General features: G+C 56.2%; 50 protein-coding genes and 1 pseudogene (2 of these 51 running past the window's edge). 8 read left to right on the top strand and 43 right to left on the bottom strand.

Annotated features, from left to right (window positions below):
• From EAV92_RS07290 to EAV92_RS07255, 8 genes are all read right to left on the bottom strand, one after another.
• Positions 1-1754 carry the 5' portion of a xanthine dehydrogenase family protein molybdopterin-binding subunit gene (locus EAV92_RS07290; protein WP_123043618.1) on the bottom strand. 580 nt of this gene lie to the left of the window's left edge, so 1754 of the gene's 2334 nt are visible here — the first part of the coding sequence; its start codon is at positions 1752-1754; the stop codon falls past the left edge of the window.
• Positions 1755-1792: 38 nt separating this feature from the next.
• The gene (locus EAV92_RS07285) at positions 1793-2287 is read right to left on the bottom strand and encodes an FUSC family protein (RefSeq protein WP_123040454.1); all 495 of its coding nucleotides are present in this window, start codon (positions 2285-2287) and stop codon (positions 1793-1795) included.
• An 85-nt stretch (positions 2288-2372) separates the two neighbouring features.
• Positions 2373-2489, bottom strand: coding sequence for a sporulation protein YjcZ (locus EAV92_RS07280; protein WP_123040453.1), 117 nt, complete (start codon positions 2487-2489; stop codon positions 2373-2375).
• A 175-nt stretch (positions 2490-2664) separates the two neighbouring features.
• Positions 2665-4275 (bottom strand): thiamine pyrophosphate-binding protein, encoded by a 1611-nt coding sequence (locus tag EAV92_RS07275; protein WP_241158467.1) that lies wholly within the window; start codon positions 4273-4275, stop codon positions 2665-2667.
• 118 nt (positions 4276-4393) lie between these two features.
• Positions 4394-5809, bottom strand: coding sequence for a PQQ-dependent sugar dehydrogenase (locus tag EAV92_RS07270; RefSeq protein ID WP_123040451.1), 1416 nt, complete (start codon positions 5807-5809; stop codon positions 4394-4396).
• 91 nt (positions 5810-5900) lie between these two features.
• Positions 5901-6431 carry a GNAT family N-acetyltransferase gene (locus EAV92_RS07265; RefSeq protein ID WP_123043617.1) on the bottom strand — a complete coding sequence of 177 codons (531 nt, stop codon included), beginning with the start codon at positions 6429-6431 and terminating at the stop codon, positions 5901-5903.
• 21 nt (positions 6432-6452) lie between these two features.
• The gene (locus tag EAV92_RS07260) at positions 6453-6986 is read right to left on the bottom strand and encodes a DUF1572 family protein (protein ID WP_123040450.1); all 534 of its coding nucleotides are present in this window, start codon (positions 6984-6986) and stop codon (positions 6453-6455) included.
• On the bottom strand, positions 6983-7891 hold the full coding sequence (locus tag EAV92_RS07255; protein ID WP_123040449.1) for a PhzF family phenazine biosynthesis protein: 909 nt from the start codon (positions 7889-7891) through the stop codon (positions 6983-6985). The genes EAV92_RS07260 and EAV92_RS07255 overlap by 4 nt, the downstream gene beginning before the upstream one ends.
• A gap of 111 nt (positions 7892-8002) precedes the next feature.
• Between EAV92_RS07255 and EAV92_RS07250 the strand changes: the two genes are divergently transcribed.
• Positions 8003-8872 carry a LysR family transcriptional regulator gene (locus tag EAV92_RS07250; RefSeq protein WP_123040448.1) on the top strand — a complete coding sequence of 290 codons (870 nt, stop codon included), beginning with the start codon at positions 8003-8005 and terminating at the stop codon, positions 8870-8872.
• A gap of 57 nt (positions 8873-8929) precedes the next feature.
• Here EAV92_RS07250 and katG read toward each other — a convergent pair whose 3' ends face one another.
• The 9 genes and pseudogenes from katG to EAV92_RS07215 form a co-directional block, all read right to left on the bottom strand.
• Entirely contained in the window at positions 8930-11116 is a 2187-nt protein-coding gene (katG, locus tag EAV92_RS07245) for a catalase/peroxidase HPI (RefSeq protein WP_123040447.1), read from the bottom strand.
• A gap of 185 nt (positions 11117-11301) precedes the next feature.
• Complete coding sequence (locus EAV92_RS07240) at positions 11302-13572, bottom strand: ATP-binding cassette domain-containing protein (protein WP_123040446.1); 2271 nt, start codon at positions 13570-13572, stop codon at positions 11302-11304.
• Complete coding sequence (locus EAV92_RS07235; RefSeq protein ID WP_123040445.1) at positions 13572-13970, bottom strand: SRPBCC family protein; 399 nt, start codon at positions 13968-13970, stop codon at positions 13572-13574. The genes EAV92_RS07240 and EAV92_RS07235 overlap by 1 nt, the downstream gene beginning before the upstream one ends.
• The gene (locus EAV92_RS07230) at positions 13967-14296 is read right to left on the bottom strand and encodes an ArsR/SmtB family transcription factor (RefSeq protein ID WP_123040444.1); all 330 of its coding nucleotides are present in this window, start codon (positions 14294-14296) and stop codon (positions 13967-13969) included. The genes EAV92_RS07235 and EAV92_RS07230 overlap by 4 nt, the downstream gene beginning before the upstream one ends.
• 140 nt (positions 14297-14436) lie before the next feature.
• Positions 14437-14577: a hypothetical protein gene (locus tag EAV92_RS24425; RefSeq protein WP_164472657.1), complete on the bottom strand. Its 141-nt coding sequence runs from the start codon at positions 14575-14577 to the stop codon at positions 14437-14439.
• 76 nt (positions 14578-14653) lie between these two features.
• Positions 14654-15295: a VanW family protein gene (locus EAV92_RS24825; RefSeq protein WP_241158540.1), complete on the bottom strand. Its 642-nt coding sequence runs from the start codon at positions 15293-15295 to the stop codon at positions 14654-14656.
• A 237-nt stretch (positions 15296-15532) separates the two neighbouring features.
• A pseudogene (pdaA, locus tag EAV92_RS24820) lies at positions 15533-16267 on the bottom strand (delta-lactam-biosynthetic de-N-acetylase); the annotation flags it as partial.
• A gap of 87 nt (positions 16268-16354) precedes the next feature.
• On the bottom strand, positions 16355-16558 hold the full coding sequence (locus EAV92_RS07220; protein WP_123040442.1) for a helix-turn-helix domain-containing protein: 204 nt from the start codon (positions 16556-16558) through the stop codon (positions 16355-16357).
• Between the two features lie 10 nt (positions 16559-16568).
• Positions 16569-17045, bottom strand: coding sequence for a DUF2975 domain-containing protein (locus tag EAV92_RS07215; protein ID WP_123040441.1), 477 nt, complete (start codon positions 17043-17045; stop codon positions 16569-16571).
• A 163-nt stretch (positions 17046-17208) separates the two neighbouring features.
• On the opposite strand from EAV92_RS07215, the gene EAV92_RS07210 reads away from it, so the two are divergent.
• The 4 genes from EAV92_RS07210 to EAV92_RS07195 are packed head-to-tail and all read left to right on the top strand — an operon-like array spanning position 17209 to position 20631.
• Positions 17209-17730 (top strand): sigma-70 family RNA polymerase sigma factor, encoded by a 522-nt coding sequence (locus tag EAV92_RS07210; RefSeq protein ID WP_123040440.1) that lies wholly within the window; start codon positions 17209-17211, stop codon positions 17728-17730.
• The gene (locus EAV92_RS07205; RefSeq protein ID WP_123040439.1) at positions 17727-18827 is read left to right on the top strand and encodes a hypothetical protein; all 1101 of its coding nucleotides are present in this window, start codon (positions 17727-17729) and stop codon (positions 18825-18827) included. Before EAV92_RS07210 ends, EAV92_RS07205 begins: the two co-directional genes overlap by 4 nt.
• Positions 18824-19777, top strand: coding sequence for an ABC transporter ATP-binding protein (locus EAV92_RS07200; RefSeq protein WP_123040438.1), 954 nt, complete (start codon positions 18824-18826; stop codon positions 19775-19777). Before EAV92_RS07205 ends, EAV92_RS07200 begins: the two co-directional genes overlap by 4 nt.
• The gene (locus EAV92_RS07195; RefSeq protein ID WP_123040437.1) at positions 19774-20631 is read left to right on the top strand and encodes an ABC transporter permease; all 858 of its coding nucleotides are present in this window, start codon (positions 19774-19776) and stop codon (positions 20629-20631) included. Before EAV92_RS07200 ends, EAV92_RS07195 begins: the two co-directional genes overlap by 4 nt.
• Before the next feature lie 112 nt (positions 20632-20743).
• Here the strand turns inward: EAV92_RS07195 and gdhA are convergent, their stop codons facing one another.
• The 5 genes from gdhA to EAV92_RS07170 all read right to left on the bottom strand — a co-directional run bounded on the left by gdhA (position 20744) and on the right by EAV92_RS07170 (position 28553).
• The gene (gene gdhA / locus EAV92_RS07190) at positions 20744-22111 is read right to left on the bottom strand and encodes an NADP-specific glutamate dehydrogenase (RefSeq protein ID WP_241158466.1); all 1368 of its coding nucleotides are present in this window, start codon (positions 22109-22111) and stop codon (positions 20744-20746) included.
• Positions 22112-22288: 177 nt separating this feature from the next.
• Positions 22289-23266, bottom strand: a complete 978-nt coding sequence (locus tag EAV92_RS07185; protein WP_123040435.1) for a diaminopimelate dehydrogenase — start codon at positions 23264-23266, stop codon at positions 22289-22291.
• A 275-nt stretch (positions 23267-23541) separates the two neighbouring features.
• Positions 23542-24732, bottom strand: coding sequence for a hypothetical protein (locus EAV92_RS07180; protein WP_123040434.1), 1191 nt, complete (start codon positions 24730-24732; stop codon positions 23542-23544).
• A 24-nt stretch (positions 24733-24756) separates the two neighbouring features.
• Positions 24757-27465, bottom strand: coding sequence for an Ig-like domain-containing protein (locus EAV92_RS07175; RefSeq protein ID WP_123040433.1), 2709 nt, complete (start codon positions 27463-27465; stop codon positions 24757-24759).
• A gap of 200 nt (positions 27466-27665) precedes the next feature.
• Positions 27666-28553: a LysR family transcriptional regulator gene (locus EAV92_RS07170; protein ID WP_123040432.1), complete on the bottom strand. Its 888-nt coding sequence runs from the start codon at positions 28551-28553 to the stop codon at positions 27666-27668.
• Between the two features lie 118 nt (positions 28554-28671).
• Here EAV92_RS07170 and EAV92_RS07165 point away from each other — a divergent pair, with 118 nt between their 5' ends.
• On the top strand, positions 28672-30063 hold the full coding sequence (locus tag EAV92_RS07165) for an MFS transporter (RefSeq protein WP_123040431.1): 1392 nt from the start codon (positions 28672-28674) through the stop codon (positions 30061-30063).
• 33 nt (positions 30064-30096) lie between these two features.
• Here the strand turns inward: EAV92_RS07165 and EAV92_RS07160 are convergent, their stop codons facing one another.
• The 3 genes from EAV92_RS07160 to EAV92_RS07150 all read right to left on the bottom strand — a co-directional run bounded on the left by EAV92_RS07160 (position 30097) and on the right by EAV92_RS07150 (position 32477).
• Positions 30097-31062, bottom strand: coding sequence for an NAD(P)-dependent alcohol dehydrogenase (locus EAV92_RS07160; protein WP_123040430.1), 966 nt, complete (start codon positions 31060-31062; stop codon positions 30097-30099).
• The gene (locus EAV92_RS07155; RefSeq protein WP_123040429.1) at positions 31059-31709 is read right to left on the bottom strand and encodes a DUF2306 domain-containing protein; all 651 of its coding nucleotides are present in this window, start codon (positions 31707-31709) and stop codon (positions 31059-31061) included. The genes EAV92_RS07160 and EAV92_RS07155 overlap by 4 nt, the downstream gene beginning before the upstream one ends.
• Before the next feature lie 144 nt (positions 31710-31853).
• A complete protein-coding gene (locus EAV92_RS07150) occupies positions 31854-32477 on the bottom strand; it encodes a hypothetical protein (protein WP_123040428.1) in 624 nt (207 codons plus the stop codon).
• Between the two features lie 172 nt (positions 32478-32649).
• On the opposite strand from EAV92_RS07150, the gene EAV92_RS07145 reads away from it, so the two are divergent.
• Entirely contained in the window at positions 32650-32985 is a 336-nt protein-coding gene (locus tag EAV92_RS07145) for a YmaF family protein (protein WP_123040427.1), read from the top strand.
• A 53-nt stretch (positions 32986-33038) separates the two neighbouring features.
• Here the strand turns inward: EAV92_RS07145 and EAV92_RS07140 are convergent, their stop codons facing one another.
• The 4 genes from EAV92_RS07140 to EAV92_RS07125 form a co-directional block, all read right to left on the bottom strand.
• Positions 33039-34460 carry an aldehyde dehydrogenase family protein gene (locus EAV92_RS07140; RefSeq protein WP_123040426.1) on the bottom strand — a complete coding sequence of 474 codons (1422 nt, stop codon included), beginning with the start codon at positions 34458-34460 and terminating at the stop codon, positions 33039-33041.
• A gap of 16 nt (positions 34461-34476) precedes the next feature.
• Positions 34477-35844, bottom strand: coding sequence for a 4-aminobutyrate--2-oxoglutarate transaminase (gene gabT / locus EAV92_RS07135; RefSeq protein WP_123040425.1), 1368 nt, complete (start codon positions 35842-35844; stop codon positions 34477-34479).
• A 129-nt stretch (positions 35845-35973) separates the two neighbouring features.
• Positions 35974-38319 (bottom strand): molybdopterin oxidoreductase family protein, encoded by a 2346-nt coding sequence (locus tag EAV92_RS07130; protein WP_123040424.1) that lies wholly within the window; start codon positions 38317-38319, stop codon positions 35974-35976.
• A gap of 12 nt (positions 38320-38331) precedes the next feature.
• A complete protein-coding gene (locus EAV92_RS07125) occupies positions 38332-38778 on the bottom strand; it encodes a hypothetical protein (RefSeq protein ID WP_123040423.1) in 447 nt (148 codons plus the stop codon).
• Positions 38779-38897: 119 nt separating this feature from the next.
• Between EAV92_RS07125 and EAV92_RS07120 the strand changes: the two genes are divergently transcribed.
• Positions 38898-39335 (top strand): hypothetical protein, encoded by a 438-nt coding sequence (locus tag EAV92_RS07120; RefSeq protein WP_123040422.1) that lies wholly within the window; start codon positions 38898-38900, stop codon positions 39333-39335.
• Between the two features lie 42 nt (positions 39336-39377).
• On the opposite strand, the gene EAV92_RS07115 is transcribed toward EAV92_RS07120, so the two are convergent.
• From EAV92_RS07115 to EAV92_RS07050, 14 genes are all read right to left on the bottom strand, one after another.
• The gene (locus EAV92_RS07115) at positions 39378-40286 is read right to left on the bottom strand and encodes a fumarylacetoacetate hydrolase family protein (protein ID WP_123040421.1); all 909 of its coding nucleotides are present in this window, start codon (positions 40284-40286) and stop codon (positions 39378-39380) included.
• Between the two features lie 6 nt (positions 40287-40292).
• Complete coding sequence (locus EAV92_RS07110; RefSeq protein ID WP_123040420.1) at positions 40293-41306, bottom strand: DUF4432 family protein; 1014 nt, start codon at positions 41304-41306, stop codon at positions 40293-40295.
• 17 nt (positions 41307-41323) lie between these two features.
• Positions 41324-41653, bottom strand: a complete 330-nt coding sequence (locus tag EAV92_RS07105; protein WP_123040419.1) for a cupin domain-containing protein — start codon at positions 41651-41653, stop codon at positions 41324-41326.
• On the bottom strand, positions 41650-42690 hold the full coding sequence (locus EAV92_RS07100) for a zinc-dependent alcohol dehydrogenase (RefSeq protein ID WP_123040418.1): 1041 nt from the start codon (positions 42688-42690) through the stop codon (positions 41650-41652). Before EAV92_RS07100 ends, EAV92_RS07105 begins: the two co-directional genes overlap by 4 nt.
• A 15-nt stretch (positions 42691-42705) precedes the next feature.
• A complete protein-coding gene (locus EAV92_RS07095; RefSeq protein WP_123040417.1) occupies positions 42706-43494 on the bottom strand; it encodes an SDR family NAD(P)-dependent oxidoreductase in 789 nt (262 codons plus the stop codon).
• 34 nt (positions 43495-43528) lie between these two features.
• Positions 43529-44647, bottom strand: coding sequence for a mandelate racemase/muconate lactonizing enzyme family protein (locus EAV92_RS07090; RefSeq protein WP_123040416.1), 1119 nt, complete (start codon positions 44645-44647; stop codon positions 43529-43531).
• 47 nt (positions 44648-44694) lie between these two features.
• Entirely contained in the window at positions 44695-46662 is a 1968-nt protein-coding gene (locus EAV92_RS07085; protein ID WP_123040415.1) for an alpha-galactosidase, read from the bottom strand.
• Positions 46663-46715: 53 nt separating this feature from the next.
• A complete protein-coding gene (locus EAV92_RS07080) occupies positions 46716-47606 on the bottom strand; it encodes a carbohydrate ABC transporter permease (protein WP_123040414.1) in 891 nt (296 codons plus the stop codon).
• Between the two features lie 13 nt (positions 47607-47619).
• Positions 47620-48507, bottom strand: coding sequence for an ABC transporter permease (locus tag EAV92_RS07075; protein ID WP_123040413.1), 888 nt, complete (start codon positions 48505-48507; stop codon positions 47620-47622).
• A gap of 109 nt (positions 48508-48616) precedes the next feature.
• Positions 48617-50344, bottom strand: coding sequence for a type 2 periplasmic-binding domain-containing protein (locus EAV92_RS07070; protein ID WP_123040412.1), 1728 nt, complete (start codon positions 50342-50344; stop codon positions 48617-48619).
• 176 nt (positions 50345-50520) lie between these two features.
• The gene (locus EAV92_RS07065; RefSeq protein WP_123040411.1) at positions 50521-51927 is read right to left on the bottom strand and encodes a response regulator transcription factor; all 1407 of its coding nucleotides are present in this window, start codon (positions 51925-51927) and stop codon (positions 50521-50523) included.
• 1 nt (position 51928) lies between these two features.
• The gene (locus EAV92_RS07060) at positions 51929-53866 is read right to left on the bottom strand and encodes a glucosidase family protein (protein ID WP_123040410.1); all 1938 of its coding nucleotides are present in this window, start codon (positions 53864-53866) and stop codon (positions 51929-51931) included.
• A complete protein-coding gene (locus EAV92_RS07055) occupies positions 53838-55610 on the bottom strand; it encodes a sensor histidine kinase (protein ID WP_123040409.1) in 1773 nt (590 codons plus the stop codon). Before EAV92_RS07055 ends, EAV92_RS07060 begins: the two co-directional genes overlap by 29 nt.
• A 139-nt stretch (positions 55611-55749) precedes the next feature.
• On the bottom strand, positions 55750-57671 hold the 3' portion of the coding sequence (locus tag EAV92_RS07050; RefSeq protein ID WP_123040408.1) for a glycoside hydrolase family 2 TIM barrel-domain containing protein. 1108 nt of this gene lie beyond the right edge of the window; only the last 1922 of its 3030 coding nucleotides appear in the window; the start codon falls outside the window, past its right edge; it ends in the stop codon at positions 55750-55752.

The following is a 57671-nucleotide window of genomic DNA, read 5'->3' as shown; positions in this document are numbered from 1 at the left end:
TAACAGATGTCCTTTACGTCGATGTTCACGTGAGGGTCGGCCCGTACATAGACTTTTTCATTTTCCAGCACCAGGTCCTCGGGATCCGCGCGAAGCACGCAAGCCGCGATGTCGAGCAGCTGCCGGATCGCATCGTCGGCTGCCTTTAAGACGGCGCGGCCGGCCAAAAAGGTTCCCCTGCTGGCAACCGTTTTCCAATGCTCCGGCGTGATCCGCGTGTCCACCTTGAGTTTGACGTGAATTCGGTCCACGCTCATTCTCATTCTTTCCGCCGCAATCTGTGCCAGCACGGTCTTGGTGCCGGTACCGATCTCTACGACTCCCGTTTCCAAGTTAAGGCTTCCATCGGGATTGAAGAGGATTATCGCTCCGGAGGTGGCATCCGTGTCCATCGATGAATTTTTCCAGAAGCAACTGATACCTTTGGCTTGAATACGGTTTCGGTCCACTTGCCGAACCTGCCAATCGTCCCATTCCGCCAAGGTTTTCAATCGGGCTAAACAAGTCTTGAGATCTCCCAAATTACTCGGAGTCAAGAGATCTTGGGTAGGCGCGAAATTTCCGGGAACCGCGGCGTTGCGCATTCGCAATTCCCATGGATCTATTCGGAGCTTTTCGGCTAATTTGTCAACGGTTCTCTCCATGGCAAATGTAAGCTCAGCATGTCCGTAACCTCTGAAAGCCGCGGCAAAAGTGTGATTGGTGTACAAAGTCAGGCATTCGCATTCCAGATGCTCGATCGCGTACGGTCCCGAACAATCGGCAACCGCCGCTCTCGCCACGTCACTGGATTTGTCGTCGTAGGCGCCGCCGTCAAACCAGTATCGGATGTGCGCGGCTTTCATCATCCCGTTGGAGGTGCTTCCAAGCCGAATAGTCGCATGGAGCCCGATACGGCCGGGGGCTGCCACCATGTCCTCTTCACGGGTCAGCACGATTTTTACTTTGCGGCCTCCTACTGCTTTCGAAGCCAGATAGGCGATCGGTTCCAAAAAAATCGCCGTTTTGCCGCCATACGCGCCGCCAACCAAGGGGGTATGTACGACGATCCACCCGGAATCGATCCCGAAATATTTCGCCATATATTTCTTTACGGTAAAAGGAACTTGAGAGGACGTTTCGATGAGGATATGGCCGTCCGGCCGTATTTCCGCGCTGGCACAGCGGGTTTCCATCGCGACATGGTCGGAAGGCGTAAAGAATACCGTATTCTCCACGACGATTTCACTCTTCTTCAAACCGTCGTCGGCATTCCCTTTGCGCAGCCGAATGACGCTCGCGATATTGGTGCCGGGAACCGGTTCGACGCCTTCAAGGCTTTCATACTCTCCCAATCTTTCATGCAGAATCGGGGCATCTTTCTTTAAGGCGTCCACGGGCGAGTTGATGACCGGCAAAGGTTCATACTCCACGCGCAGCAAATCCGCCGCCCTTCTCGCCGCGACTTCGGTATCCGCTACGGCAACGGCCACGACTTCGCCGTAGTACCGAACTTTATCTCTTGCGATAATCGGCCTGTCCCGAATCTCTTCCCCGATCAAGACGTCACTGGCTTTCCCGGTCAGAATCGCCCTCACTCCGGGTATCTGCTCCGCTAGAGACGTGTCTATTCTCAGAATGCGGGCATGCGCATAGGGACTGATCGCGAGACTGGCATGCAGGATGCGTGCATCCACTTCATCGGCTGTGTACATGGCGGCACCGGTGACTTTATCGAACGACTCCTTCTTGGGTACGCTTCGCCCAATCGCCATCATCGTTCACACCCCATTTTGTGCATCAATCTCTTATCTTATTGGCGATGATGGGGGGATATGATTCGGTCTACCAGCAATTGAAGGATCAACGCCACGGCTACTCCGATGAAGGTGTCGCGGATACGGTCTAATGCGTAAGCTTCGGATTTCTGTTGCAGACTCAGCACTAACGCCACGCTAAGCGCCGTTTCCCGAACTAAGACCTCCTTGCGTCCGAAAATAAACGAAAAAAACCCGGCGACGATGAGCATGGAACCGATCGACCAGCCATTCACGGGGATATAACGTGCGGCCCAGAACGTCACGACGACACCCAGCAGGGTTCCAAGCAGACGATAATACGAAAAACGGACGGATTTCCCAAAGGCCGACTTCGTGCACAAGATGACGGAGACGGGCGCGAGAAACGGGTGTTCCGAGCCTGCAAGCTTGGCGAGCTCCCAAGCCAATGCGGAACCGACTCCCATCGTGAAGTTCAGAATGCTGATTTTCATCCATGGAGGACGAGACTTCAATGCCGCAGCTTTCAAGATGGCTCCTCCTCATATGTATGAAAAAGAAGCGGCGACCCCGTAAGTCGCAGCTTCTTTTTCGCTATGCGGTTCAAGTGTCAACTTAGATGAAGAAGCCTGCAGAGAGGATAATCACCAGCAGGATGAACAGAACCAGCACGAATGCTGCTGCGCGGCCGAAACCTGCGCAGGAAAACCCGCCGCCTACACCGACGCTCATGAACTTCACCACCTTGAGCAAATCGTGATATTGATTATTACATCCCTAACATATGACAATGACGTCTCCAAGGACAGGACGTTTACCCATAAATGAATATTTGGTTTGATGCTGAGGCGGAAAAAGCGGCGGGTGTGCGGATGGTGTTGGTGTGGTCATCTTGATTTTCTCCCTGCTATGTCGTCGGATAGTCCGGATAAACCGCTAAAGACGTAGGAACGTCAATCAAAGTGGGGTGGGTACTCACCTTGGACGCATGCAGCAGATTTTCCAACTCAGCCGCGGATTGGATGCGATACCCCTTCCAACCGCATGCATCGGCGAGCTTTACATAGTCGGGGTTAGCGACTTCCGTACCTTCGCGAATGAGCCCCTTCTTCGCCATCTTGTTTCGCTCCATTTGCAAGGTGCCGTTGTTGCAAACGATCATGGTGATGGGCAGCTCGTACCTGGCGGCGGTCAGCAAATCGGCTAACACCATGCCCAGTCCTCCGTCCCCGGTTAAACAAACGACTTGCCGCTGCGGATCAACCAACTTCGCCGCCATGGCTGCAGGCAAACCGAATCCCATCGTCCTCCACCGTTCCGAGAACAGAGTCCGCTGATGTTGGGCTCGGAAGTTGCGCATGAACCATAAGGTTGAATCGCCCTCATCCAAAGCAATGATCGCGTCCGGAGACACGTGCTTCTCGATCATTCTGACGATGTTGGAAGGATGAAGCGGAACCTCCGTGTCCCTCCCTTCCGTTTCGTTCTGATTCGCCCAAATCTGTTTGCACCGCTGAATTTGATCCCGCCATTCCGCATCGCCAGGATGTGACTTTAACGCTTCGGCGAGCTGGGAAACGACCGCGGCGACGTCGCCGACCATGCCGGTTTCTGCCGGCGGCCCTATACGCAGCTCCGTCTCATGGCCGGCAATCCGAATGACGCGCGCATTCGTCGGAGTTTGACCTTCCGGCCACCATGTGGTGCCGATGGCAAGTACGACATCCGCTTCTTTGAACCGGCCGGTGACATAGGGATTCCCGCCTTCCCCAAGTCCGCCCAGAGCCAAGGGGAAATCGTCGGGTATGACTCCGGTCGCGGCGTAGGCGCTTACGACACCGCTTCCCCATGCCATCGCTAATTGTTTAATTTCTTCGGATGCCGGCTTCGCCTTCTGGCCCGCCAAAATCATCGGACGTTTCGCTGAACGCATCGTCTGCAGCGTTTGCGAGAGCATGGCCGGATCCGGTTGTCCCATTGAGACTTGGATCGGGGCACAGGGTTTACTTAGGGTCTGCAACGTGAAAAGATCCGCCGGTATGGACAGGTGCGATACGGTACCTGCTGTAAGCGAGGTGGTAATGGCCGCCGATAAGGCCGGTATGACCGCATCGGGATGTACGGCAAGCTGCGAGAATCCCGTCAGAGCCTGTGCGAGCTCCTGCTGGTTGATCAACTGCTTGTAATCCGTGCCGATCTTTCTTACCGGGGCTTGTCCGGTAATGGCGAGAACCGGATAACCGTCCATATAGGCGTCGCCCAATCCGTTCAGCAGATTGGTCAGTCCGGGTCCCATTTGCGCCGCGCATACGGCCAGTTTCCCCGTGCATTTGGCATCTGCCGAAGCCATGAACGCGGCAACCGACTCGTGTTTCACCGAAATCCATCGGATCGAGCTTTGCTTGGCGATCGCGTCCAGCAATCCGAAAATGGCATCGCCCACGACTCCATAGATTCGCTCGACACCCGAAAAACGAAGCTGCTCGAGAATGGCTTCGGAAACGGTCATCGTCGTCATCCTGCCGCTCCTTCCCATCCTTTTTCGTGTAGGTTGGCATTTTCGCGATCGTACTATTCCCTGCATATGGAAAACCATGCTCAGGCATACTGGAACCGCAGACTGTTGGCGCTATGAATTACGGTATAATTTCAAAAACCGTACCTTGGTTCGGATCGGCCACTTTCATGGAGCCATAAGCTCCTAAGAACAACCGGGTTTGGTCCCGATTCGTGCCCAGACTGACGAAATACGCGGATTGGGCTCCGAAATCATAGTCGGGTTCAATCACATGGAAGTCATTCGGTTGGCCATCCGTTCTGACTCTGGTGTAAGCTAATACCCCTCTCACGGGAGGCCGTGCTTCTTCTTTCCGGGCAATATCCGTAAATACGACGCTTCCCGTTAATCCGGGGATTCCATGGCCCATATAGGCTTGAACCCCTGTAAGCGCCGTTCCTGCAAATTTGTCGGGTCTTTGATCTTGGTGGTAATAACAAGTTAAAGGCTGCAGACGGATCGCCGATGTCCTGACGCTTTCATTGTAGTAGGCAACGGATTTCTCATCCAAAGCAGGATTTGTCGCGCAGTCTCGGATCGTCGAAGTAGGAAAATGGCCTTCCCATCCTCTCCAGCCGAAGTTGATCCTTCCATTTTGATCCGATGTTTCGTTAGCCATGTAAGCTTGAACGAGCTGCCGTACCGGAACCGGTCTATAATATACGAATGAAAATATCGACTCTACCAAGTCCTGCCCGACATTCCCCGCATACTTGATATACTGATTGGAAACCCGTTGATAGGAAATTCCCGGTATGTTGCGAACTCCTTTGGCCACTACCGTCAGCGAATCCTGAATCGGTGCGGGGAGTTCATGGAAACGGGTGACCGCAGGCAGATTTTGGATAGTTGGGATTCTCGTTACATCGATATCCATGATCTTGCCGGCGATTTCCATATCGTCCTGGCTCAAATTAAAGGGATCATAGCCCGAACCGCCGTCACCGGTCGTTAAAATGAGATTTCCCGTTTCCGGTGAAAAGTTTAGGCTATTCACCCCATTATGATTTAAAAAGGGTCTTCTTATGTTCAGTAATGTACGTCGTTGCTGCGGTTGGCCGTTTGACTGCACGATCCATTCCTCAACCGTGTCGATATGATCATATTGCGATTCCCGGTTCGTCCACTTGAGGTTTAAGGTGCTCGGGTCGCAAGCGTCCGGCTTAAAACGTGACGTCAGCGCACCCGGGCCTTGCGTTCCCGCCTGCGAATAATGCAGATAAAACAAACCGTTACGATGGAATCCCGGATGAAACGCCAATCCGAGCAAACCCCGCTCATCATATCCCCCACTGGCCGCACCCAGTTTGATGACCTGTGAGCGAATATCTAAAAATGTCCTTACCACTCCATTTCTTATGTAAAAAATCTCTCCTACCTGGGTTGTGATAAATAAGCTTTCCATGGAGTCTCCCGGCAGGATCGTCGTTTTCATGACCGTGGGCAAGTTGATCTTGCTGACGATGGGTCGTAATCGAACTTTAACCACCGCGATATTCCCCTCCCATTTATCGTTTTCTTATTACGAATATATGCGAATAAGCCTGCCGGTAGAAAACCGGCAGGCTTTGAATTACGTCCTTACGCTACTTCATCCGTTCAAACCATTCTTGTTCCAACAGCCCCATTTCCCACACATTCCAGTAACGGCCGTCCATTTTTCGTTTATCCCGAATAAGCCCTTCTTTGACGAACCCTGCCTTCTCGTAACAAGCAATCGCGGACTGATTGAAATCGATCACGCCCAGACTCACTTTGTGCAATTTCAATTGATCGAAAGCGATGGTTAATACCTGTTGGATCATCCTTTGCCCGATGCCTTGTCCCCTCAAGCTTTTTTTCCCAACCAAAACCTTGCCTATCCTGGCGGATTGATTGAGCCGATCCAACTGTAAATGAATATGCCCGATGACCTCATCGCTTTCTTCAAGGACCACCCGATAGATGAAAGCTTGAGCCTCGTCGGTATTTGCGTCTGAGAGATAATGATCCAATTGCCGCTCATCTAATGGATAACGGAAGGTTTGACCTCCCCATTGAAACATGAATGTCGGTGAATCTATCCATGCCATCAGCTGCGCAAAGTCGGATCGCTCGAAAGGTTCAAGTCTGATCATGAGCATCCATGCCTTCCCGATTCAATGATATTGACCCGTGAGATGCTCGGTCGTTTCCGTTAATGATTTGGCAAGCACGACGATCTGCCCCGCATGGTACCCGTAGTGCGCGCAAACCTGAACCAGAAGCCGGCCGACCGCTCTTGTATCACAGGGTTCCTCGACAAGGGAGTCCAATCGGTGCATGCGCATCCAGTCCTCCCGATCATAGCGGATCGTGACGACCCGCGAGAGATCTTCCTCAGACAAGGCCGATAAGGCCAGCTCTGACTCGGACCGTGTTTTGCGCAGAAGGACGATCAGCTCTTCCTTGGAAATTCTCCCATCCGTCGTGAATTCGCGGGAACGTTCCCGGGAGAACGGTTTGTTTCCGATCGCGCACGAGATATTTTGATATTCGTTACCCGCCAGATGCAGACAGAGATTGCCGATGCTGTTCATGGAAGCTTTCAACCGCGTCCAAATACCATCATCGTTAAGCAGATCGAGGCTTCGTTCGATTCGGGCAAGCTGCTTGTTCATGTCCTCCAGTACGTCCCGTACCAGATCGATCATGACAGCCCCTCCATTCGGAGCGTGCCTTCAATCGTCACGTGCGCGTATCCCCCGACTTGGATCACGACATCCCCATCCGACGATTGTGCGGTTACATAGAGCATGCCGGGACGTCCGAGAGCATCGCCTTGGCCGATCTTGAGGCGTGTCGTTTCAGGACCGATGATCTTTTCCAAAGCTAGATAGCCGGCCAAAGCGCCGTTCGCCGCCCCCGTCACGGGGTCTTCCGGAATGCCGATCGACGGTGCAAAATCCCGGGTGTACAGGTCAAACCCCGGCTTGGCGTCGAACGTAAACAGATGGGTATTGCTGATGGAAAATTTTCGATTATACAAAGCCATTGCATCCATATTCGGCTTGGAGGCATCGACCGCTTGGTGGGTTTTAACGGGAACGATCAGCGTCCAGTTTCCCGTAAAGGCAAGTTTGATCGGATATCGATCATCCAATTGATCCGCATCCAGACCGATCAAGTCGGCCAATTCCGACGGATCGACGAATGGAGCCTCTTTCACCTGCGGGGAAATCTGCGTCATCGTCACCTTGCCGGCGTTGCTTTCGCTCAATTCCCAATGTACGGGGATCAGGCCAACGTTCGTCTCTAAGGTGACGTGATCCGCTCTGTTTGCCCACCCGTACTCATGGGCAAGCAGCCAGACGGAACCGACCGTCGCATGCCCGCAGAAAGGGATTTCTTCCTGCGGCGTGAAGTAACGAATCCGAAAATCGGCCTTCGGATCCGTTGGCGGCATGAGAAAGGCCGTCTCCGGCAAGCGAAGCTGGTTGGCAATCTTTTGCATCTGCGTTACAGTTAAAGAGCCTGCGTCGGGAACGACGCCTGCGGGGTTTCCTTCGAACGGTTTTTGCGTAAAAGCATCCACGTGATACACGCTTATCGGTTTCATCTTAACGGCTCACTCCCTTTTCACTTCATGATAGTGAAGTTCCGAGCCGACGTAAAATGAAAATTAGCCATGTGATACATGAAGAAATATTCATGGGAGTGACGGACGACAATGACGCTGTTTCAATTGGAAGTATTTCTTGCGGTCGTGCAGACGGGCAGTTTCACCAAGGCGGGAGAGCTTTTGCACGCCAGCCAGTCGGGCGTCAGCCACAGCATGGGAGATTTGGAAAAAGAACTCGGCATGGTTCTTTTTACGCGCAATCGCAATGGCGTCAAGCTGACCGTTGCGGGGGAACGAATTTTAGCGCATGTTCGCGAGATCGTTCACCATTCGGAACAGATCTATCAGGCGGCCGCAGCGTCCAAAGGCGTGAGGGGCGGGACCGTGCGGATCGGCTCGTTTCCCAGCTTTTCGGCCCATGTCATTCCGGGGATTTTTCAAGCGTTTCGCAGCCATTATCCGGGTGTGGAGCTGCTTCTCTTTGAAGGAAATTACGCGGAGGTCGAAGGATGGATCGGGGAAGGCGTCGTAGACGTCGGGTTTCTGGCCGATCCCGGAGACAGTGCCGGATTGGACGTCGTGCCATTGCATAAAGATCCTTACGTTGCCGTCCTCCCCGCTCAACATCCTTTGAGGGATTTTGATACGCTCTCTATCGAGCAGCTTGCCGATGAACCGTTTCTTTCGCTGAAGTCCGGATGCGAACGCCTCGTGATGAGCGCGTTTCAAGAGAAAGGCCTTCACCTCAATAAACAGCTCGAGGCCGCGGAGAATGCCACCATTCTTTCCATGGTCGAAGCAGGCATCGGAGTGTCCATCATCCCTTCCATGATCCTGCCTGACGCACCGGTCCATATCGTGGTGAAACCATTGAATCCTCCTATTTTTCGTCATATCGTTTTGGGCGTTCTCTCACGGCATCCGATCTCCCCGGTCGTCGCCGCTTTTATCCAAGAAGCGCAAAAGCGGTTGAAGTAAATAAATAAACGGCAGGGAACCCTCCCTGCCGTTCTTTGTTTTATCCAATCTATGCGATTACGCTTTTGCTTTAAGATCAAAGCGGTCTGCATTCATGACCTTGACCCAAGCCGCGATAAAGTCGCGCACGAACTTCTCTTGGTTGTCGTCTTGCGCGTAAACTTCGGCAATCGCGCGCAGGACGGAGTTCGAGCCGAATACGAGATCCGCGACGGTCGCCGTTCGCACGACCTCCCCCGTCTTGCGGTCGCGTCCTTCATAGACGACGGCGTCCACCGGCTTCCACTGGACTCCCATGTCCAGCAAGTTCACGAAGAAATCGTTGGTGAGGGTGCCGACGCGGTCGGTGAAAACGCCATGCTTGGTGCCGCCGAAGTTCGTACCCAGAACGCGCAGTCCGCCGATCAGGACGGTCATTTCCGGCGCGGTCAGGTTAAGCAGCTGCGCCTTGTCGACCAGAAGCTCTGCCGCGCTTACGCTGTACTGCTTCTTCTGATAGTTGCGGAAACCATCCGCGACCGGCTCGAGCACCGCGAAGCTTTCTGCATCGGTTTGCTCTTGCGTGGCATCGCCGCGGCCGGGTGCAAAAGGAACCTTGATGTCGAAGCCGGCATCCCGTGCGGCTTTTTCCACCGCCGCGCTGCCGCCGAGTACGATCAAATCGGCCAGGCTGATCTTATGGTCCAGGTCGTCCTGAATGGCTTCCAGGATTCTCAGCACTTTGTTCAGCTGAGCAGGCTGGTTCACTTCCCAATCCTTCTGCGGAGCCAGCCGGATGCGGGCACCGTTGGCGCCGCCGCGCTTATCCGAGCCGCGGAAGGTACTGGCCGAAGCCCAAGCCGTCGTGACCAGCTCGCTGACCGTCAATCCGGAGTCCAAGATCAGGGTTTTGATATTTTCGATTTCCGCATCCGTGAAATCGCCGTTGCCGGCCGGGATAGGATCTTGCCAGATCAGCAATTCTCGCGGAACTTCCGGGCCCAGATATCTGGCGCGGGGACCCATGTCCCGGTGCGTCAATTTGAACCAGGCTCGAGCGAAGGCATCGGCGAACTCTTCCGGATTCGCATGGAAACGGCGGGAAATCTTCTCGTATTCCGGGTCTACGCGCAAGGCCATATCCGCGGTGGTCATTATCGTTTTCACCCGGATGGACGAATCTTCCGCGTCCGGTGCAAGATGCTCGTCAGCAGGATTTATGGGAGCCCATTGATGTGCGCCTGCCGGGCTTTTCGTCAGTTCCCATTCATATCCGAATAACGCGTCGAAAAATCCGTTATCCCACTGCGTCGGATTCGCGGTCCAAGCCCCTTCAATGCCGCTGGTAATGGTGTCGCGGCCTTTGCCGGAACCGTGCGTGCTTAACCAGCCCAAGCCTTGCGCTTCGATGGATGCGCCTTCCGGCTCAGCGCCGACGTGGACAGGATCTCCTGCACCGTGTGCTTTGCCGAACGTATGGCCGCCGGCCACGAGCGCGACGGTTTCTTCATCGTTCATGCCCATCCGTTTAAAAGTCTCGCGGATGTCGCGGGCGCTTGCCAGCGGATCCGGCTTGCCGTTCGGGCCTTCCGGGTTGACGTAAATCAGGCCCATTTGAACGGCTGCAAGCGGATTATCCAGATCGCGTTCGCCCGTGTAACGCTTATCCCCCAGCCACTCCTTCTCAGCACCCCAGTAGATATCTTCTTCCGGATGCCAGACGTCCGCGCGTCCGCCGCCGAATCCGAAGGTTTTACCGCCCATGGACTCGATCGCGACGTTCCCCGTCAAAATCATCAAATCGGCCCAAGAGATCTTGTTGCCGTACTTTTGCTTAATGGGCCACAGCAAACGACGGGCTTTATCCAGGTTGCCGTTGTCCGGCCAGCTGTTCAATGGAGCGAACCGCTGCGTGCCGGAACCGGCGCCGCCGCGGCCGTCGCCCGTACGGTAAGTGCCGGCAGAGTGCCACGCCATCCGAATAAAGAAAGGGCCATAATGACCGTAGTCGGCCGGCCACCAATCTTGACTGTCGGTCATCAGCTCGCGGAGATCCTGCTTCAGAGCCTGATAGTCTAGCTTGCCGAATTCCTCCGCATAATCGAAATCGTCTCCCAGCGGGTTCGATTTCCTATCATGTTGATGAAGGATGTTCAAATTCAGCTGGTTCGGCCACCAGTCTTTATTCGTTGTTCCGCTTGTTGTATGCGTCGTAGCGCTCCCGTGGTGAAACGGGCACTTTCCCGTGTTCGCTGTAGCGTCCAAATATACCCCTCCAAATTAGATTATAATGAGTTCTAGATAATAATAATTCTAATCATAGTTATATAGCGATTTACCGAGGAAATCAATCTAAATCTTAAATATTTGTTCATGACAAAGTCTCATGAATGCTGTCGAACGGATAAAAAAACAAAAAAAGCTTGATTGCTCAAGCTTTTTGCGTAAGTTCAGCCCTGTATATGTTCTCCTAGGTATCTTCCCGTGATCGACTTATCCTCTTGGATGACCTGTGCCGGCGTGCCCTCGAACACCACTTGTCCGCCCCTGCTGCCTCCGTCCGGTCCCATATCGATGATCCAATCCGCTTGTGCGATGACGTCGAGGTTGTGCTCGATCACGATGACGGTATTGCCGGCGTCCACGAGGCGGTTCATGATCTCCATAAGGTGACCGATATCCGACATATGCAGGCCGGTCGTCGGCTCATCCATCACGTAGATGCTGCCCTTCTTATGCAGTTCGCTTGCCAGCTTGATCCGCTGGCATTCCCCTCCAGAGAGCGTGCTGAGCGGCTGGCCGAGTGTAATGTAATTCAGCCCCACATCGCTCATCGCCTGGAGTTTGCGCACGACCTCTTTCAGCTCAAAAAAGGTCAAAGCCTGCTCCACGGTCATTTCCAGCACATCCGCGATGGACTTGTCCTTCAGCTTGTACGCGAGCACCTCTTCCTTGAACCGTCTGCCTCCGCAGACTTCGCAAGGCAGCTTCACTTCGTCAAGATAGGCAAGGTCCGCATAAACGACGCCAAGCCCTTGGCAGTTCTCGCAAGCCCCTTTGGAGTTGAAGCTAAACAAGCCCGGGCTCACCTTGTTCGCGGAAGCAAACGCTTTGCGCACATCATCCATGATGCCCGTGTAGGTCGCGGGATTCGAGCGTGTCGACACGCCGACCGCCGATTGGTCGATGACGATCGCTTCGGGATGCCGGCTTAGAAATACTTCGTTGATCAGGGTACTTTTGCCGGAGCCGGCGACACCGGTAACGACGGTCAGCACCCCGGTCGGGATATTTACGCTTACGTTCCGAAGGTTGTGAAGAGCGGCATCCTTGATGGACAGCTTGCCGGAAGGCTTTCTGTTGTCTCGTTTCAACGGCAGGGGCCGTTTCATATGGGTGCCTGTCAGCGTACCCGACTCCAATAAACCCGGGTAACTGCCTTCATACACGATGGTACCGCCGTGGCTGCCGGCATGGGGTCCGACGTCGACGACATGATCCGCCACCTTGATGACATCGGGATCATGCTCCACGACGATCACGGTATTTCCCTTGTCGCGCAACTTTTGCAACAATCCGTTTAAGCGGTGTACATCCCGGGGATGCAAGCCGACGCTGGGTTCATCGAAAATGTAGGTCACGTCGACTAGACTGCCGCTGAGGTGCTTCACCATTTTGACGCGCTGCGACTCGCCGCCGGACAAGGTATCGGTCTCACGATCCAGCGTTAAATAGTCGAGCCCGATGTCCGCCAGATATTGCAGCCGTTCCGTCAACGACTTGACGACGGGAGCGGCGACGGGATCCTCGATCTCCCGAATGACGCGGACAAGCTGACCTACCTCCATGGAGGACAATTCCGCGATGTTGCGTCCGTTGATCTTACAGCTGAGCGCTGCCTGACTGAGCCTGGAGCCGCGGCAGCTGGAACAGGGGCCCTCGGTTATGAACGGAGTTACCGATCTTTGCGTGCGCTCGGACTTCGTTTTCAAATCCTGCTTGATGTACTTGTTGGTGAATTTCTCGATGACGCCTTCCACGGTGATGTTCATGGCTTTGCCGGCGAAGTTCATCTCTACTTTTCTCGCTTTGGCATACAGAAGTTGATCCAGCTCATCTTCCGAATAATCGCTCAGCTTCTTGTCGGGATCGAAGTTCCCCGACTGCAGGATCATATTCATTTCCCAGCCGCTCACGCCATAGTCCGGAAGCAGGATCGCCCCTTCATTCAACGACTTCGACATGTCCAGCGCCTTGCTCATGTCGACGCCCAGCCGGCGGCCAAGCCCGTTGCACTCGGGGCACATGCCTTGCGGATCGTTAAACGAGAAGATGTTAGCCGGCCCGACATAGGGTTGGCCAACCCGGGAGAAGAGCAGCCGAAGAATGGAATAGATGTCGGTAATCGTGCCCATGGTGGAATGAGAGCCGCCGCCCAGCCGCTTCTGATCCACGATGACGGACATGCTGAGATTTTCGATCGCGTCTGCATCCGGCTGTGGAAAACGAGGCAGAAAGTTGCGGACGAACGTGCTGAAATTTTCATTCAGAAGCCGCTGGGATTCGGATGCGATCGTATCGAAGACGATCGACGATTTGCCGGATCCGGAGACGCCGGTGAAGATCGTGATCTTGCGCTTGGGGATGCGCAAGGAAACGTTTTTCAGATTGTTTTCCCGCGCACCCGTGACGACGATATACTCCTGATTCGATTCGCTCATTACTGCACCAACAATTTTTCAAGCTCGCCGCACCAGTTGGTCCAGCCATACTTGGCTCCGCCCAGTGCTTGAGGATTGGAGATTCCGGATTGTTCCAGATGAAGGTTAACCTTGCCGTCCCCTAAGTCCTCCAGCGTCCAGGTGACCGTATGCGTTTCTCCTCCGCTGGCCCAAGAATAGGACAACCGGTTTGGCGCTTCCACGGTCAGCACTTCGCCTTCCACAATACCGTTCCAATATTCGGTCGGCTGAGTACGGAACTGAAAACGGTGGCCGACGATCGGCTTAAAATCATTTTCCATCGTCCACTTGGCCAGCTTGTTCGAATCGGTTAAAGCCGACCAAAGCTTCTCCATCGTGGTCTTATATTGAAAATCCAAGTTCAATGTCAGACTCATTCTTCTTCCTCCTCCAATAGTCGGTTCAAACGCAGCAAATTCGAGCTCCAGAACTTGCTGTAGAAACCCACCCAATCTTGAATTTCGCGCAGCGGAGCGGCGTTCAGCCGAAAACGCGTTTCTCTGCCGACTTTGCGGTCAAGCACGAGTCCGGCCTCTTTCAAGATGGTCAAATGCTTGGATACCGCCGTGCGGCCCATGGGAAACTGTTCCGTTAACTCATGAAGCGGGATCTCTTCCGCCTCGGACAGCATCCGAATCAGTCGGCGCCTTGTCGGATCTGCGATCGCGTTAAACACGTCCCGCAACGGGTTGTTATCGTTCACAACACCCTCTCCTATGGAATTCCGTTGAATTTCCCGATTGGACACCTTTTAGTGACACTTTGATTATATGCCGCCATTCGGTGTCCTGGCAACACATAAAGAAGACCCGCCGTTTTTTCGGCGGGCCTTTTTTAATGCCATTAAGTATGACGCGGGGAATCGTCGCTTTCGCGGGGATTGTTCTGCGCCGGATGGACTTCGTGGTTGTTGAGCACTTGTTTCGCGTAGTTCCGGTTGGCCTTGTATTTGTTTCCTTCGTTGTTCTTCATCCCTTTGGGCACCTTCAGGACCTCCTTTGCCTGAGAATCGCACGGTATCCTCTATAGGGTTTATCTTTCGGCGACTCCACATGCATGCTTACCTTTGATTCGGATCCGCGACCTCCGGCGGCAGCCCCTTCAACATGCCGGGCACGACTCTCGGGGAATAATGGATGCTTTCCGACGAAAATATAGCCACGTAGACGCGTCCCCCTCCCGCACTTGCTCGAATCAGGACTGGTTGGGCGTACGGATTCCGAAACACGAAGTCCGGTCCTCCCCAGCTCACCGTCGCGTCCCGGCCTGAGGGTACATAAGGAACTCGGCGGCTGTGCGAATACCGCTCCAGAATCGTAAGCCCGGCGCGATCCACGGCGTTGAATAAGGTGGACGACACCTGGCATATGCCGCCTCCGATCCCTTCCGACAGCTCTCCCTGGACGATAATCGGCGCCCTTCTGTAACCCGCCTTTGTCGTCCGCATCCCAACGGTCCGATTGAATGAGAACGACTCCCCGGGAAAAACCACCTTGCTGTCGATCACCCTCGCCGCGAGTGAAATATTATGCGAACGGCCCCTGTTTCCGGCATTGTAGTAAGTCGTATAATAACCGATCTGTTTATCCCGAAGCTGGCTCAGCAATTCACCGTCTACTTTCGCATAGATCGTCTTCAAGGGAACTTCAACGTGGGATAAACCGCTATTCCCGTACAGATAATCGTACAGCCGGTCCGCCATGGCGCGGCGGTCCAGCTGATATCCGTTCCGCTCGGCAACGATTTGCCCATGACTGCCGATCACCGCATTCTGCGGTGCCGTGTACGATTTCCGTTCCAACTCATCAAGAAGCTCGCGCATCTTCTCCAGACGCACGAGCGGAAAGACGGGCCATACATAGGCGTTTCTGTCGACGGTTGCGATCGCGGCACCTTTCAGCGTTACCGTCAAATTCGCAGGAGCCGCAGTCGATTGAACAAGTCGATCCAAGGATTGAAATGCGTAACCCTGCCTGCGTGCCTCGTCAATGATACGACCGAGTGCCGAGGCATTGTCTTTCGAAACGCTGTGCAGCAGAATGACCGCTCCGGGATGAAGCTGGGCGATGACCATGCGATACGCGTAATCGGGTCCTCTCTGCTGATTGACGTCCCAATCCTTGTACGCGATGGACCAAAACACGTTCGTATAACCGAATGTTCGGCTGGTTCGTAACGTTCGTTCGTTGAAAATGCCGCGCGGCGGCCTCAGAAACCGCATTTCCTGCCGGCCGGTCAGCTGGGCGACGCTCTCCCTTACCCGGTCAAGCTCCGTTTTGATGCGTTCGTCCGATACCTGCGTCATATCGGGATGGCTCCAGGAGTGGTTGCCCACGATATGTCCTTCTTGGGCCATACGTTTGACCAAATCCGGGCGGTCCTTCACGTAATGTCCGGTGACGAAGAAAGCCGCAGGCACCTGCTTGGCTTTCAGCACATCCAAGATGGACGGGGTAAAGCCGTTCTCATAACCGTTGTCGAACGTGAGGAACAGTTCTTTCTTGCGGGTATCCCCGGTGAAAATCGCTCCGTTGCGCTGAAGAATCGGTTTGAAGCCTTCTTCGTCGATAGAGGGAAGCGCTCCGTTCCTGCTCTTCTTGAACCCGAAATGATACGAACGATCCTGCGCCTGCGTTTCCGTCTGCTGAACCGTCAACAAGATGACCGAAAGCACAACGAACCAAGCCAAATAACGCAACTATAGTTCCCCCCATTACATTTACCGCCGCCTAAGGCAGTTCAGGGGTTAATATGTCACGAATTAACTTTTGTATTCCAAAATGTCTCCGGGCTGACAGTCCAATGCCTTGCAAATCGCCTCCAAAGTCGATAACCGAATCGCTTTGGCCTTTCCGTTTTTCAAAATGGACAGATTGGCCATCGTGATTCCGACCTTCTCCGACAGCTCCGTTACGCTCATTTTCCTCTTCGCCAACATCACGTCAACATTGATGATGATCGCCATGGGTTTCACCTCAGACCGTTAAATCATTTTCCGACTTGATGTCGATGGCGTTTTTCAGAAGCTTTTGAAGCACGGCTGCGAAGACGGCAATGACCGCGGAAGCGAAAATAACGACCATTCCGATCACGATCATTCCCGGGGCGTCGTCCGTGTCTGCCATGATGTACAGGAATGGCATGACAGCGACGTACAAGAGGCTGATCACGACGGCACAGTACTTGATATATTTTAGTGCGCTGACGGACAAGTCGGAAAAAGCTTCGTTCTTGTCAATATAGGTCAGGAGTTTGAAAGCCTGGTACAACGCAATGAAAAACGGGATCGCAGCAGCATATATGGCGGCGAGAACGGAATACAGCGAATAGGCCGGAAAGCGGTCCGTCGATTCTCTCGCAAACCAAGGAACCCCGAAAATGCACAAAGCAAGAACGGCCAAGCCGATCAGCAAAATCGTTACCTTAAGAAAAAGCGTGGATACTCGATCCATCCTTCGCACCTCATTCCGTAATGGTCCATATTGAACTTATCACACCATTTATCGTAAAACAATAATTTTTAAATGCTTTGCAATGTATTATTATTGTTTTATGTCCGCTTGGATGATGTATTTTTCGAAATCCTTCGTCTTACCTATTGAAGGAGGTACAGAGATGAACCACTCCGCCATCGATCGCTTTCAAGACATCTTCCGGAGGCATTATCCGGAGGTGCTCCGCAAGATTGATCTTCTGGTTCGCGACCGTGCGGCTTCAGAAGACCTTGCGCAGGAAGTGTTTTTGAGATTATACCGCACGCCGCCCGATGACATCGACAAAGTCGGCCCTTGGCTTCAGCGGGTTCTCACGCGTATCGTTTGGGACTACTACCGGAAAAACAAACGATTGGAAGCCTTGGCCGACAAACAGAAAAACCAGCTGATGACGCAAGAACGAGCCTATCCGCCGAATGAAGAGGCGGTCATTCTGAACTGGGAGAAAGAAGCGGTCCGGAAAGCGCTGGATCAATTGTCCGATCGTGACCGACAGGTTCTCCTTCTGCGCGAACAAGGCTACAGCGGGCAGGAAATCGCCGAACTGCTGCACGTCAATCCGAACATCGTCAGCACGATGATTAGCCGAGCCGCGCATCGTTTGAAACAAACCATGACTGCCGAGGGGGCATTCGATTCATGAGCAGAAAATCATTGAACGCTGAGTTTTCCCTTTCCGATGAAGACATAGATCACGCTTGGAAAAGGCTGTACGAGAGAATCCGCGAAGAATTGCCGTCCGCAGGGTGGACATCCTCCCTTCGAAGCGCGGCTTCCTTATCGGGCGACGTAACGACTGCCGCACAGGCGCAGGAGTCGGAGTCTCGGCCGCACTCCCCTCTTCCTGTCCGTAAACGGAAGCTTCATCTGATTCAGATACGCACTCTGTTGCTGAGAAAAGGAATGCCGTTCGCGGCAGCCGCAACCGCGGCCTCCTTCTTGCTGTTCAGTCCATGGGGCCATAACGTCATGGCATCCGTGATGAACACGTTCCGCGTTCAGCAAATGCAAGCCGTCTCGATCAGCAGCGCCGACCTCCAGCATCTCCAGCAAGCGATTCAACAGAGCCTGCCCGGGACAAGGAAACTGGATTTGAAGCAATACGGGGAAATCGAGCAGCAAGGCGGCGGTATGTCCACGGCCGTGAGTGCGAAAGACGTCGCCGCCACCGCCGGTCGTACGCTGAAATCCCTTCCGGGAGCAGACTTGGAGCATATTCAATATGATCCTCAACAGACGCTGATCTTTAAGCTTCATGCGAAGCCGATCAACGCCCTGATCGCCTTCCTTGGCGGCCAAGCTTCGATTCCGCAGGCGGTCGACGGCGAGCCCATCAAGCTCACCATTCCAGGCATTTATACGATGACAGTCCCGTCCGGAGGCACATCGTTGACCCAAATGCCGGCACCGACGCTGGAGGTAGCGTCCGGCATTGACCTCGACGCCATCAGGCAAGCGATTCTCTCCTTGCCGGTGTTGCCCGAAGATCTTCGCGATCAACTGGCTGCGATCGACGATTGGCGCCATACGTTGCCGATCCCGTCAATCTCCGGAACGGACAGTGCACGCGTTCAAACGATTTCCGTCGCCGGAAACAACGCCGCCCTCGCGCAATCGAACGATCGCCGCACCCTCGTGTGGCAGCAAGACGGTTGGTTCTACAAATTGAGCGGCTCTTTGAGCGACTATCCGACGGAACGGGACATCGTTGCCGAGGCGGAAAGGCTGATTCGGTCATGATCCTGCAAACGAATGGACTGACCAAAACCTACAAGAACGGCAAAGGCTGCGAAAATATCACGCTGGAAGTTAAACGAGGTCAGATTTTCGGGCTGCTCGGTCCGAACGGCGCAGGCAAAAGCACGTTCGTCAAAATGGTTACCGGCCTGCTGCGCCCCACATCGGGCAGCGGGCTTCTCTTCGGCATTCCGATCGGACAGGCGGAATCCCGGCGCAAGATCGGTTATTTACCCGAACTGTTCCGCTTCCAAGACTGGCTGACCGCGAAGGAGGTTCTCGCCTATCATGCCGGACTTAGCGGCATGTCCTTGTCGGAGACGAAGTCAGGCCGGATGCGTGACCGCTATCTGGAAGTGCTCGAGTTGGTCGGCTTGACTGGCCGGGGTGACGAGCGCGTGCGCCAATATTCCAAGGGCATGCAGCAACGTCTTGGCATTGCAGCCGCACTTCTGATGGACCCTGAGCTGATCATTTTGGACGAACCTTCCTCCGCCCTCGATCCGATCGGCCGATACGAAGTCCGAAGCTTGCTCGAGAAACTGCGCGAACGGGGTAAAACGGTCTTTTTGAACACGCACCTGCTGGAGGATGTCGAAGCGATATGCGATGAGGTCGCTTTCCTGCATTTGGGTCAACTGCGGGCGGTCGGACCGATTGACCGATTGCTTCAAATCGGCAACGTGTGGGAAATCGAGGTGGGAGGCTGGATGCCCGATCTGCTCGAGTCGATTTCTCCCTTGCTGCCTTCCGACATGAAGATCCGCACGGAAAACAGGCCGGAAGGATTAACGGCGTTAATGATCACGGCTGCAGACCGGGAACAGATCGGCTGGCTGAACCGCATTCTGATGGAAGCCGGAACGACCCTTTATGAAGTGCGACCCGTGCAAGGTAATCTCGAGAAATGGTTTTTGGCGATGACGGAAAGTCGAGGTGAATCCGGTCAATGATGTGGCTCTCCTTCGCGGGAAAAGAAATATTCCGTAAAAAAATCGTGTTGGTTTCTTGCGTTCTAACGTTGCTTTTCGTGCTGCTCTACAGCTTCGGATTGTGGAATATCGCGGAGCATATGGAACCGTCCGGTCAAGGCGCCCTGCAGCGCGCCGGGGATAGCGTCATTCTCCTGTCCTTGGGACTGCTGTTCTCGCAAATGATCATGGCGTTTCTCGTGTTCTTCGCGACCATGGGAGCCGTGACCGGCGAAATTGAAAACGGACTCCTGTTCGCCGTGCTCGCGCGTCCGATTTCCCGCTGGAAAGTGTACCTCGGGAAATACGCCGGCTACGCGGTATGGATGGTGCTGTACAGCGCCGTTCTTTTCTGGTGCATCCTGCTGCCCGCCCACTATATTCTGCATGTTCCTCTGGTGCCCGAAGCCGCGTTCAAGTCGTTTTTGCTGTTCGTCTGGATGCCGCTTCTCCTCCTCCCCGTTTCCCTTCTCGGATCGGTCTATTTGCCGATGCTCGGCAACGGAGTCGCTTGCGCGGTATTGTATGGAGTGAGCTTGTTCAGCGGTTTCGTGGAAAACGTGTCCCACCTCGGCAGCGCGAAGCCGCACCCGGCGATCGATACCGTTGCGTTCCTGACTTCCCTGCTGATGCCGGCAAACGGGATCTTTCACCGTATGACTTATGAGCTGGCCGGAGGCGCCAACCTTCCGATGATCGGCGGAGCCGCGAACGAGCTGGGGCCATTCTCCCCCGTCAACACGCCAAGCGCGGCGTTTGTGGTCTATTCGTTTGCCTACTTGGCGCTGCTTCTTGGGTGGGGCTGCTCCGCATTTACGAAAAAGGATATCGTCTAAGTTTCGGTATTCTCTCACCAGTTAATGGAATCCTCATTAATTAATGCCCTAACATGTCGAAAGCCGGACAGCTCATAAGAAAGCTGCCCGGCTTATTCGTCATGCGCGTTGTTTACACCACGCCTTGAGCGATCATGGCATCCGCCACTCTCTTAAAGCCGGCTGCGTTCGCTCCTAACACCAAGTTCCCTTGATGTCCATACTTGGCTGCCGCGCTGACGCTTTCGGCGAATATGTTTTTCATGATGTTCTGCAATTTGCGGTCTACCTCTTCGAATGTCCAAGACAAGCGCATGCTGTTTTGCGACATTTCGAGCGCGGAAACGGCGACGCCTCCGGCATTGGCCGCTTTGGCAGGCCCGAATAACACTTCATTGGCGAGGAAGACTTCAATCGCGTCCAACGTGGAAGGCATATTCGCCCCTTCCCCTATGGCTTTCACTCCGTTCGAAACCAACCATTCCGCCGCTTCCCGGTCAATCTCGTTTTGAGTCGCGCAGGGCAAGGCGATATCGCATTGGAGCGACCATATCCCTCTGCAACCCTCTACGTATACGGTTCCCGGATGTTCTTGCACATAGTCCTTTATCCGTTTACGCTCTACTTCTTTCAGCCGTTGGACGATCTGGATGTCCAGACCGTTCTGATTATAGATATATCCGTCCGAATCGCTGCATGCGATGACTTTGGCGCCGAGTTCCTTCGCTTTGAACATCGCGTAAATGGATACGTTGCCGGATCCCGAAACGACGACGGTACGATCCTTGAAACTGAGTCCTCTGGATTGCAGCATTTCATTTACGAAATAGACGCATCCGTACCCCGTCGCTTCCGTGCGGGCAAGGCTGCCGCCGTACCTGATTCCTTTCCCCGTTAACACGCCGGCCTCATGTCCGCCGCGTATTCGTTTATATTGTCCGAACATATAGCCGATTTCCCTGCCGCCCACGCCAATATCGCCGGCGGGAACGTCGGTATCCGGTCCGATATATTTGTACAGTTCCGTCATGAAGCTTTGAACGAAGCGCATGATTTCCTGATCGGACTTTCCTTTGGGGTCGAAGTCGGATCCGCCTTTGCCCCCTCCGATCGGCTGTCCGGTCAACGCGTTTTTGAAAATTTGCTCGAACCCGAGAAATTTGATAATGCTGGCATTCACCGAGGGATGAAACCGGATTCCCCCTTTGTAAGGCCCCAATGCGCTATTGTACTGAACGCGGAATCCGCGATTCACCTGAACGTTATGGTTGTCATCCACCCAAGGTACACGGAAAACGATCAGCCGTTCGGGCTCCACGATTCGTTCCAAAATGCGATGTTCTATGTACTGGGGATTGGACTCCAAAACCGGCACCAGCGAATCCAATATTTCTTTCACGGCTTGATGAAACTCAACTTCGCCGGGGTTGCGTGCCATTACCGTCTCATATACGTTTCGAACATACTGAGTCGCTTCTTCCCTGTACGTTTGAATAATCATCGTGAACCACCTTTGCATTTTTTGAATGATTCTTTGCACTTCTTGTTTATTAGTGCTTAGTTTATTACAAATTTTAGCGGGCTGGCAATAAAGTTTTTTCTTCCGTATCGATTCATGAACTTTATCAAAGCAAAAAAACCTTACCTGGAGGTAAGGTTTTTTGCGGATGATCGCTTTTTACAGTAGATGTTTTCTTAGCTCTTCGGAGCTCTTCGGACTCAGATGGCCCAGCGGAATATCAAAGACGGTCTTGGCGCCCGATTGCCCTTCCCGATGCAGACGGTAAGCCGCTCTGGCGTATGCAACCAGGACGCTGGCCGTAAACTCGGGGTTGCTTTCCAATTGCAAGCCGAACTCGATGATCTGCTTCGTTCCATTACCCGTGATGCCGCTTCGGATAACGAATCCTCCGTGCGGCAAGCCGCCATGCTCCTTTTGCAGCTCTTCTTCCGTTACGAACGTCACCTTCGTGTCATAGTCCGCAAAATAATTGGGCATGGACACGATAGCCTTCTCGATGGCCGCCCGGTCTGCTCCTTGCTCAGCTACAACGTAGCAATGACGGAGATGCTTATCCCGGGTTTCCAGTTCGGGAGTTTCCCCGGCCCGAATGCGTTGAACCACTCCTTCCACGGGAATGGTGTATTGAACGCCGGCTTTCACTCCCGGAACCCGGCGAATGGCATCGGAGTGGCCTTGGCTCACGCCTTTGCCCCAGAAGGTATACGCATGTCCCTGCGGCAAAATCGATTCGGCCAGAAGCCGATTCATCGAGAAAAGGCCGGGGTCCCACCCCGTTGAGATTACGCTCACATGATTGGATTTGCGCGCCACGGCGTCTACCGTTTCGTAAAATTCCGGAATTTTAGCATGCGTATCGAAACTGTCCACGGTGTTGAACCATTCGGCCATCCATGGCGTTTGCTCCGGCAAATCCGTCGCCGAGCCCCCGCACATGAGCATGACGTCGATTTTGTCCCGGTAGTCCGGAGCCAAGTCGATATGTACGAACCGGATGCCTTCTTCAGGCTCCATCAGGGCCGGATCCCGTCTCGTAAACACGGCGACCAGCTCTAAATCCTCGTTTTGTTGGATGGCTTTACGAACGCCGCGACCCAAATTTCCATATCCGACGATCCCCACTCGAATACCCATACTCTATCAACCTCCAGATGATAAATAAGCGATAATACTGCCCATTATACCTTACATGGCATGTAAGGGGGAAGGGCTGAACCCTAATTTGGAGGCTTTTGGCTCCCGCTGATTGAATGTGATAAGATACGCTCAAGGTCCCGGCAACGGGCCTATTTCCGTTCAAAGGATCGAAAAAGTGGTTGGCGAATTTGCGGAGGATGTGCTGCTGTCCAGAACAACAAACCCGGCTGATCAACCAGCCGGGTTTGTTTGCCTTTGCGAGAGCGGATGAGTCAGTTGTCGCTTTTCGTCACTTGGAATGCGGCTTCGATCGTCCCCGCTACCTTCGACTTCTCCTCCATCTGTTTCATGATGAGATTGAAGTAGTTTCGAAGTGTCGTAACTTTACCTACATAGGTAAACTGATCATAGTATTGCATATATCCCCTCATGTAGGAAACTAACACCTCGTGAAAGCGGGCTAACCAGTAATCCGTCAATTCTTTGCGTATTCCTGTGAATCCATCGTTCGAATCGGTCGGGATCTTGGGCGAGGTGGCCGGATCCTTGGTGAATCCGTAGAGCCTTGCCCAAATGATCATTTCGAACGTCCATTGGTACTGGTCACGAATGAACGTCGTTTCCGGCAACTCTTCGATCGCGAAGAAGGAAGTCAGATCTTTCAGCTCTTTGACGGTCATAGTCGGCTGGGAACGGATCAACGAAACGATTTTCGCCTGCTGCAGTTTCAACGCGAAGCGGTGGGAGCTGACGTATGATTGGGCGGCCTTCAGCATCGAAACGCCCGGCGTATCGGTCATCTCCAACTTCGTTTCCTTCACCTTTTTCTTCAGATCCTTCCACTTGGCCACTTCGCCGGTCGCTTTCTTCCAGACGAGATCGGGCGCGTTTGCGATCAGTTGCCGCGCTTCCTGGCTGAAGATCGCGAATTCTTCGCTTTTAAATTGCTTCGCGTTCCCGACGTGAGCCGCAATAATTTCCTTCAGCAGTTGTTTGCCGTTTTCCTCCTGGCGGGCATAACCGATGAATTGAGCACCGTAATCGGACTTGGATAGTTGATTGTAAACGGCGCTGTATCTTAGGGAACGGGTGCAGATCGCCTGCGTTACTTCCTTGACGAGGGGCTGCAGCACATGGCCGATCAACCCCACCTCCCATAAGTACAACGTCAGCATGTCGAAAATGACGTCTTCGATTGTGACGCTCTTTCCTTTTTCCGACATCTCCAGCCGTTTGTCTTGTACTTGTTCGACGGCAAGGACCGCCGCATCCGCGACGATTTGAATCCGTTCCTGTTGGATGGCAAACGACTGCTCGATGAGCGCGACGGCACTTTCGATATCGGCTGTCGATACGCGTGCCTTTTCATTAATTCGCTGCAAATCGTCACTGATGAGAGATTTGCTGCTGGATAGGGCCTCCGTATTCGATAAACGGCCGCTGTTTTTCAGGGCATTGTTCATGGCATTCGCTCCCCGACCCGGCGCTTAGGATCTTACTCCGTTCAAAACCCGGCTGCTATCCGAAGAGGCGGTGCTTTCGGTTTCTTCCTCCTCGGCGGCCGGCGGCGTGTTGATGAGGCCGAAGAGCTTGGCGGCAAATTCGTCGCGCGATTCGAGGATATCGAGCGCCATTTGCTTCATCTTGATTTCCCGTTCGAGCAGTTCGTTCCGGAGCGACTTCTCGCGGACCGTTTCGGTTTGCAAGCCGCGCGAGTACGGATCCAGCGCCTCTCCTTGCCCCAAGAGCGCCTCCACCATGACGCCTTCGGTCCGTAGTACGTGGCGGTTCGCCGCCAAGATGATGCCCGGCACGGAGATATGCGTCCCGCTGGCGTCGTCGTTATAGGTGGAGACATAATCCTTTTTGACCCTCAAATAGTTGGACAGCGGAATGTCATTGCCATTCACGTCCTTGAACGGCTTGTCCTCCACGAACCGGTGATGGCGGTCTTGGTAATCGAAAATATTCATCAGCTGATTGATGATCGAATTGCGAACCTCGTTACGCTTCTCGGGAATGACAATCTCCGCGAGCAGCGCGTCCAGCTGCGGCAGCGTGACTTCCTTGTACGTGTACTTCTCCGCTCCATTCACGATATCGACTTTGAAAAATCCGATGCGCAAATCGACGAGATGAAGCAGCGTAATGAATTCTTGGTTCATTTGGCGGAAAACGAAGTTGAGCGAGCGGCCGACGTTGATGTTCTCGATTTCGCGGACGATCGACGTTTCTTCTCCCGACGTCGTCTTCACTTCGTAACTCGTGTTGACCTCCATGGAACGGCGAGAAGACGCCTTGGCGATGTGCTTGTGCGTACTGTTCGCAATGTTGCGGGCGAATTGCTCGCGTGCCGCATTCGTTCCGCCGCTCACGCCTGCGCTGACCGACGCGCTGCCCCAACCCCAGCTTGCGCTGGCTTCCGCGTTCACGCTGTACTTGAAGCTCTCGTCGTAATTTTTCTTATCCGTCTGCTCGTTGCCCATCGATTTCTCGAATTCGTCGGCGATTTCGTCGGTCACCGAATCGACGATCGTCGAGGCTTCTTTGAAGGTCTCTTCCTTCTGCGTATAAGAGCGGATGCTGATTTTCGTCTTCTCGCCGGGTAGCAGCGTGAACGTCTTCAGCGTACGTCCGGCGCCGTAATTGCCGAGGAAGGAAGACAACCGGTACGACTCGACCAAAATGATGCGTTTGAGCCTGGAGCTCACTTCCGGCAAAATCGTGACGTTCACCGAAACCGACTTCTCGATGACATTATCCGCGAGGTCAGTGCAACGAACCGTGATGATATGAATGCCGGGTTCCTTCGTCGGAATCGACGCCTTCCACGTCGACCAGTCCCCCGTCGCTTTCGGCGTCGCGCGGACGAACATGGGATTCAGATCGAGCGACACTTCTACCTGTTTGATGCCGCTTGCGTCCGAAGCCGTTCCCGTCACTTCGATGACCGCGCCGTTCGAATTCGTGCCGGCGATCTGCGCGTTCTGCAGCGGCGTGGAAATATTCAAGCTCGGCGGAGCCGCGTCGACGGAGAAGGTTTGGCTGGCCGTCCCGGCGTTGCCGGCTCCGTCGGTGCACTTAACGGACAAGGTATGATTGCCGGGCGCGACGGAAAGCGTCTTCTTCCAATTCGCCCAGCCGTTCGTGCTGTCGGCCGTCACGAATGCTCCGTTATCGAGCGAAATCTCCACTTTGGAGACCGATCGATTGTCCGAGGCCGTCCCTTCCACGGTAACGCTGATCATGGATGCGCCATCCGTTTTGAAGTATTTTCCCGGCGTCGGCGAAGTGATCGCAACCGTGGGCAGCGTAATGTCGGGAGCCGCTGCGAGAGCTACGGTGACGCTGATCGTACGGGTGGCGGTTTTGGTTCCGAACGAGTGGTAGGCCTTCGCTGAAATCGAAAGCGTTCCGTCCACGTTCACGGTGACGTTGGGGAGCACCCAGCTTCCATCGTCGTTTAATTGAGCGTTTTGGTACGTGCCGGCACCGACTTTCACTTGCACTTGGGAGATCGAACCGTCTCCGCTGTTGGAGGCATAGCCGGTAACGTTGAACACCGCACCGGTGTACGGACCGTTGATCGTCGCGTTCGCGGCCGGAGACGTGATGGCAACGGATACGACAATAGGCTCGGGGAGTGGATCACCGCCACCGCCATCGCCGTCATCCATCATGAGATTTGCGATCGGAGGCGTATCCCCATCCGGTTGCGCGACGGCTAGCCTCGCCAATCCCGCATTGGTCGCGGAGTGCGTGTCGGCGGAGAGCGCAGTTTCGTCGCCGATGGAAGAAGCGTCGATAAAGTTGTACGTCAACGCTCCGGTCATCGATTTATACAAGTTCAGCTTCTTGCCTGCCGCCTCCATGCGGAGCACTTCTTCTTCGGTAAGCTTGGCCAGGCGCGGGCTGATCCGTTCTTCCGGATAAATCGCGGCCACCGATTTCAAGATTTCGGCTCCGCTCATTTCCTGAGCAGCGGATGGCTGCGTTACGGCAGCGGCGCGCTCCCCTTCCGCCGCCATAGACCTCAGCGAGTTCGCGCTTGTGCTGGGCTTAAAGTAGCTGTCCGGAAACTGCAGGTCGATAAAGTTCCTTCCGCTGTAAGTGGTGGGTTCGGGCACGTTGTAGCTGATAATCGGAGCCGTGCCGCCGGGTTGAAGCTTGATCATCGGTTCTTGTTTGCTGGACATCATTAGGTCCCCTTTACGGTATATTGCGAGAAAAAACAACAGGATGAACCTATGTTCTTCTCTGTCCGTTTCTTCTCGACAGTGCCAATGTACCGTTTGGGAAAGTAACATGACCAGTTACCGCTGTCACCAATTTCCAGTTGACTGTCACACGAAAAAAACGGGACCTAAGATGCTTCCTCTGACATTTATTGACACAATCAGCGGTTTACCTTCGGCAGGGACGCGAAATAGTCGATGACCACTTCTCGGAATTCCTGCGCAGCCCGTGAAAGGTAGCGGCTCTTGTGCCATAGCAGAGCGATTTCCCGTATCAACTCGCGTTCCTCGACTTCGAGATACCGGACATTTTCCCGTGGATTCACGGAAGTGCTTGGAATGAAAGAGAGGCCGATTCCGGCTTCAACCAAGGCGCTTAACCTGGCAGGCTCATTTCCTTCGAACACGTATTGAGGTTCGAATCCGGACGACCGGCATACGGAATCCACCAAATCACGCGTACCGTGACCTTTCTTGACCCCGACAAACCATTCATCTTTGAGCTCCGTGAAGGACACGCGGTTTCTGTTCGCCAATCGATGTCCCATGGGGACGGCTACGAGAATCGGATCTACGAACACGATCCGGCATTCGATGTCCTCCTCTCGGATCGGAGGAGAAGACAAACAGAAATCGACCTCTCCCCGATGAAGAAGCGCCAGCATTTCCTGGATGTTCAGCATTTGCACTTGAAATTGGATTTGAGGTCTTTTTTGGCGGAACTCCCGAAGGATTTGGGGCAACGCTCCTGCCGTACCCACAGCCAGCTTAAGCGTGCCGTGCTCAGGACCCGACAAGTCGCGCAGCTCCTGCCGCCCCTGCTCCAATTCGAATAGAGCTCTTTCCGCGCGGCGAAGAAATTGCCCTCCGAACTCATTTAACCGCAGTTTCCTTCCTACTCGATCGAACAGAGGGACCCCTAAATCCTCCTCCAACCGTTGAATCGTTTTGCTCAGCGACGATTGGGTCACGTGCAGGCTTTTCGCCGCTTCCGTCACATGCTCTAATCTGGCGACCTCGAGAAAATATTGCAATTGAAGAAGTTCCATAGCGCCTCTCCCCACCCGTTCATTCCTTCAAGTCAATGAAATCATAACATGAAATGCGTTGGAGTAAATAAACGGATTCCATTATGATGACTTCAAGAACTTCTGGGAGGAATCAAAAATGGGAAGACGCAGTTGGTGGTTGATGATTTCGGTAGGATTGGGAATTCTGTTGAACCCATTGAATTCTTCCATGGTTTCCGTGGCCATTCCGGAGTTGCAGCATGCCTTTCATTTGGACTTTACGGCGGTATCTTGGATCATCATTTCTTTCTATATTGCGAGTGCCGTCGCGCAGCCGGTCATGGGCAAAGCGAGCGATTTATTCGGCCGCCGAAAGATCTTTCTCCTCGGACTCACGACAGCGTTGTTAGCTTCATGTGTCGCTCCGCTGTCACCGAGCTTTGGATGGCTTGTATTGTTCAGAATCTTGCAATCCATCGGAACGAGCATGATGGTAGCTGTAGGGATGGCCATCGTAAGAATTCACATCACGGAGAAGCAATCGACTGCGCTGTCGGTCTTGTCCATCTTCCTATCGGGAGCAGCCGCATTCGGACCCTTTATGGGCGGCATTTTGATCCACGGGTGGGATTGGCGTGCGATCTTTATCGTCAACCTCCCTTTTGTGGCGGCCAGTTTCCTGCTCGCTTGGTTGACGATTCCCAAGGACGAACCGGTCACGACCATGGCAAGCCGCATGACGCCTCGCCAATGGATGACACGGATGGATATGACAGGCATCCTGCTTTTCACGACGGGCCTGGTAGCCCTCCTCATCGGAATACTGGCCGCGAAATCCTCCGGAAATGTGACGCCGCTGCATGTCATCGCCTTCCTGACCGGCGCCGTTCTCCTTGTTGCTTTCGTAAGGCATGAGTTAAAATCAGCGTCGCCCTTCATCCCTCTGCGCACCTTCGCCCGGTATCCGGCAATGACTCGGGTCAATGTCGAATTCATGCTCGTAAACGTCCTCTATTACTCGCTCTTTTTCGGGCTTCCATCCTATTTGCAAACGGTCCGTCATGTCAACGAATTCGATACGGGGATTCTCATGCTCAGTTTAGGCTTGTGTTCGCTTGCCGCTTCTCCGTTCGCGGGACGATGGATAGAGAAATCGGGGCCCCGGCCGGCGCAGTTCACGTCCGCGATATTGATGACATTCGGTTCCGTTTGGATCGTGTTCTTGCATCCCTCTTCACCTGTGTTCAGCGTTTGTGTGGCCCTGGCTGCATTCGGAGTGAGCAACGGGTTAAACAATGTCGCCATGCAAGCGGCTATGTTCAACAGTTCGCCGAAAGAAATCATCGGCGTGGCCTCGGGACTGTTCAATACATCAAGATATATAGGCACGATACTGTCTTCGTTGTTGATCGGCATCGTCATGGGCGGCAAATTCAACTTTGCGGGTTTCAGGGTCCTTGGGATTATTCTCACGGTTATCGCAATGACGTTGGTCTGGTTGAACCGCCGCCGGCGGGCTTCGTTGATCCCGGTTTCGGCCGAACGATGATGCATCCCGCGATGATGAAGATCACGACGATTATTAACTCCGTACGGTGAGGACGACGTTCCCTTTCTTGTGGCCCTGCTCCACGTAGCGGTGGGCCTCTGCGGCTTGCTCCAACGGATATCTGCGGTCGATGACTGCGCGCAGCGCGCCTTCCTCGATCAGATTTTTTAAATAGGATAAGTCCTCCGCGTTTTCTTTCATCGATCCGCCGATGACCTTCTTGCCCGTTCGGGAGCGAATCCGTAACCCTCGCATCATCGCTGATAGACTCACATGGAATGCGCTGAGGTAGATGCCGCTCTGCGTAAGCCGCTTTGCGCAAATCTCAAGCGGGCTCTTCCCCACCGTATCGAAAATGATATCGTAGGCCGGACCGTCTTCCGAGAGCTGCTCTTTCGTATAATCGATGACTTGGTCGGCACCCAGCGATTGGACCAGTTCCACGTTTGAGGTGCTGCATACGCCGGTCACTTCCGCGCCGAAATGCTTGGCAAGCTGCACGGCATACGTCCCGACGCTGCCTGAAGCCCCATAAACGAGTACGCGTTTGCCTGGTTGGATCTGGCCTTTCCGCAGAAAATACAGGGCCGTACATGCCCCGACCGGAACGGCAGCCGCTTCCTCGAACGTCGTGTTCACCGGCATAAGAGCAACGGCACCGGTCTCCGGCAGGCATTTGTATTCGGCGTAGGCGCCGAAGCCGTTTCCACAGGCGGCATAGACGGCGTCTCCAGGTTTGAATCGAGTCACTCGGCTGCCCGTAGCCTCGACGATGCCTGCCAATTCAAACCCGAGAATCCGAACGCGTTTCGGTCTCCACAAACCGTTGAATAGACGCGCGAGAAAAGGATCCGCCTTGCGCATTCGCCAATCCCCCGCAGCAGCGGTTGCCGCATGTACCCGAATCAGGATTTCATCGTCTTTGGGGACGGGTTTGGCGACGTCCTGCAGCCGCAGGACCTCCGGCGGTCCGTACCTCTCGTATACGATTGCTTTCATCCTCTCGTCCTCCTCTTGCGTATCGCCCATTCTGCCACGGTAAGATTGATCACCCAGCCGGCTCCCATGAACAGCGCTCCGCTGAGCTCGTTCGGTTGTCCGAAGATCAACGTCCCGGCCAACTGGGTGAACACCTGCGTCCCCGCGCCCATCCCGATCGCGTAACCTCGCATCATCCATGCGCGGTGCCGAATGACATCTCCCCGCCGGATCGTCGTAAAACCGAGAAACATGGACACCAACATAGCCGTACCGAACAGGAGCCTCAGCACATAGAGAAGTTCGCCTGTACCCTCAGGGCGGGGGTAAAACACCGTCATCCACAGCCCTGAAAGCCCGACCAGAAGACCGCATGGAACCAGCAGTCTCCCCATGACGCGATGCCGTGCCGGCCTTCGCCGCCGGAAACGGGGGGCGAATTGGAAAGGACCCAAAATCGCGAACACACTGGCGCTCACGATATGCAGCACGACCGGCGCGGGCGAAGCAAAAAAACGTGCGTTAGCCGGCGTAATTTCGGCGCCGCCGGCCAGTTGGACCAGGCGAACGGCACCGGCGGCCAATGGTACGATGCTGAGCAACAGCAATGCGGCGACGAGCCATTTCGCCGAACCGGATTTTGCGGACTCTTGGGTAATCAATATCATTTTCAGCTCCTTGGGGACTTAGGTAAGTATGTTATTCTGTACATAATGTAATTAAAACAATACAGCATGTCAATAAAACTTTACACAAAAGCCATAAAAAAATCGCCACCTTGCGATGAGGTGACGTTTCGGCGACCGCCAGAATTATTCCCTAAAACGCCAAACCGCGATCCCGAGCACGATCCAGCAAATCCCAAACAAGGCGCCCAGGCTCTCTAGAAGGACGTACCCGATGGCAGGTCCCATCTCCAGCAGCGGGGAGCCCGGCTGCCGCAAATAGCTGATCACAGGAATCGACAACGCAACCGTTAACGGGATAAATTTCAAGATCCGGTTGAAATTCGACACCCTTGCGAGTCCGATGCCGAACACAAGCGTGCCCGCTAACAATAATAATTGCCCAACAGCGTTGATGGTCCAAACGGATCCGAAATCGGCGTTGGCCGCTCCATCCCGGACGATAGCGAACATCCCGCAGCAACCGGCAATGAAGGTGACAAGAAGTCCTGCAAAGCCAACAAGGCTACCTGCCGTTCTAGTACCTTTCCATCTGCCTTGGGCATATCGATGCAGCCCTGCCCACCCGACCGATAAGGGCACGGGAGACAGGAACATCGACCATGTCGCATAGTACATGGAGGATCTGCCAAGGAACCGCCCTGTTTCCGGGGCAGGGTTCAGCGGTCCGTGCGCGATCGTATGCGCCGTCCACAATGCGATCCACAGCAATCCTCCTGCGGTTAAAAACCATTCGAATCTGCTCCGCATTTCGTTCCCTCCCTCGAATGAGTATAAGGAATCGATACCGAGATTTTCGCTGGTTTTTGTCAAGATGCTGTGAAGATTGCGATAATCCAGTTTTTATCGAGAAATTAGGCGTTAACGCGGACATCTTACAGAGGAATATATTGGGGTAAAAACCCAAGGGCAGGTGCTCCCATTGAAAATTTCGAAGGATGATTTCGTTTCCGGATTCGTTCCGAATCATAACCACGGGTCCGTAGATTACACTTCCGTTGCGGACGGACACGTGCATCAATGTCTCGATGTTACTTCTCCCCCGATTCCGACCGAGGACGGCAGTCACATCCACTACACGGAAGGTTACGTGGTGTTTGAGCACGGGCATAAGCACGCCTACAAAGCTTATTCCAGTCCGGCCATCCCGGTCGGGAACGGCATGCACGTGCATTACTACGACTTCCACACGACGACGGATGACGGGCACAGTCACCGCGTGCGCGGGGTCGATATGCCTGCACCGGGAAACAAGTGAATGAAAAGCAAAAGGGCTGCCGAACAAGCAGAAGCGCTCGGCAGCCTTGCTTTTTAATTACGATTGATAACGATCAGCTTCAATTCCGTCATTTCCTCGATGGCGTACTTCACGCCTTCCCGGCCCATGCCGCTGTTCTTCACGCCGCCGTACGGCATCTGGTCCACGCGGAAGGTCGGAATGTCGTTGACCATGACGCCGCCGACCTGCAGACGCTCGGCCGCATTTAATGCCGTATGGATGTCATTCGTGTAAATGCCGGCTTGGAGGCCGAAGTCCGAATCGTTCACGAATTCGACCGCTTCCTCGACCGATTCCGCTTTGTTGATCAGCACGATCGGGGCGAAGGCCTCCTTGCAGGACACCGAGGCGTGAGGACTCACGTTCAGCAGCACCGTGGGATGCAGCATTCCGCCTTCCGCAAAGCCGCCTAACGCGACTTCCGCGCCGTGCTCCTTCGCTTCTTCAATCCACTCGAGAGAACGTTCCACGTCTTTTTTCGTGATAAGCGCGGACACGTCGGTGGCCGGATCAAGCGGATCGCCTAACTTGAGCTGGCCCGCAACGGCAATGAACTTCGCTGCGAACTCCTCGAATTTGTTCCCCACGACATAAATCCTTTGCAGAGAAATGCACACTTGTCCTTGATAGGAATAAGCACCCGTCACGCAACGGGCGATGATCGAGTCCAAGTTCACGTGATCGTCCACGATCAGCGCGGAGTTCGATCCGAGTTCCAGCGTGACGCGTTTCAGACCGGCTTTCGCCCGGATCGAAACGCCGACTTCCGGGCTTCCGGTGAACGTGATCTTGGCTATTCTCGGGTCCGTCACGAGCAAGTCGCCGATCGCTCTGCCGCTGCCGGACACGATGTTCAGCGCACCGGCCGGAAGTCCCGCTTCCTCCAGCAGCTCGCCGATGAAGTAAGCGGACAGCGGCGTCTGGTTGGCCGGCTTCAGCACGACCGTGTTGCCCGAAGCGATCGCCGGACCGACCTTATGGGCGACCAGGTTCATCGGGAAATTAAACGGCGTAATCGCGGCGACGACACCGAGGGGTTCCCGGATCGTATAGCCGATTCGGTTTTCTCCTCCCGGGGCGGCGTCCAGCGGGATGGTTTCTCCTTGGATCCGCTTTGCTTCTTCCGCAGCGAATTTATAGGTCTGTACGGTTCGGTCTACCTCAGCGAGGGCCGTCTTGAGCGGTTTTGCCGCCTCCCGTGCAATGATGAGGGCCGCTTCCTCTCTGCGTTCCTGCAGCAAGGCGGCGAGTTTCTCCAAAATGGCGGCGCGCCGATGGGCGGGCATCTGCCTCATCGCCGGTTTGGCGCGTTCGGCCGCCGAGATCGCCGCATCCACCTCCCGTTCGTTCGCGGAAGGGACTTCGGCGATCGCCCGTCCGTCGTAAGGAGAAAACAAGGTGACATACGTTTCGGCTTCTATCCATTGTCCGTCGATATATAAATGTTTTTTCATGATGTTCTTCCCCCTGTCAGTTGCGGCTCGACTCGGCCAGCGCTTCGCCGATAATCTCAAGTCCCTCCCGCAGTTGATCGTCCGTGATGACGAGCGGCATAAGGAACCGGATGACGTTGCCGTGCACGCCTGCGCTGAGCAGCACGACCCCTTTGGCGAAACTCGCCCGTATAATCTGCGCCGCCAGCTCTTTGCCGGGTTTGCCCGTTTCCGGGTCGACGATTTCGATGGCGCACATGGCGCCCAAACCTCTTACTTCTCCGACACACGGATACTGCGGCTTCAACGCGTCGAAATAACCGCGGATCGTCTCACCGATCACTCGTGCCCGCGCCGGCAAGTTTTCCCGCTCCATCTTCTCGATGACCGCAAGCGCGGCGACGCATCCGAGCGGGCTTCCGCCGTAAGTTCCGCCGATTTCGCCCGGATTCGGGGCGTCCATGATTTCCGCTCTGCCCACGACCGCGCTGATCGGGAATCCCGCCGCCAGCGACTTGGAGAGCGTCATCAGGTCGGGTTCGATGCCGAAAATCGTGCTGGCGAACATCTCGCCGGTACGTCCGAATCCGGTCTGGATTTCGTCGGCGATAAACAGAATACCATGGGCGCGGCAAATTCGGAAAATTCCTTGGACGAATGATGCCGGCGGAACGATGAAGCCCCCTTCTCCTTGCACCGGTTCCATAATGACGGCCGCGATCTCCTCCGGAGCCGCCTCCGTCAGCAGGAAATCTTCGAACCGGCTCACGCAATACGCCGAGTATTGCTCTTCCGTCATGGAAGAGGGTCTGTAGAACGGATAAGGAAACTGCGCTTTATACGTGGAAGGCGCGAAGGGTCCCATCTGGAACTTATAAGGCTTCACCTTACTTGTCAGCGACATGCCCAGCAGCGTGCGTCCATGGAACCCCCGGGTAAAGGACACGATGCCCGGTTTCCCCGTATATTTGCGGGCGATCTTCACCGCATTCTCCACCGCTTCGGCGCCGCTGTTCATGAACATCGCCTTTTTCGCGAACGATCCGGGCGTGATTTCCGCCAGTTTCTCCGCGAGCGTTACATAGGGCTCATACATGCCGACATGAAAACAAGTGTGAAGGAAGGCATCGAGCTGCTTGCGAACGGCTTCCACCACTTCGGGCGGACAATGCCCGGCATTGACCGTGCCGATCGCGCCGGCGAAATCCAGGTACCGGTTTCCGTCCACATCCTCGATTATCGCTCCTTCCGCCTTCTGCACGAAGAGAGGATGGTTGTTGCTTACCCCTTGTGCGACCGCCTGGCGTCTCCTTGCGATAAGCTCCTTAGTTCGCGGCCCAGGCCCCTCGGCACAACCGGTTACGAACTTGCGGGCATTCACCGCGGACCTCTCCTCGTTCGTCATGAAACGCACCATCCTCCCCGTTTTCACCTCTTTCATCACCATCATACGCGGCACATGCCGGATATACGATCAACTGACCGCAGGAAAAAAGCCCCCGATTATCGGAGGCTTTCTCAAAGGCACAGTCGTTTATTCCCGTGTTGCCGCCTTTTCCCGATACGGCATGTAAGAAGGAATAGGCGGCAGCTCGGACGAGATCGTCGTCGCGTATGCCGGCTCGTCTACCCCGTCTCCCATTCGGTTGAAAAGCGGTTCCACCCGGCACTTGGACTGCTTGAACATCGGCTGCTTCGACAAGGGATCCGTAAAATCGGCCGTGATCTCGTTCGCGGCTTCCCGTCCTTCCCAACTCCCATAATGGAACGGAACGAATATCAGCCCTTTCTGTACGACCCTGCCCGGCCGGACCGGCACCTCGATCTCTCCCCGGGGGGATACGACGCGTACCATCTGCCCGGGAATCAATCCTAACGCCGATGCGTCTTCTTCATGGATTTCCGCGTAAGCCTTCGGCGCGATGCCTTGGAGCAGGGGAGCACGCCCCGTCTTCGTGCGGGTATGCCAATGCCAGACCAGCCGGCCGGTCGTAAGCCACATCGGGTACTCCGAGGTCGGCTGCTCCACCGGGGGAAGATAACGCGTCGGCTGCAATATCGCTTTGCCGTTCGCCCCGATCGCTTTGTATTCCTGCTCGGTCAGATTCCGGCCGGTCAGCTGGTCCTTCGTATAGCTCTGTGCGGTTTGAAGATCGGTGGAAAACCGGAAATCGGCATACAGCCGCGGAGTGCCCTCCGGAGACCGATCCGTTACCGGCCAGCGCAAGCCGTTCAGCCGTTCCAGTTTCTCGTAGGTGATCCCGGTCATTTCGCAAGGCCTTCCCCGCGAGACTTCCTTCCATTCCTCAAAACATTGCTCCGGCGTCGTATAAGAGATCAGCGGTCGGCCGTCTTTATCCCGGAAGTCCATGCGCGCCGCGAAGTCGAGGAGAATGTCGAAATCCGACCTCACGCCTTCCGGCGGTTCGACGGCTTTTCGCAGCAAATTGATCATGCGGTCCGCGTTTTCCATCGTGCCTTCCTTTTCGCCCCACAGCGCAGCCGGAAGCACGACATCCGCGACCGCAGACGTTTCCGTCAGAAACGGATCTTGCACGACCACGAACGTTTTTTCGAACGCGGCTTTCGCCCGCAGGCGGTTCGGCAGGGAAACCATCGGATTCGTTCCGATATTCCAGAACAGGCTGACCTTGTCCTGCTCCATCAGATCGATGATTTCCTCGATACCTTTCTCCGGCCCGATCGGCAGCTTGTGCGGGTCGACATTCCACAGCTTCGCCGTTTCCTCGATGTGCTTCGGATTGCTGCTGTTGCGCTGCGCCGGATAGGTGCCTACGCCTCCGACGGTGCGGTTCGACGAGGAGCTCGGCTGCCCCGCCATATGGAGCGGCCCGCAGCCCGGTTTCCCGATCAGCCCACGAAGCAAATGCATGTTGTTGATCGCGACGCATGTCGTGGTCGCATCCGCGCTCTGGAAAGCCCCTTGAAGCGTTGTCGTCACCAAGCTAGGCGTCGTGCCTAGAAGCTGCGCCGCTTGGCGAAGCTGCTCTTCCGGGATGCCGGTTACCGTTGCCGTGCTTTCCACGGTCCAAGGCGCAAGCTCCTCGGCCATTCGTTCGAAGCCGACCGTGTGGTTATGGATGAAGTCCCAGTCCACGTATCCGCCGTCTAGCAGCATGCGGATTAACCCGTTCATAAGGGCCGCGTTCGTCCCGGGATATAACTGCAAATGAAGATCGGCTTCACTTGCGGTCAGCGTTTTGCGAGGATCCACGACAATCAGGTAAGGCTTGCCCGTTTTCCTTTTGCGGTTCATGATGCGCTCGAACAGGACGGTCCCCGTCTCGGCCATGTTGTGGCCGAACAGCATGAGGGTTTCGGCGGCGTCGATGTCGTCGTAGGAAGCCGGAGACCCGTCCGCGCCGAACGATTGAAGCAGGCAGTATTCCGTCGTCGCCGTGCAGAGGCGCGTATTCGCATCCAGCAGATGGGTCTGCAAGCCGGCACGCCCGATTTTCGCGATCGTATAATAATCTTCGAGAAAAGCTTGTCCCGTCGAGTAAATCGCCACGCTGTTGCGCCCTTTCGTTTGAAGCGCCTCCTGCGCCTTGGAGACAATCAGGGACATGGCCTCCTCCCATGTCGCGGGAGCCAACCGGCCGTCTTTACCGCGAATCATCGGCGTGCGAAGCCGGTCGGGGCTGTTATTGGCATACCATTGATTCTCCCCTTTGGGACCCAGCCGGCCCCGGTTGATCGGGTGAGCCGCGTTCCCCCGGATTCCCACGATTTGATTGTCTTTTACGGCAATATGGCACCCGCATCCGACCGAGCATATGTTGCAGGTGCTGTAGACCCAGCGGTCGGGCTCCCCTTTGGCGTAAACGTTGCTGTCGACGCGTTCGCTATCCCAGGCCATTCGATGTCCCTCCTATCGCATTTCCGGATTGTAGAGAGCGGGAACGACGTATTTGACTTCCTCGAAGCCGAACCGAAGTTCAAGCTGGATCGCCGCTTTCTCCAAATCCGATTTGATCTCATAGGACAGCTTCTCGGCTTTCTTCGACTGTTCAAGCCGGGGATCGCGATTCCATTCGAGCATCCGGACCCAAGCGCGGAGTTTGGCGTGCGCGACCTCGTGATCCCGGTAAACGATAGAAGCATCATTCTTGATATCCGACAGTTGCACGTCCGGCTGCCGCAATGCCGGAATTAAGTTCTCCAGCGATTTCTTCTGCTCCTCCAGCACGGTCCGGAACAGCACGGCCAGCGGATCGTCCGCACCTGAAGTCAGCTCGAGAATGGATACCGTCGACTTTAACGATTCCTCACACCAGTCGGACAGAGCGATGGTTTGCTCCACGAGCGTTTGTTCCACGAGCGTTCCCTCCTCTTCGATCTCCATGTATATCTATAAACGAAATACCCCGCGGCTCACGCGGGGCGGTTCCTCAGTTTTCCATCTTCTTCTGTATAATAGGGTGAGGAAGGGGGCGCGTGGTGTTGAAAATTACGGCAGGTTCGATTATCGTCTTGATCCTGGTCTTGTTCGGCTCGGCCTGCACGGGTTCGAAAAAGGAAGTTACCTTGTACCAAAACAGCTTAGTGCGATGGCATGCGCATGAGAAGATGCTGGAGGTTTATGCCGTTGCCCAGAACAAGACCGATGACGCGGTTTCGTTCCGCGCTTCCGTCGTCTGGTTGAATGCGAAGGTGGGCCAGGCAGTGGGCTTGAATGCGGTGGAAATCGTAAAAGACGATCGAAACGGGAAGCCTCCTTTCCGGCTTGAACCCCACAGCGAAACCGTCTTCCATGAATTTATCAAGACGAATGGCACCTTGACGCGGGACCTCTTGGCGAAAGGCGTGGGCATTGAAATTACGATGCACGACCGCAGCTATACGCTGCCGATCTCATACGGTGAAATCGAATAAAACGGCGTGCCCCATGGATCGTCCAGGGGACACGCCGTTTATTCATGCGATCTCGTTTTTCATCGTGTTGGTCAGCGAGCCGAGCTTCTCGATCTCGATCGTAACCGTATCGCCGTCTTTCAGATAGATTTGCCGCTCCGGCGGGTAACCCATGACGACGCCCTCCGGCGTGCCGGTCAGAATGACGTCGCCGGGTTCCAGTGTCATATGCTGGGAAACGTAGCTGACGATCTCGTCGCAGGCGAAGATCATGTCGGACGTATTCGAATCCTGGCGCACTTCCCCGTTCACCAGGCAGCGGATCCGCAAATCGTTCGGATTCCCGACTTCATCGGCCGTCACCAGGTAAGGGCCGAGCGGCGCGAAGCCGTCGCAGCATTTGCCCAGCGCCCATTGCGAGGTACGCATTTGAAGATCGCGGGCGGACAAGTCGTTGGCGGAGCTGTATCCGAAAACATAATCCAGTGCGTCCTCTTTCGCCACGTATTTGGCTTTGCGGCCGATGACGATGGCCAGCTCCGCCTCGTAGTCGACCTTGACGCTCGTTCTCGGCAGGAAAACGTCATCCCCGTGCCCGGCCAATGCATTGTTGAATTTGTGGAACACGATCGGCGAAGCGGGAATCGGAGAGTTCGTCTCTTCCGCGTGCCGGCGATAGTTGAGCCCGATGCAAATGATTTTGTTTGGACGCGTGACGCTGGGCGCCCAGGTCAATTCATTCTCGCGCATCCAAACGCCGTCCTCCGCCCCGACTGATGCCGCGGCTTGCTCGACGAGACGGTTCAGCAGTCCCAGCGTCTCTTCTCCTCCGGCAATCGCTTCTTGCGCATCTTTAGGCGCTGCAGCGCCTGCTTCGAATTTCGCGGCCGCGGCTTCGACGTCTAGCACGCCATTCGCCGTCGCCACGCCTAACTTCGTATTTCCATCCGCGATAAAATGAAGCAATTTCATGTCGGATTAATCCCCTTCCTGCGTCATTCCCGTAACGTTGCCGTCCTGGTCTACCTTCGCAACGCCGGCGAAACCTTCGAACACCGTCGCGACCACTTCGCATTCGAAGGGTTCACCGGGCCTCAGCACCTGGTGCGTACCCTGCCGGACGCCTTCGCCTACGCCGACCGGAAATCCGGTGCAGGGCTCCAGCACAACGGTGTTGAGTCCCCGCCAACCGCCGTAGGAGGCGAACAGCCAGCAATTCGGCAAGCGCTGCCTGTCGTACGATAATGCGAACCCGATCTTGTCTTGCGTATGGGTAATCGCGCACCAGCCTTCCGCCGTCCCGATCGCATACTGGAATTCGGCTGCGCCCGATGAAGCGGGCAGAGCCCGTCTCATATCGTGAAGGTTTCCTTCTTCGTCGGCCGCATAGGGCCAATCATAGGAGATCCCCGTTTTCCCGATACGCGGCGCTCCGAATTCCTCGACGTACACCTTCGCGTCCGGCAGGTCGATTCGCGTTTGCCCGTCGACCTCCATCGCGGCATGGAGCTTCCATAAAAAAGGCATGTCTTTTCCGCCGTTATTCTCGATGCGGTGGCGGAAGCGAAGCTTCGCTTCCCCCGCCCGGAGCGCGACCGTTTTCTCCACCCGGCAATGGCTGATCGGCGTTTCCGTCCACAGACGGACGACCGCCTCGCCCGGGCCGGATTTCTCGACCGCGAATTCCCAAGGCAGCGTCCAGATTTCCCCGTGGTCCGGGTAAGCTTCTTCTCCTATTGTCTCAGGCATGTCATTCGGAAACAACTCGTCCCAGCCGCCGAAAAACTGATCGTCATACACCGAATGGAAGGGCAGAGGTCTCGGCTTGATCCGCGGATGGTTCCAGAGCAGTTCCCGTCCGCGAGGCTTATAAGTGATCTGCCATATTTTCGCGCCGAGTTCCGGCATGAGGACGACCTTCAGCCATTCGTTCTCCAGCATTACCGTCCGGATGCCCCGGTAGGTCCAATCCGTATCGACCCTCGCAGACATTCGCTCTCCTCCTCCGCTCAGCGTTCCCGCACCGTTGCCAGCAAGTCTTCCCGAAGCGGCGTGAAAATTTCAAGCACGAGGGTATCGGCCAAAGCTTCGACCGAGTGAACCGCTCCGCCCGGTACGTACAATTGCTCGCCGGCGCCGATTTCGAACGCTTCGCCTTCCACGGTGAGCCTCAGCCGCCCGTCGATGACGTGCGTGATCTGCTCGTGCGGATGCGAATGCGCAGCTCCTATGGCGCCTGTGCGGAAATCAATGGTCATGCTCATGATGCCCTTACCAGGCGCATGAATCCGGCGGCGAATCCCTTCGCCCGCTTGCTGCCATTCTCCATATGCCTTCATGCTTCGATCTCCCCTGGCGTCAGCAGCACCTTCGATACGTTCCCGGGCTGCCGGATCAGTCTGTCGAACCACGCCGCGCCTTCCTCGAGCGGCGCTTCCACGATGCCTTCCGGCAATCCGATGCGCTTCTCGGCCAACCAGCGGAGCGCGGTCCGGAAATTGAGCTCCGAGTACGCGAACGAGCCGGTCAGCTGGACTTCGCTCCGAATGATCAGATTGACCGGCAGCGTCGACTCCTCTTCATGCAGGCCGGTCAGCACGACGCGCCCGCCGGGGGTGCACGCTTGCACGCACTGCTTGCGCGTCACCGCTGCGCCTACCGCGTCGATGGCGACGTCGACGCCGCGGCCGCCGGTCAACCCGCGCACCGCTTCGAGCGGATCCGTATCCGCCGGGCAGATCACGTCTGAAGCGCCGAGGCGCTCAGCCAGCGCGAGCCGGTCGCGGTTCATGTCAACGGCGATGATTTTCCGTACGCCGTATTGCGTGACCGCCTGCAGAGTAAGCAGCCCAATCGGTCCCATGCCGATGATGAGCGCCGTATGCATGGGCTTCGCGTCCGCCAGTTCGGCCGCGCGGACGGCACATGCGACGGGCTCCGTCAGCGCGGCTTCCCGGAGGGACAGCCCGTCGGGCACGCGGAACACGAAGGATGCGGGGATTTTCACGTACTCCGCGTTGCTGCCGGGCAACGCCGCGGACAGCAGCTTACGTTCGCCGCAAAGCTGCTGCCTGCCGCTCAGGCACTTCTCGCAGCGACCGCAAGTGACGAGCGGGTTGGCCGTCACGCGGTCGCCGACGGACCAACGGCCCTCGGCCGCCGCGCGGCTCCCCATTGCCGTAATCGTACCGGAAAACTCGTGACCGAAAACCATGGGAGATTTGCGCAGTGAATTTTTGCCCAGGAAGCCGCTGAGCTCCGATCCGCAAATACCCGAATAGGCGACGCGGATCAGGATTTCGTGCTCGTCCGGAACCGGGGTTTCCGTCTCCCGGACGTTCATGACGGACGGGCCTTCGTAGATGAGAGCTTTCAAGATGCCGCAGCCTCCTTAGAACGTGATGGATAAACCGCCGTCGACCGCGACGACCGCCCCGCACATGTACGATGCGTCTTCGGAAGCCAGAAACGCGATCGCGCCCGCCGCTTCCTCCGGTTGTCCCGTCCGCTGGAGCGGGATTTTCTTCCGGGCGACATAGATGTCCCGGAACCAATCCGTTTCATGCTCCTTCACCCCGTCGACGATCGACATGGGCGTGTCGATGAAGCCCAGCGCGACGGAGTTGACGCGGATGCCATGATCGATCAACTCCAAGGATGTATTGCGGGTGAGTTGATCCAGCGCGCCTTTGGCGGCGTTGTAATGGGAGGATTCCTCGAGCGCCCGCGTCGAGTTGATCGACGATACGTTAACGATCCGCCCGCCGCCGCCTTGCTCGATCATACGGCGGGCGGCTTCCTTCGTGCAGAAATAAGCGCCGTTCAGAATGACGTCGAACACCTTCCGCCAATCCTGCCAGGACGTCTCCATGAACCTGCCCGGCGTGAAAGCCGCCGCGTTGTTCACCAAGACGTCGATGCGTCCGAAGGCGCGAACCGCCTCGTCCATCAGAAACCTCACTTGCGCTTCGTCCGCCACGTCCGCCTGCACGAACACCGCCGCAAGACCTGCCTTCTTCAGCGTTTCCTCCGCTTCGCGGCCGACGTCCGAGCGCCGGCCGGCGATGACGACGGACGCACCTTCCTCCGCCAGCCGTCGCGCCGTGGCGAAACCGACTCCCGTCGCGCCGCCGGTCACGACGGCCGTCTTGCCTTCGAACCTGCGTAATCCGCGTTCCATCGCGTTGCCTCCTTCCGACCGTCCGTTCTTCCGATTACTTCACGCGGTATTTTTCGATGACCTCTTCATCTACCGTTACGCCCAAGCCCGGACGGTCCGGCACATGCACGTATCCGTCCTTGAACACGATCGGTTCCGGCACCAGATCCCGGGTCAGCGGAGAAACGGAAACCGTATGCTCGATCAGGAAGCCTTCGGGGATCGAAGCGGCGAAATGCGTGCTGGCCGCCACCAGGACGCCGGTTTTGAACGCATGCGGCACCACTTTCTTATGTCTCTCGTGCGCCAGGTGGGCGATCCGGCGGCCTTCCGTGATGCCGCCGCAGCGGCCGAGGTCGGGCTGGATGATGTCCAGATGCCCTTCGTCCAGCAATCGGCGGAACGCCAAGCAACCGCTCTCCTGTTCTCCGCCCGCAATATAGAGGCTGGTCCGGTCGGCCAGCTCCCGGTACCCCGCAAGGTTATCCGGATGCAGCGGCTCCTCCAGCCAGAACACGCCGTATTTCTCGTATACTTCCGCCATGCGAAGAGCGCCTTTCAAATCCCAAGCCAAGCCGGCGTCGATCATGACGTCGATATCCGGCCCTACCGTTTCGCGGATGACGCGGATTTGCTCCTCGTCGAATCGCGCGCTGCGGCCGATCGGTCCCCAGCCGAACTTCATCGCCTTATAGCCTTGGCCGGCATAGCGCTCGGCAAGAGCCGCCGCTTCCTCGATCGTGTCCGGCATGAGCGAGCTGGCGTAGGCTTTCAGCTTCTTGTGATACGTTCCGCCCACCGCTTCGGACACCGGAACGCCCGCGCGTTTGCCGATGATGTCCCACAGCGCCATGTCGATGCCGCTGATCGCGTGCACGGCGGGGCCGGTACGGCCGAAATAGATCGTGCCCTTGTACATCTTCTCCCAGAGCCGCTCGACCTCCAGCGGATTTTCGCCGATCAGCAGGCTGCGCAGTCCCGTCGCGATCGAATGAGAAGGAGGCGCGTCGATCGCCGCCTTCGCGACGAGCGGCACGGAATCCACTTCTCCGACGCCGGTGATGCCTTCATCGGTATGGATCCGGATCAGCAGCGTATCTTGGGTGCCGTCGCATTTGGTCGCGTCCAGGTCGGGAATTTTCAGGTAAATGGCTTCCACTTCGGTAATTTTCATGCGGTTTCTCTCCTCTGCCCGTTCGTCTGCCGTGTTCGTGTTCCGTGTCAGCCCTTCTTGCGAAGCAGCAGCACGTCCGACGATTCTTCCTCCAACCCCTCGAAAAGCAGCCCTTCCTCCATCAGCGCGCGGCCGCTTTCCTCCATGACGCGCCCGCTGTCCGTCCAGCTGATTGCATAGGTCGCCGACGCATCCAACCCAGTCAAGCGGATCCGCCGCTCGGCTTCCCCGCCGGCCAGCCGGAACGCGCACAGCATCGCCTCTTCGGCGCCTTCCATGACGTACAGATAGGCGTTCCAGGAATCGCCGCCGCCCCATCTCTCCGTCTGGTCCGTCAAACGGTGCATGTCGGCTTGCCCGACGAATCGCCTCATCGTCCCTTTGAAGAACGCGATCAGTTCCCCGAGGCGGGCTTCCGCCCAATCCGGCAGCTCCGGCAGCCGATAGGAGACGCCGAACCCGTTCAGCATATTCGCGCGAATGATATGGTCGAACTTATGCCGCGCCATGTCCGGCTTGATCGGATCTTTGTCCACGTTGCTGGCGTAATGCACGACGTTCTGCGACCACGTGAAATGGAAACACGCGGACGGATGCAGCATCATCGTCGCTCCCCAGAACAGCTGCAGATGGTGCCGCGTGAAATCGGGATCGCTCAGGAATGCCCCGTGCGTGTGCCGGGCCAAGCCGAGATCGATGCGCAGCCCGCCGGAAGAGCAATTTTCGAGATACACCTCCGGGTACTTGGCGCGCAGCCTCTTCAGCAGCTCGTAATAACCTTTGTAGTGTTCGTAAAGCCCGTCGCCTTCCCCGTGTCCGTGATCCGTGCGGTTGCAGCCGGCGCAAGGATCGAGGTTGAAATCGAGCTTGAGCCATTCGGCCTTATACTCGACGATCAATCTTTCGAGAACGCCGAACGCCCAATCTTGGGCTTCCGGATTGCCGAGGCAAATATAGCCGAGCGGGGAACCGTCGCGTTTCGCGGGCAACTCCGGCCGGGTCGTATTTACGTCGGCCTTGACGCCAAGCGCTTCGATCTCGCACCAAATGCCGAACTTCATTCCCTTGGCATGCACGTAATCGGACAACGCCGCGATGCCGGAAGGAAACCGCAGCGTGTTGATTTTGTGCCAATCCCCGCGTTTGAGGACCCAATCCACCGTTTCGCTCCAGCCGAGATGGTCGTTGCAGTTCGGGTCCGGCTCGCCGAACCAGCCGGCATCCAGCGTACACACCTCGATGCCGAGTTCCGCGGCTTTGTCCGCGTTGGCTTTGAAGATATCTTCGTTTATGAGGTTGTCCTCGTAGGGCCACCAATGGTTCCACGCGACGGGCACGCTGCGGGACAGCTCGTTTTCGGGATACCAGAACCGTTTGCCCCACCGGCCGAACTCGACCGAAATCGCATCCAGCCCGCCCTCCGAAACGACCGCATACAAGACGGGAACGCTTTCCATCGTTTCCCCCGGACGAAGCACCTTGGCGAAAGCCCAATCGTTCATGCCTCCGGTGATGCGGTAGCCTTGGCCTTGCAACGGCTCGAAACGGAATATCCAGTTGCCGGACCAAGCCACGGCAGCCGCAAGCACGCCGCCTTGCCCGTCGCGGAGCGTGAACCACGGGTGCCTGCCTTTGGAAGAGCGGCCGGCCGTCGATTGCAGCACCTGGGTTCCCCTCAGGGGGAAGGATTTCGGCGTGAACTCCAGTCCGTTTGTCGATTTGAAATAATCGAGCGTATAGTCAGCCTTCGCCAGCGTGACGTGAAAAGGATCGCTTCTGGTGATCCGTACGTCTCTCCCGGAGCGGTTCGTTACGAACACCTGCCGCTGCACGACCGCGGAGCCCGGGTATTGCGTCGTCACCGACTCCACGTCCAACACCCCGTCGTTCGAGACGAATGACTCGGTACGCACGGAGGTTCCTTGCTCCCCTTCCGCTTCCGTCACTTTCGCCCGGTAAAATCCATCTTCGTTCGATCCGCTTTTACCGTCCACGGTGACGACGAATCCGTTCATTTCCCAAAGCCCTCCCTTTCCGAATACAGTCTCTCTTCTCTCTCTTGTCTCATTTACTCCTTGACAGATCCGAGCGTAATGCCCGTCACGAAATAACGTTGCAGGAACGGATAAACCAGCAGGATCGGCACCAGGCTGACGAGGATTTTCGCCGAGTTCACGGTCCGGTCGGACAGCTTCGCGAGCTGCTTGATTTGGTCGGGCGTCAAATGGGACTGCGGCTGCGATGCCTGCACGATGATCTGGTTCAGGTAGGTTTGGAGCGGATATTTATCCGGGCTGTTCATGAGCAGCATGCCGTCGAAAAACGCGTTCCAGTGGCCGACCAAGCTGAACAAGGTCACCGTGGCGATAGACGGCAGGGAAAGCGGTACGTACAAGGCGATCATTCTGTACCACGGTCCGGCGCCGTCGATCAGCGCGGCCTCATCAAGCTCCTTCGGCAGGCTTTTGAAGAAGTTCATGAGCACCACGACGTTGAACACCGGAACGGCGGACGGCAGGACGAGCGCCCACATCGTATCGAGCATGTGGAGATTGCGGATCGTCATGTAGAACGGAATCATGCCGCCGCTGAAAATCATCGTGAACACGAGCAGCCACATGTACACGTTGCGGGTGCGGAATTCCGACGTCGGCCTAGACAAGGCGTAAGCGGTCAGAATCGTGAGCACGAACTGCAGCGCTCCGCCGAGCAGCACCCGCTCGATCGATACGCCGAACGCGCGGAAGAACGCGTGATCCGAGATGACGGCTTTATAGGCGACCACCGTGGCATGGATCGGGTAGAACGTGACCATGCCGCCTGCGACGGACGCTTTATCGCTGAACGAGACGGCCACGATGTGGATCAGCGGCAGCAAGGTGCTCAAACCGAGCAGGCTAAGGACCGCGACGATGACGATATCGATGATCCGGTCGGAAGACCGGTAGCTTTTGACCATTGCCGGTCCCTCCTTAAAAAATCCGGTAGTTGGCGAATTTGGACGCCAGGAAATAGGAAATCGTGATCAAAACGAAGCTGACGGCGGATTTGAGCAAACCGACGGCCGTACCCAGCTCGTATTGGAGCTCCCGAAGACCGGCGCGGTAGACGTAGGTGTCGATGATGTCGCCCGATTGGTACACCATCGGGTTATACAGGTTCAGAATCTGCTCGAAGCCCGCGTTCAGCACGTTCTGCAGGTCGAGCGTCAGCAGCAGGATGATCGTCGCGGCGATGCCAGGCAAGCTGATGTGCAGCAGCCTCTGGAACCGTCCCGCGCCGTCGATCGCCGCGGCTTCGTACAAGCTCGGATTGATGCCGGTCAGCGCCGCGAGATATACGATCGCGGAAAAGCCGAATTCTTGCCATACGTGCGTCCCGACCATGACGCCGGGGAACCAGTTGTTGCTGCCGAGGAAGAAGATCGGCTGGATTCCGAGAGCCTGCAGCGTCGTGTTCACGATCCCGTCCAGCGACAGGATGTTGATGATGATGCCGCCGAGCAGCACCCACGAGATGAAGTGCGGAAGATAAACGATCGTCTGCACCGCTTTTTTGAAAAACATGTTTTTCACTTCATTCAGCAGCAAGGCGAAGACGATTGCGAAAACTTGCGTGAAGATGATTTTCAGGACGGCGATAGAGATCGTATTGCAGAAAATCTGCTTGATATCCGGCAGCATGAAGACGTATTGGAAATTGTCCCAGCCTACGAACGGAGAGTGCCAGATGCCCCGGCCAGGTTTGAAGTCCTCGAAGGCGATCAGCAGCCCGAACAACGGGTAGACGCTGAACAGGCCCAGGATGACGATCGCGGGGAGCAGCATGACATGGTAGTGGAACGCGATTTTGCCCTTCATGAACGAACCCTCTTTCGCTGGCCTCGGGGATAAAGAAAGCGCCGCGCCGTCGAATGCGATCCGGCGCAGCGCTTCTCTCCGTTGCCCTTATGTTCGATGCGGGATGCGGTTACTTCACGGCGTCGTTGACTTCCTTGGTGATTTGGTCGCCGCCGAGCTTCTTCCATTGGGAGACGAACTCGTCGAAGTATTCGATCGGTTTCTCGCCGGTGATGATCTTGATGAACGAATCGATTTCGAGTTTATCCAGGTTGGTCATCTTCTGTTCCATCGTACGGGTCACGCCGTAGTACTCGCTGTATACCGGTTCGATGTTGTTTTCGATGATCGGGTCGACGCCGTAGATCCGGGAGATCGGCTCTCCATAGAAGTCCGGGTTTTTACGCAGCCAGTCGACGCCTTTCGCCCAATACTCGCCTTGCGTTTTATAGTTTTGCAGCGTCGCGGCGCCGACCTTCGGCAGCTCTTCGCCTTTGGAAGCGGCCAGGATGCCGTTGTGGTCCAAGATGACCGAATCCGCGCGCCACAGCGCCATCGGCACCGGCAGCGTCTGCCAGTTCGGCATGGTCAGGCCTTTATAGGGATCCCCGCCCGCCGTTTCCGGATCGTCCAATTGTACCGCGTAGCCGTAGTTCACCATTTTGACCATCGCTTCCGGATACTTGAAGCCTTTCTTGACGACGGCGATGGAGCCGATCGGCATTTCCTGCAGCGAAGTCGATTTGCCGTCCGAGTTCTGCAGCGCGTAAGCGCGCCAATCTGCGGTCGGGTCGTTTTTGATCATCGCGTTCAGCGGGTCCCAGCCGGCCCACCAAGGACCGAAGAAGGCGCCGGCTTGGCCGGAGACGACTTTCTCGGAAGCCTGCTCATGCTTCATGATGGCGAAATCTTTCGGGATGACGCCGTCCTTATACATTTCGCTGAGCTTCGACAATGCGTCCTTCGTCTGCGGCTGGATCGAGCCGTATTGGATCGTGCCGTCCGAGCCTTTGACCCAAGTGCCGGTGTAGGACTTGAAGGCGCTGAAAATGGCGTCGTAGCTATAGAAAGCAGGTGCGCCGTCGGCCGAGGTTTTGACGAATTTGTCCACGCCGGGCAAGCCGATCGTGTCGTTCTTCTTGTCGCCGTCCGGATCTTTGTCCTTGAAGGCTTGCAGGATCGTAACCAGGTCGTCGACCGTTTTCGGGGCTTGCAGGCCGAGTTTGTCCATCCAGTCTTTGCGGAGCCAGATCAACGGGTCCGAGTTGTGCGTGGTGCCCATCGTCGGAATGCCGTACAGCTTGCCGTCGACGGTAGCCAGTTGGAGCGCCTTGCCTTCGTCCGTCTGGAGGACTTCCTTCAGCTGCGGGCTGGCATAATCATTGTAGGCGTCCGTGATGTCGGCCAGCATGTCGTTGTCGATCATCTGCAGGTAATCTTTGTAGCCGACGATCATGACGTCCGAGATGTCGTTGCTCGCGATCATCAGGCGGCCCTTCTCCGCGCCTGCCGCGTCGCCCTTCACCACGACCGGGAATTTCACGTCCAGATTGAACTTCTCGTCGATGGCTTTGATGTACCGGTTGTCGGTGATCGTCTCGCCTTGCGGCAGCGCCAGGAAGTCCGGTCCGCCTTCCGGTTCGACTTTGAAAATGTTGACGGTCGTTTTTTCCGGAAGCGGCCCCCAAGGATCTTTGGCGGCTTGGGAAGCGGGCGCGCTGGCCGATGGGCTCGCCGAGCTTGCTGCCGGCGATGCCGAGTTTTGTGCGGAATTGCCTCCGCTCGAACACGCGGCCAACACGAGCAGCATGGCCGACATCGCGACCGAGGCGGGTTTCTTCCAATGGGTCTTGCGCATGCGAACAACCCCTTCGATGACTGTGATTTGTTTGAAAACCCTTACACCCCTATTGTAAGAAATGAGCGTTTCGGGTTATAGGCGCTGGAGCGTTCGATTCGTTCGGTTTTTGTAACCGTTTACTGGAACCGCTTTCACACTGTCCGCACACTTTTTTCACACTTGCACGCCCATATTCAGTCCAGGGCGCCCGCTTTGCGGTATTCGGTCGGCAGCTTGCCGGTATAATCGCGGAAAACGCGGCTGAAATGCCGGTAATCGCTGAACCCGCACAGCTCCGCCACGCGCGTGATGGGCTCGTCGGTGCGGAGGATCATTTCCTTGGCGCGCTCCAGCTTGATGAGCCGGAGGTATTCCCCGTAGGATTTGCCGGTCACTTTCTTGAACGATTTGCTGAAATGGCCGCGGCTCATGCCAACGGCTCTGGCGATCTCCGCCTCGCCGGACTCCGAGTCGATCGCCTCCCGCATCAGCTCGATCGCGCGGAACACGGCTTCGGACGTTTGGCGCGTCGCGTTGCGGCCGACCGTTTGCCGGATGGATTGCCGGAAGCTGCGCAGCCCGGACTCCCATTCCTTCCAAAACAGCCCCGACCCCGCCAAACCGTGAAACTCGTTCAAGGTCCCGTTATCCAGCAAACGTTCCCATTCCAAGGCGACGGGGTAAAGCATGTTCCGCAGCTCTTCCGCTTCCATGCCGCTCCCGGCTGTCGTTGCGAGAAGCCTTTCGAAGTCGCTATCATCGTACACCCAATCCGCGGAAAGCCAATCCGCACGGAGCGCTGCGGCGGACACGGCGACCTCATCCGACGGGTTAGTCACTGCCGCAACGTCGGACCAACCCCGTGTCTGGAGCCTCCCCCCCGAAGCATAGAACAAAACGCGCTTCCGATACTGCTTGAGCTTCGCCGCCGCTTCCGCTTCGTTCGCCTCTCCGATCCCGGTCACGTGGATGCAAAGCCATCCGCCGGTTTCCGGCATGGCCGCGAACTTGGCCGTCAGCCGATCCGCTTCGGCAGGCGTCACGCGAAGCAGCCACGTTGCCGCGTCGATTTCCGTCATCCGGCCGACCCAGCCCTCCCATTCATCTTTCCACAGCAGTTCGGCAGGCCTGCTCGATCTGGACGGGCCGCACAACAACAGCCCGTCGCTTGTCTGACGTTTCGAATCCGCCCCCGATTTCGCCGGCTCGTAAGGAGAACGCTCTTCCGCCAGCTTCCCGGCGATTCGCGTCAGCGTTTCGTCCACGATCTCGTCCTCGATCTCCGTCTTCACGATGTAATCGAGCACGCCGAGACGCATCGCTTCCTGGATGTATCGGAAATTGTCATGGCAGGTCAGGATCACGACGGGCAGATCCCGGCGCGACTCTTTCACCCGCTTGATCAGTTCCAGCCCCGACATGCCGTTCATCGCAAGGTCGGTCACCAGAAGATCGATTTCCTCCCGCTCCAGAAGCTCCAGCGCTTTCTCTCCGCTGCCGGCGTCACAAGTCACCTGAAAGCCGTGCTTCTCCCAAGGGAAAGTGGTGATAATTCCTTGACGGACCAGCTTCTCGTCGTCCACGACCAGCACTTTGTTCATCTCAGCCGACCTCACTTTCACAGTTCAAAGATCGGATATATGCCGCGATTCCTTCGATGTTCATGGCGCTTTCCCAAGGTCTCGCGCGGCAGCAATCCGCGGGTTTATCGTCATCGTAATATTCAGCCCAAGCTCCCGCCGGATCCAGCAGGCTCAGCACCTTGTCCAGCAGCTTCTCTTGAATCGGATCGCCGAGTTTCGCGGCGTTGTAGAGCATCAGTCCGCAATCGTACCCGAGTGAGCGGGTGCCTCCGATATCGGAAGGAATCTTACCCTCTTCGGCAAACCGGTCAAACCCCGGCTTGACGACGGCAGCCGCCTCTTCCCGCGTAAACAGCTCGCTTCCGATGTACAGCGGAATCAGGTTGACGGAGTTCAACTCGTAAAGCTTGTTCTCGTCGACCGCGGGCTCCGGCATCTTGCGGCCCCGGCATTCCGCGCATAAGTAATATCCTTGCTCCTGAAGCTCCAGCCAGCGATTCACCAACCGGCCGTCCAAGCCGCCGTGGGCGTCGCAGAAACCGAACAAAAACTTGGGTTTTCCCGCGATCCGCGCCCTGGCCGGCTGATTCGCATAAAGCACGCCGTCCGGCACGAAGTTGCGTTTGAACAGCCGCTCCGCTTCCTCCAGCTTCTCCCGGTAGAACGCCAATTTCGGGCCGGCCAGAAGGCCGCGCCTTTGCGCCCACTCGAGCAGCCTCGCGCCGCCCGTCACGAACATCAGGGTCGCTTCCGCGGAACCTTGGAAGATGAGGCGGCGAGGAAACACGCCTCCCGCGATGTAGGTTTCGTCGCTGCTGAATTCGAGCATGCCGCCGGCGAGATGCCCCAACTGGACCGAGAACGCCCATTCCATCGCGGGCCATAGGTCCCGAAGCAAATGTTCGTCTCCCGTCGCTCGGTCATATTCGAAGCAGCACAGCAGCATCAGCGCGGGGACTTCCACTTCGTTATTGCCTCCGCTGAGACGGACGGAATCGTCGCCGACGCCTTCCGCGTTCTCGAGATTGCCGAAGCGTTCCCACTTTCGCTTCCAGAACTGCAAGATCGCCCGGGCCTCTTCGCGGTAACCCAAAGCGAGGTAGCCGCGAAGAACGCCCGCGAGATCCCGCACATAAGCCATCGGGCTGTATCGATGTCCGGGCACGCCGCCGCCCTCCGAGGACTGTTGGCATTTCAGCAGAACGGATACGCTGTCGATCGCCGCGAGCATTTCCGCTTTCCTTGGATGCGCATCCGGAATGAGCGAGTCGAAATTCGTCCGCCTGGACGTATATTGATGCCAGAACGCCATCGTCCGCTCGAGTGAGTCGTCTTCGACTTCCAACAAAGCCTCGGCGGTATCGCGTATCAAGTCCGGAAATCGGAAGCCCGCAGCGAAGACGATTCGGGACTTTCCCGGTAACACCCGAAGGACGGGAACGCCTTCCCGGTCGTCTTCCCTCCATTCTCCTCCGACCACCGTGACGAGAAGCTCGCCTTCCTCGGTGACCGGATCGTAAGCCAGAAACGTCGGGCCTTTCGCATAGCTGAACAGAAACGAAACGGCGCCGGGAATTTCCCCGAAATAACTTCCGCCGGCATTCACCTTGCGGATCCCCGGCAGCGGTTCGAGCCGGAAACGGAGTCCGGTCTCCGCTTCGATGTCCCGCACGAACAAATTCCGATCCGGCAGCATGTAATCCGTTATGATCGCCGCTTGCTTGCGGTCGGACTTCCGGACTCGATGCTTCCAAACCGCGCTGCCCGTCACCCTCTCCGTCTCGCAAGACAGCTCAGCCCCTGCCGATTCAATGTTCATGGAGATGAAAGGCGGGCTGCTGTATGGAGGTCCGTACACGTACTCCAGGTTCGGTCCGATGCCGTAAACGAGCATGTGTCCGTTGCCGATGGCGTGGCGGCTGCCTTCGTCATGCCCGCTGTTGTTCCAAATCCTCATGGTGTTGAACCTCCCTGTTCGGAATGGCGAAGCTATACGTCGTTCCGGCACCCGGCAAGCTGTCGATCGACAGTTTGCAGCCTTCCCCGTAATGAACCTCCAGCATTTTGTTCACGTAACTGAGCCCGATGCCGAGCCCGACGTCGGTCCGCCCCTCCCGTCCACCTTCAAGCATCAGCCGCAGCCGGTCTTCCGACAAGCCGGCGCCGTCGTCCTGAACTTGGACGGTGACGAGGTTCGGTCCTTCCTTCGCGACCTTGACGACGATCGTTCCCTCTCCTTCGTTCAAGCCGTGATAAATCGCGTTTTCCACGAGCGGCTGCAGAATGAACCGCGGGATGGCCACGTTATCGACACCCTCGTCCACTTCAAAGAGTACCTCGAACTGGTGGTCGTTGCGCACGAGCTGCAAGGAAACGTAATCCTTCAAGGCCGACAGCTCCCGCGCGACCGTGACGACGGAGCCTTCCTTCCCGAGGTTGTATCGCAGAAGGCGCGTCAGTTCCGCGACGAGCTTGACGATCTTCGGTTGTCTTTCGGCCCTGGCGATCCATTGCACCGTGTTCAGGGTGTTGTATAGAAAATGGGGATTGATCTGGGACAGCAGCTTGTCGACCTCCAGCTGCCGTTTATCCGTTTCCTTCTGCTTCACTTCCACGAGCAGCGACTGGATCCGGTCTTTCATCTGGTGGAATTCCTTGAGCACCTTGTCGAATTCGGCTACGTTCGTCCGCTCGGTCACCGTGTCGAACTGACTGGAAGCCATCAGGTTGATTTCCTTCTTGAACACGCGGATCGGCACGTACACCGCGCGCCAGACTACATAGCCGAGCATGAGGCTGATAAGCATCACCCCGATGCCGAGCAAGCCCATTCTCAGCGCCCAGTTCCGGATTTCCAGATTAAACGCGCTTTTATTGAACGCCGCAAGCAGCTTCCAGCCATAGTGGCTGCCGCTTTCGAACAAATAAGCATCCGGAGTCGACTTTAGCCCTCCGGCATAAGCCGCTCCTTGCGTCAAAACGTCCGGCAGCTCGCTGTACACCACCTGACCGGCATCGCTGACGATCGCGTAACTGACCGGCATGCCGAGCTGCTCCGTTTTCAGAATCCGCGGCAGCACGCTCAGGTTCGATTCCAGGTAGAGCTTCAGGCTGTAGTCCCCTTGGATGTCGACCGGGCGCGACATGGAAATGACCAGGTCGCTCTGGCCGCCCGAGAACGACTTGTAAGGGCCGTAAAAGGTGAAAAGCGTCTTCTGGGTCAGCACGGGAAGGCCGTCCAGGCTAAAATCCCGGTTCAGGTTGGCATTGCCGAACAGGATGTCCTTCGAATCTTTCCGGTAATAAAAATGGAAACCCGCCGTCGGGTTCGTGTAATCGATCAGGTTCAAGTAAGAGTTGATATTGTCGTAGTGCGTGCGTTTGCTCGAATAGCTGTCCGTGGACAGGAAGTTCGCCAAATCGTTAGACACGATGCCGCCATAGCTGAGCTGGCTCGATACGGACAGCAGGTTGTCCATGGCGGAATCGGTATCCCGGGACACCTGATCCAGCGTCAATTGGATGCTTTTCTCGATTTTATTGTAAAGAATTGAATAGATCGTATAGTAAGAGGCAGCGCTTACAAGAATGAACGTAATCATGGAACTGAGCAGAAAAACGGCCGTTACCCTGTTTTTCAAAGAGTAGAACAGCTTGTTCTGCCGTATCGACGTCCGGAAAGCCGAGACCAAGCGCCGCATGGGTTCACCTCGGTGATAGTGACTTGATGAGACTATTATAAGACAGCCCGGGATGAAGTTTCCGAAATCTTTATATTGTAAAAATTGACAGCCGGCGAATAAGAGAAGCGGCCCCCGTTTGGTAGGAGCCGCCTTCCTCTTAGTCCTCTTTGAAAACCGGCAGGATCGACAGGTCGAAACGGAATCGCTTCTCGCCGAGTCGGTATTTCTCCGCCAGCTCGGGACCGCAGGAATTGGAGCCCACGCCGCTCATGCGGTAATCAAGATGGACGATCGTTTCCTTTCTCGGGGACAGCTCCGGCTCATGGGTCGCGATCGTCAAATCCTCCGGCGTAAAATGGGAAGCGTTGAACGAGAACGGTTCGGAGGAGGCGAACCGCAGCCCTATCCCCTGCTCGTTCGACACGATCGCCCATTCGGTTCCGTAACGGGAACCATGCTCTTGCGGCATGATGTACGGTACGTACATGTCGTTCACCGTAAGGAGATAACGGCCGAGCTTGACGCTTTGGCGCTTGTCGACATAGCTCTCGTGCGGGCCGTAGCCGAAATATTCGACTTCGTCGCTGTTTTCCGGCATCGCCCACCGCAAGCCGAATCTCGGCAAATACGGCAGTTCCTCGCGAACCTCGACGTCCGTCCCGAGCCGGATTTCTCCGTCGCCGTACACGGTCCACTCCGCCGTTCCGCGCAGGACCGGAGGTTTGGAATAACCCGCTAAGGCGTACGATACGCGGATTTCCGCGCGTTCGGGCGACGGTTGGTTCCATTCGCAGAGATAGACCTTCGTTTCCGCCCGGTCGTAGCCTTCCTCCTGCCACTTCTTCCTGATGTGCATGTCGTTGTCCGTCGGCGCCCGCCAGATGGCGAAGCGTGCCGGTTCCGCCAGCAGCGGTACGCCGTTTTTAGAGATGCTCACGAACGTACCGGACGAAAGATCGAACGCGTACTCAAAATCGAAGCCTTCAATGACCAACTGCCCGTTCGTTTCCATGGCCGACATTTTTTTGCGAACAACCGGAACATCCGATGAAGCAGCAACATTCGTGGCTGCGATCCGGAACTGGCCGAATGCCAATTCATAGCCCGGCTCCGCCCAGTCGGTTTCTTCCCGGAGTCGGCACGAGAGGGTCAGTACGAGCTCGCCTTCCGTCTCCGGCGTCTGAGCATACGGCAGCGTGATGATTGCATCCGTTTGGGGACCGACGTTTAGCTCTTGGATAGAGCCTTGCGCCAGCAGTTCTCCCTCCTCCTCGACTTTCCAGTACAGCGAAACGTGCGACAAATCCCGGAAGTCGTAGCCGTTCGTAACCCGGATTAAGCCCGCGGCCAAATCCTCCGCTTCGAAGCGGACGGGCGCGATCACCTGCTTCAGCTCCAGCAAGCCGGCGTGCGGCTTCCGATCCGGGCTGACCAGTCCGTCAACGCAGAAGTTCCCGTCATGGGGCATATCCCCGAAATCGCCGCCGTAAGCGTAATAAGGCCGCCCGTCGGCGGTTGTCGCCGCAATGCCGTGGTCGCACCACTCCCACACGCAGCCGCCCATCAGTTTCGGATACCGGTAAATGACATCCCAATAGTCTTTCAAGTCGCCCGGTCCGTTGCCCATCGCGTGGCTGTATTCGCACAGAAACATCGGTTTCTTATTGTCGGCGTTGCGTGCGTATTCCTCGATGTAATCGACGGTCGCGTACATCCGGCTTTCGACGTCCAGGCAGTCGATATTCGGATGGCCCTTGTAGCCGGGCGCCGCGCTTTCGTAGTGGACCGGGCGGGACGGATCCCGCTGCTTGATCCATTCCGCCATGGCGATGTGGTTAATGCCGTAGCCGGACTCGTTGCCGAGCGACCACATGACGACGCAAGCCCGGTTTTTGTCGCGCTCGACCATCCGCTCGGCCCGGTCCAGATATGCGCCTAGCCAAGCCGGATCGGCGGTCAGTCGGTGAAGAATCCCGGATTCCCACGGCCCCGCGTTGCCCATGCCGTGGCTCTCCAAGTCGGCTTCGTCCACGACGTAAAAGCCGTAATGATCGCAAAGCTCGAGGAAACGCGGATCGT

It is taken from the genome of Cohnella candidum (assembly GCF_003713065.1).
Taxonomy (GTDB): Bacteria; Bacillota; Bacilli; order Paenibacillales; family Paenibacillaceae; genus Cohnella; species Cohnella candidum.
The sequence above is the reverse complement of the archived record's forward strand: the minus strand, read 5'-3'. Positions and strand labels throughout refer to the sequence as shown.

Excerpts from the sequence above, each read along its gene's own strand:
- EAV92_RS07280 (WP_123040453.1), bottom strand. The coding sequence starts at position 2,489 with ATGAGCGTCGGTGTAGGCGGCGGGTTTTCCTGCGCAGGTTTCGGCCGC.
- EAV92_RS07275 (WP_241158467.1), bottom strand. The coding sequence starts at position 4,275 with ATGACGACGATGACCGTTTCCGAAGCCATTCTCGAGCAGCTTCGTTTT.
- EAV92_RS07265 (WP_123043617.1), bottom strand. The coding sequence starts at position 6,431 with ATGATCAGACTTGAACCTTTCGAGCGATCCGACTTTGCGCAGCTGATG.
- EAV92_RS07260 (WP_123040450.1), bottom strand. The coding sequence starts at position 6,986 with ATGATCGATCTGGTACGGGACGTACTGGAGGACATGAACAAGCAGCTT.
- EAV92_RS07255 (WP_123040449.1), bottom strand. The coding sequence starts at position 7,891 with ATGAAACCGATAAGCGTGTATCACGTGGATGCTTTTACGCAAAAACCG.
- EAV92_RS07250 (WP_123040448.1), top strand. The coding sequence starts at position 8,003 with ATGACGCTGTTTCAATTGGAAGTATTTCTTGCGGTCGTGCAGACGGGC.
- EAV92_RS07240 (WP_123040446.1), bottom strand. The coding sequence starts at position 13,572 with ATGAGCGAATCGAATCAGGAGTATATCGTCGTCACGGGTGCGCGGGAA.
- EAV92_RS07235 (WP_123040445.1), bottom strand. The coding sequence starts at position 13,970 with ATGAGTCTGACATTGAACTTGGATTTTCAATATAAGACCACGATGGAG.
- EAV92_RS24825 (WP_241158540.1), bottom strand. The coding sequence starts at position 15,295 with ATGGCGGACCGGCTGTACGATTATCTGTACGGGAATAGCGGTTTATCC.
- EAV92_RS07220 (WP_123040442.1), bottom strand. The coding sequence starts at position 16,558 with ATGGCGATCATCATCAATGTTGACGTGATGTTGGCGAAGAGGAAAATG.
- EAV92_RS07215 (WP_123040441.1), bottom strand. The coding sequence starts at position 17,045 with ATGGATCGAGTATCCACGCTTTTTCTTAAGGTAACGATTTTGCTGATC.
- EAV92_RS07210 (WP_123040440.1), top strand. The coding sequence starts at position 17,209 with ATGAACCACTCCGCCATCGATCGCTTTCAAGACATCTTCCGGAGGCAT.
- EAV92_RS07205 (WP_123040439.1), top strand. The coding sequence starts at position 17,727 with ATGAGCAGAAAATCATTGAACGCTGAGTTTTCCCTTTCCGATGAAGAC.
- EAV92_RS07200 (WP_123040438.1), top strand. The coding sequence starts at position 18,824 with ATGATCCTGCAAACGAATGGACTGACCAAAACCTACAAGAACGGCAAA.
- EAV92_RS07195 (WP_123040437.1), top strand. The coding sequence starts at position 19,774 with ATGATGTGGCTCTCCTTCGCGGGAAAAGAAATATTCCGTAAAAAAATC.
- gdhA (WP_241158466.1), bottom strand. The coding sequence starts at position 22,111 with ATGATTATTCAAACGTACAGGGAAGAAGCGACTCAGTATGTTCGAAAC.
- EAV92_RS07185 (WP_123040435.1), bottom strand. The coding sequence starts at position 23,266 with ATGGGTATTCGAGTGGGGATCGTCGGATATGGAAATTTGGGTCGCGGC.
- EAV92_RS07180 (WP_123040434.1), bottom strand. The coding sequence starts at position 24,732 with ATGAACAATGCCCTGAAAAACAGCGGCCGTTTATCGAATACGGAGGCC.
- EAV92_RS07175 (WP_123040433.1), bottom strand. The coding sequence starts at position 27,465 with ATGTCCAGCAAACAAGAACCGATGATCAAGCTTCAACCCGGCGGCACG.
- EAV92_RS07170 (WP_123040432.1), bottom strand. The coding sequence starts at position 28,553 with ATGGAACTTCTTCAATTGCAATATTTTCTCGAGGTCGCCAGATTAGAG.
- EAV92_RS07165 (WP_123040431.1), top strand. The coding sequence starts at position 28,672 with ATGGGAAGACGCAGTTGGTGGTTGATGATTTCGGTAGGATTGGGAATT.
- EAV92_RS07160 (WP_123040430.1), bottom strand. The coding sequence starts at position 31,062 with ATGAAAGCAATCGTATACGAGAGGTACGGACCGCCGGAGGTCCTGCGG.
- EAV92_RS07155 (WP_123040429.1), bottom strand. The coding sequence starts at position 31,709 with ATGATATTGATTACCCAAGAGTCCGCAAAATCCGGTTCGGCGAAATGG.
- EAV92_RS07150 (WP_123040428.1), bottom strand. The coding sequence starts at position 32,477 with ATGCGGAGCAGATTCGAATGGTTTTTAACCGCAGGAGGATTGCTGTGG.
- EAV92_RS07140 (WP_123040426.1), bottom strand. The coding sequence starts at position 34,460 with ATGAAAAAACATTTATATATCGACGGACAATGGATAGAAGCCGAAACG.
- gabT (WP_123040425.1), bottom strand. The coding sequence starts at position 35,844 with ATGACGAACGAGGAGAGGTCCGCGGTGAATGCCCGCAAGTTCGTAACC.
- EAV92_RS07130 (WP_123040424.1), bottom strand. The coding sequence starts at position 38,319 with ATGGCCTGGGATAGCGAACGCGTCGACAGCAACGTTTACGCCAAAGGG.
- EAV92_RS07115 (WP_123040421.1), bottom strand. The coding sequence starts at position 40,286 with ATGAAATTGCTTCATTTTATCGCGGATGGAAATACGAAGTTAGGCGTG.
- EAV92_RS07110 (WP_123040420.1), bottom strand. The coding sequence starts at position 41,306 with ATGTCTGCGAGGGTCGATACGGATTGGACCTACCGGGGCATCCGGACG.
- EAV92_RS07105 (WP_123040419.1), bottom strand. The coding sequence starts at position 41,653 with ATGAAGGCATATGGAGAATGGCAGCAAGCGGGCGAAGGGATTCGCCGC.
- EAV92_RS07095 (WP_123040417.1), bottom strand. The coding sequence starts at position 43,494 with ATGGAACGCGGATTACGCAGGTTCGAAGGCAAGACGGCCGTCGTGACC.
- EAV92_RS07090 (WP_123040416.1), bottom strand. The coding sequence starts at position 44,647 with ATGAAAATTACCGAAGTGGAAGCCATTTACCTGAAAATTCCCGACCTG.
- EAV92_RS07085 (WP_123040415.1), bottom strand. The coding sequence starts at position 46,662 with ATGAACGGATTCGTCGTCACCGTGGACGGTAAAAGCGGATCGAACGAA.
- EAV92_RS07080 (WP_123040414.1), bottom strand. The coding sequence starts at position 47,606 with ATGGTCAAAAGCTACCGGTCTTCCGACCGGATCATCGATATCGTCATC.
- EAV92_RS07075 (WP_123040413.1), bottom strand. The coding sequence starts at position 48,507 with ATGAAGGGCAAAATCGCGTTCCACTACCATGTCATGCTGCTCCCCGCG.
- EAV92_RS07070 (WP_123040412.1), bottom strand. The coding sequence starts at position 50,344 with ATGCGCAAGACCCATTGGAAGAAACCCGCCTCGGTCGCGATGTCGGCC.
- EAV92_RS07065 (WP_123040411.1), bottom strand. The coding sequence starts at position 51,927 with ATGAACAAAGTGCTGGTCGTGGACGACGAGAAGCTGGTCCGTCAAGGA.
- EAV92_RS07060 (WP_123040410.1), bottom strand. The coding sequence starts at position 53,866 with ATGAGGATTTGGAACAACAGCGGGCATGACGAAGGCAGCCGCCACGCC.
- EAV92_RS07055 (WP_123040409.1), bottom strand. The coding sequence starts at position 55,610 with ATGCGGCGCTTGGTCTCGGCTTTCCGGACGTCGATACGGCAGAACAAG.